Source organism: Mesorhizobium sp. P2_A8 (assembly GCF_056404935.1).
On record NZ_JBFUDB010000004.1, the window covers coordinates 286,131 to 342,089 of the forward strand.

The following is a 55,959-nucleotide window of genomic DNA, read 5'->3' on the forward strand; positions in this document are numbered from 1 at the left end:
GGCGATGCGGATATCGGAGCTCATGGCGATGATGGCACCGGCGCCGACCGCAACGCCGTCGACGGCCGCAATGATCGGCTTGCCGCAATTCAGCATCGCCTTGACGAAATCGCCGGTCATGCGGGTGAAGGCCAAGAGCTGCTTCATGTCCATCTTGACCAGCGGGCCGATGATGTCGTGGACATCGCCGCCGGAGCAGAAATTGCCGCCATTGGACAGGAACACCACGGCGTCGACGTCGTCGGCGTAGACGAGGTCGCGGAACATGTCGCGCAACTCGGCGTAGCTGTCGAAAGTCAGTGGGTTCTTGCGCTCCGGCCGGTCGAGCCGAACCCTTGCGATCCTGCCCTCGACCTGCCATTGGAAATGCTTCGGCTTGCGGCCGGCCATCCCGGTCATTCGCGTCCCTCCCAGTTGCTGCGGAACGAGGTCAGCATGCCGGTCAGCCGGCGCGCGTCGTCCTCGCTTACCTTACCCAGCAATTCACCGATCCAGCCCTCATGCGCCGCGGCGATGGTGGCGAAGGCCTGCGAGCCCTCCTCGGTCAGCCGCACCATCGAGGTGCGACGATCGCCATTGCGCCTGGCGCGGGCGACAAGTCCCTCCGATACGAGCCGGTCGACAATGCCAGTGACATTGCCGTTGGACACCAGCAGGAAGCGCGACAGGTCGCTCATCAGCATGCCCTCCGGTGCTCGATAGAGTGCGGCCATCACGTCGAAGCGCGGCAGCGTCGTGTTGAACTCCTTCTTCAGACGCTCGCGCAGCTCCGCCTCGATCGTGCGCGAGGCACGCAGCAACCTTATCCAGAGGCGCAGCCGGTCCTTGCCGGGTCCGGTCGGCGCGGGCAGCGGGCCGGCTACCATGTTTCGCCTCCTGAGATGGAAATCGTCTGTCCGGTGATCGACGCCGCCGCATCGCCGCACAGCCACAGCACGGCAGCGGCAATTTCTTGCGGCTGGATGAAGCGGCCTTGCGGATTGGTCGAGGCAAGGCTCGACCGCGCCTGCTCGGCCGAACGGCCGGTCGTTTCGATGATGCGCTGGATGGACTCCTCCAACATCTCGGTTTCGACGAAACCCGGGCACACCGCGTTGACGGTGACGCCGGATTTGGCCGTCTCGGCCGCCAGCGCCCGCATCAGGCCGATGACGCCATGCTTGGCGGCGACATAGGGCGCGACATAGGCGTAGCCCTTCAGGCCGGCCGTCGAAGCGATGAAGACGATCCGGCCTGTCTTTCGCGCCGCCATGCCGGCCAGCGCCGGCTTCGCGGTCAGGAAGGCTCCGGTCAGGTTGACATCGAGCGTCCGTTGCCAGTCGGCAAGCGTGGTCTTGTGCGCCGGTGTGCTGCCGGCCATGCCGGCATTGGCGATGACGATGTCGAAGGGTCCGCGCGCGGCTTCAGCCGTCTCGTAGAGCGACACCATTGCCGCCTCATTGGTGACATCGGCGGCGATGCCGAAGATGCGGTCGTGTTCGCCAGCCACCTTGGCGAGTTCCGTTTCGCGGCGGCCGCAAATGGTCACGTCGATGCCCGCGTCCGCCAGCGCCAGCGCGATCGCCCGGCCGACGCCGGAGCCGCCGCCGGTGACCAGCGCATGCTTGCCCGCGATCGTCTTGGCGGCCGTCATACTTTCAGCCCCGCCGCGGCGTCGCGCTCGGCCAGCCGGTAGAGCTGGTCGCGCCCGGGCAGATAGGGGTCTGGCCATTTGACGCCGCGGTCGCCGAGCGTTACCGCCGCGTGCAGCGTCCAGTAGGGATCGGCGAGATGCGACCGCGCCAGCGCCACCAGGTCGGCGCGGCCGGCCATCAGGATCGAATTGACATGGTCCGGCTCGTAGATGTTGCCGACCGCCATTGTTGCCATGCCGACCTCGTTGCGGATGCGGTCGGAAAACGGCGTCTGGAACATGCGGCCGTAGACCGGCTTTGCCAATGCTGAGGTCTGGCCCGCTGAGACGTCGCAGATGTCGACCCCGGCCTCATGCAGCAGCCGCGCGATCTCGACCGCATCGGCCGGCGTCACGCCCTCGATGCCGACCCAGTCATTGGCCGAAATGCGCATCGAGATCGGCTTGTCCGCCGGCCAGGCGGCGCGAACCGCATGGAAGATTTCGAGGGGGTAGCGCATGCGGTTTTCGAGCGAGCCGCCATAGGCGTCGGTGCGCCGGTTGGTGACCGGCGTGATGAAGGATGACAGGAGATAGCCGTGCGCGGCATGGATCTCGAGCATGTCGAAGCCGCAGCGATTGGCCATTTCGGCCGAGGCCACGAATTCGTCGCGCACTTTGTCCATGTCGGCGCGGTCCATCGCCTTCGGCACCTGGTTCTGCGGCGACCACGCCACGGCCGATGCCGCCATCACCGGCCAGTTGCCTGAGCTAAGCGGCACGTCTGTGCCCTCCCAGCCGAGCCGGGTCGAACCCTTGGCGCCGGAATGGCCGACCTGGGCGCAGATCTTCGCCTCGGTCTCGGCGTGGACGAAATCGACCAGCCGCTTCCATGCCACCTCATGTTCGGGTGCATAGAACCCGGGACAGCCTGGTGTGATGCGCCCCTCGGGACTGACGCAGGTCATCTCGATATAGATGAGGCCGGCGCCGCCCTTGGCGCGCTCGGCATAATGGGTGAAATGCCAGTCGGTCGGGCAGCCGTCGATGGCTTTGTACTGTGCCATTGGTGAGACGACGATGCGGTTCTGCAGCGCCATGTCGCGCAGCTTGAACGGTGCGAACATCGGCGCGCGGCGCAGGCTGTTGCCGCCGGCGCCCGCCTGGCGTTGGAACCATTCCTCCGCGCCGCCCAGCCATTCGGCATCGCGCAGCCGCAAATTTTCGTGGCTGATGCGCTGCGAGCGGGTCAAAAGCGAATAGTTGAACTGCACCGGATCGAGGCCGAGATAGCGCTCGACCTCCTCGAACCATTCGAGCGAATTGCGCGCCGCCGATTGCAGCTTCAGCACCTCGGTGCGGCGGGCATCCTCATATTTGCGGAACGCTGCATCCAGATCCGGCTCGGACTCGACATATTCGGCCAGCGCCACCGCACTCTCCAGCGCCAGCTTGGTGCCCGAGCCGATCGAGAAATGCGCCGATGCCGCCGCATCGCCCATCAGTGCGAGGTTCTTGTAGGACCAGCGCTCGCACAGCACGCGCGGGAAATTGATCCAGGCCGAACCGCGGATGTGGTTGGCATTGGTCATCAGCGCATGGCCGCCGAGGTGCCTGGCGAAGATGCGCTCGCAGACTGCGATCGATTCCTGCTGCGACATCGCGCCGAAGCCGAAGGCCTGCCATGTCTGTTCGCTGCACTCGACGATGAACGTCGCCGTGTCGCTGTCGAACTGGTAGGCGTGCGCCCACACCCAGCCATGCTCCGTCTTCTCGAAGATGAAGGTGAAGGCGTCGTCGAATTTCTGGTTGGTGCCGAGCCAGACGAACTTGCATTTGCGGGTGTCGATGTCGGGCTTGAAGATGTCGACGAAGGTGTTGCGCGCCCTGGAATTCAGGCCGTCGGCGGCGACGACCAGATCATGCGTCTCCATGTAAGGCTTGGGGTCGGCGATGTCGGTCTCGAACATCAGCTTGACGCCGAGTTCGCGCGCGCGCCGCTGCAGCAGGACCAGCAGCCGCTTGCGGCCGATGCCGCAGAAACCGTGGCCGGTCGAGACCGTGCGCACGCCATCATGGATGACGGCGATGTCGTCCCAGTAGGCGAAGTGCTTCTTGATCCAGACGGCACTGACCGGATCGTTCTTCGACAGATTGTCGAGCGTCTCGGCCGACAGCACGACGCCCCAGCCGAACGTGTCGTCGGCGCGGTTGCGCTCGAACACCGTCACCTCGTGCGCGGCGTCCCTCAGTTTCATCGAAATGGCAAAGTAGAGGCCGGCTGGTCCGCCGCCGAGAACCGCAACCTTCATCTGTGCGATCTCCTCTTCGCTTGCTGGTTTCAGTATCGCGCCGGAGGTAAATTATTTCAAGCTTAAAGTTTCACGTTGAAACGATTATCCGAAGGTGACGAAGGCGCGCTTGCGTGTCATTGCGCAAGCACGCCCTCCAATCATTTTTCCGGGTTCTTTGGGTTCCACAGCACGGTCTCGGCACCCTTCTCATAGGCCATCCCGTCGGGATAGCTGATCGCTTCCAGCTGCAGCCCCCAGGGCGCCTGGAAGTAGAGGATGGTCTGGCCGGCAGCTGGCCCTTCCTTCACCGGCAGCGGCCCCAATCGAGTCTTGACACCCTTGCCATCGAGATATGCCTTGGCCGCTGCGACATCGTCGACATAGAAGGCGATGTGGAAGCCGCCAATGTCGCTGTTCTTCGGCGTCAGGTCCTTTTGGTCGGGCGCGGTGTATTTGAACAACTCGATGTTCGATCCATAGCCGCAGCGGACCATGGTGACCTGCTCGATCACCGCTTTCGGATCGACGCCCAGCAGATCCTGCATGAACGTACCCTTGTCGTCGGCGAACGGGCCGAACGACATCGCCTTCTTGCAGCCGACCACTTCGGTGAAGAAGTCGACCGCCTGCTCCATGTCGGGAACCGTGATGCCCGTGTGATCGTGGCCGCGCATTCCGGGTATCGAACTGGCGGTGGCCATTCCGGCGCCGCCAAGCACAGTGGCGGCGAGCGTCACGTTTCGAAGTATCGTCTTCATGTCAGTCCTCCTCCATTGGCGGGACCTCGTCATTGCCCGTCGCACGTCCGAAGCCCGCTTTTCGGCGTGCGTTTGTGTTCATGTCGGCGCCTTGGCAGCGGAAGGGATGTCCAGCCACCCGGCATCGATTTCCGGCAGCGGAATGGCTGAGATCAGGTCGCGCGTGTAAGCCTGCCTTGGGTTGTCGAACAAGGCGTCGGTGGCGCTGGCTTCGACAATCACACCTTCGCGCATGACGATCACTTGCCGGCACAACCGCCGGATGACAGACAAATCGTGGCTGATGAAGGCAACGGTCAGGCCCATCTCGGCGGCCAGGCTCTCCAGCAAGGTGAGGATCTGCGCCTGTGTCGACACGTCGAGGCCGGAGACGATCTCGTCGGCCAGCACGAACTTCGGCGACAGCGACAGCGCGCGCGCAATGCCGACGCGCTGGCGCTGGCCGCCCGACAGTTCGTGGCGATAGCGGCTGGCGAAGCTTTGCGGCAGGCCGACACGCTGCAGTGCCTCGGCGACGCGGGTCTTCAGATTGTCGCCAAGGCCGTTCTGCTTGAGTGGCGCGGCGATGATGCTGGCAATGGTGCGGCGCGGATTGAGCGACGACATCGGATCCTGGAAGATCATCTGCAGGTTGCGGCGCAGTGGCCTGAGCTCCGCCTCCGGCAGATGCGTGATATCGCGGCCATCGAAGCTGACGCTGCCAGCGCTGGGCTCCAGCAACCGCACCAGAGCACGGCCGAGTGTCGACTTGCCGGATCCGGATTCGCCGACGATGCCGGTCACCGAGCCCCTGGGCAGGTCGAAATCCAGGCCTTTCAGAATCTCGGCCAGCGGCGCTCGGCCGATCAATGGCTTGCGCGTCATGTCGGGCAAAGCGACCTTCAGCCCGCGTACGGAAAACAGCGGCTCAGCCATGGGGCCGCCTCCAAGCCTGGTCGGCAGCGGCGACCTCCGCGGCCAGTCCGGCCAGCACCGCCTCATCCACCGGCTTCAGCGAGGCGAATGGGTCGGTGTAGCGCGGCGTGGCTGCCATCAGCGCGCGCGTATAGGGGTGCTGCGGCGCGGCGAAGAGGGCTGCCGTCTCGGCTTCCTCCACCACCTTGCCGGCATAAAGCACCGAGACTTTTTGGCTGATCTTGGCGACGACGCCGAGATCATGGGTGACGAACAGGATCGCGGTGCCGTGTTCGCGCTGCAACTGCACGATCAGCCGCAAGATCTGTTTCTGCACGGTGACGTCGAGTGCAGTCGTCGGCTCGTCGGCGACGATCAGCCGTGGTTCGGCGGCGAAGGCGGCGGCAATCAGCACCCGCTGGCGCATGCCACCGGACAGCTCGTGCGGATAGCTTTTCAGCACACGGTCAGGGTCGCGGATCTGCACCTCGTCCAGCAACTGGCGAATTCGGGTATCGGCCCTCTCGCCACTCCAGCCGAGGATGCGCACCAGCCGGTCGGTCATCTGCGGACTGATGCGGCGCGACGGGTTGAGCGCGGTCAGCGGGTCCTGCGGGATCAGCGCCGTGCGAGCGCCGATCAGCGTGCGCCTTGCCTTGGGCTGCAGTCTGCCGAGGTCCTCGCCCTCAAGCCTAATATCGCCTTCGACGATGCGCACGCTCGACGGCAAGACGCCGAGCACTGCCTTGCCGATCATCGTCTTGCCGGCGCCGCTCTCGCCGACCAGCGCGCGGACCTCGCCGGGTTGAACGGCAAGCGACACCGAGCGCAGCACGCGCTGGCCGTTCGGCAGCACGGCGCTCAAGCCGCTGATGTCGAGACAGGCGCTCATCGCAGCACCGGGTCGAAACGCGTCTTCAGCGCCTCGCCGAACTGGCTGAACGACAGCACGGTGAGGATCAGCGTGATCAGCGGAAACACCAGCACCCACCAGGCTTGATGGATCGACAGCCGGCCCTCGGCTATGATGCCGCCCCAGGTCGGATCGTCGGTCGAGATCGACAAATTGACGAAGGACAGGATCGCCTCGACGATGACGGCGATGCCCATTTCCAGCGACAGCAGTGCGACGATCGACGGCACCACATTGGGCAGCACTTCGCGTAGCATGATGCCGATGCGGCCATAGCCGGCGATGCGGGCATTCTCGACATAGTCCATGCGCGACTGGCCCATCGCTTCGGCGCGGATCACCCGGCAGAAGCGCGTCCAGTCGATGACGGCGATGGCGATGATGACGGAACTCAGGCCGGTGCCGAGCACGGCGACCAAAAGGATGGCGAACAGCACTGGCGGAAACGCCATCCAGACATCGACGATGCGCGAGATGATGCGGTCGGCCCAGCCGCCGAAATAGCCTGATATCAGACCCAGCGTCGAGCCGACCAGGCACGCGCCGATCGAAGCTGCGAAGGCGACGACAAAGGCGATGCGGGCGCCGAAGATCAGCCTGGACAGAAGATCGCGGCCGAGGCTGTCGGTGCCGAGCCAGTAACCGGGCTCGGCACCGGCCATCCAGAACGGCGGCAGCCGCTCCAGCATCAGATCCTGCGCCAGCGGGTCCTGCGGCGCGACCAGTGGTGCGAAGATCGCCGCCAGCAGCGCGAGCAGCAGCCAGCCGCCGGCCAACCACAGGCGTGGGGATACGCGACGCCTGGGAGCACGGACCTCATCCATGGCGCAGCCTCGGATTGAGCAGCGCATACATCATGTCGACGGTGAGGTTGATCAGCACGAACAGCAGCGCGAAGACCAGCACGATGCCTTGGATCAGCGGCAGGTCGCGGTTGATGACCGCATCGATCGCCATGTTGCCGAGGCCTTCATAGGAAAACAGCCGCTCGACGATGACCGTGCCGCCGATCAGGAAGGTGAACTGCACGCCGATAAGGGTCAGCGTCGGCAGCGCCGCGTTCTTCAGCGCCTCGCGCAGGATGACCTGCGTTTCCGAAAACCCCTTCACCCGCGCCAGCACGACATAGTCGAGGTCGAGCACTTCCTTCAGCGACTGCTTCAGCAGCTGCGAGATGATCGCCGCCAAGGGCAATGCCAGCGCCACCGCCGGCATCAGCATGTGTTTCAGGAGATCCCATGTGAGATCGAAGCGCAGCCGCAATATGCTCTCGAACAGATAGAACTGGCTGACGAAGGGCAGGTCGAGTTGCGGCGACACCCGGCCGGAAATGTCGAAGATCGGTACCAGCACGCCGAACAAGAGGATCAGCACCAGGCCCCACAGGAAATCGGGAATGGAAAGGGCGGCACCGCTGGCGATGTCGATGCCGGCCTCGACTGCCGTGCCGCGCTCGCGTGCGCCGAGGATTGCCGTCGTGCCGCCGACCGTCACCGCCATGACGAGGGCAACGATGGCGAGTTCAAGCGTCGCCGGTAGCCGATTGAAGACAAGGCCGAGCACATCCTGCCGCAACGAGATCGAGGTGCCGAAATCACCCCTGACAACGCCGGACAGCCAGATGAAGAACTGCTGCACGATGGTTTTGTCGAGACCGTAGAGTGCGCGCAGCCGGGCGATGTCGGCATCCGTGGCGCCGGGCGGGAGCATCATTGCGATCGGATCGCCCGGCGCGACGCGGATCACGACAAAGACGACGACGGCCACGCCGAACAGCGTGATCAGCATCGTCAGGAGACGGATCAGGAATCTTTGCAGGAGCATGTAAATCTTTGCAGGAGCCCGCAGGCTCGAATGCCCTGATGGAAAATGCGCGCCGTCGCAGGCGACGGCGCGCGGCAATCCCGGGTCGATATCAGGCCGGGGTCATCAGTGCCGGCAGCAGCGCGCCGGAAATGTGCTGCACGACATTGACTCCCTTGGCATGCACGATCGGCTGCGCGAACTGCAGCACCGGCAGCACATAGGCCTCCTCGGCGATGTACTTGTCGACAGCCTTCCAGCCGGCGATGCGCTTGGCCTCGTCTTTCTCGCCCCAGAGCGGCCCGATCTTGGCATCGAGATCGTCCGTCTTCCACGATGAATGCGGGGAAGGGCCGAACATAGCGAACCCGGTCGACGTGGTCGGATCGCCAATGGCATTGCCCCAGTTGTAGAAGGCCGCCGGTGCCAGCTTGTGGGCGGCGCGCAGTTCGTAGTGCTTGGCGATCTCATAGACTTCGATCGTCGCCTCGATGCCGACCTTGCGCCACATGCCGACGATCGCCTGCACCATCTCGTAATCCTTGGGCTTGAAGCCCTTGGTCGTCTGGATGGTGAATTTCGCCGGCTTCTCCGGCGAGTATCCGGACGCAGCCAGCAGTTCCTTGGCCTTTTCCGGATTGTGCTCGACCTTGATTGACGGGTCGAAAGCCGCGTACTCGGGCGTTTCCAGCGTATCGATCGGCTTGCCGTAGCCGCGCAGCAACCGCTTGACCAGGAGCTCCTTGTCCACCGCCATGACGGCTGCCTGGCGGACGTTCTTGTCCAGCATGGCGTCCTTGTTGTTGAAGAAGATCATGCCGATGTCGGAGACGTTCTTGCACGAGCCGGCCAACCCGTCCTTGGCGATCAGCCGGTCATACTCCTCATAGGGAATTTCGAGCGTCACCTGCGAGGAACCGGACTCGATTTCGGCAACGCGGCTCGCCGCGTCGGTGACGAACTTGATCGTGACGTTCTCGAATGCTGGCTTGCCACCCCAATAGTTCGGATTGGCCTTCAGCCGCAGGAAAGCGTTGCGCTCGAACTTTTCGACCATGTAGGGGCCGGTGCCGATCGGCGCCTTCTCGAAACCTTCGGGACCGACCTTCTCGTAGTACGCCTTGGGCATGATGTAGCCGGTCAGGAACGACATCCATTTGAAATACACCGGGTCGAACTGCACGACATCGCCGGTGATCTTGTTGCCGTCGATCTTGAAGTTGTTGACGTTCTTCCAGACGAACTGGATCGGATTGCCGGTCTTTTGGTCGCCTGCCCGCTGCAGCGACCAGACGACGTCCTCGGGTGTGAACGGCGAGCCGTCATGCCAGGTCACGCCTTCGCGCACCGTCATCGTGATCTTGGTGCGGTCGTCGTTCCAGCCCCATTCGGTGAGCAGGCCGGGCGCGAAGGACAGGTCGGGCTTCTGCGGGATGAACTGGTCGAACACCGACTGGTAGAGCCCCTGGATCGTCGGATTGACGGCCGAAGGCCCGGTGGTCGGATCCCAGGACGGCAGGTTGACGTTGTAGGCGATCGTCAGTTCGCCGGCTGCCGCCTGGGCGATCTGCGGCAGGCCGACGGCGGCCACTCCAAGTGCAGCGGCACTGTATCCGAGCAATTCGCGTCTGTTGATTGTCATGGTCGTTCCCCTTGTTGGTTTATTGTCTTTGCGCAGCAATCTCAGTTTGGTTCAGGCTCCTTGGGCAGCAGCGCCTTGCCCTCCTTCATTTCCAGGAAATCTTCGGCTCCTACGTCCCGCCAAGCTGTTGCGCGAGCATGTAACCCGAGGCGGCACCCGTGCCGGCGCCCGGCCATGTCGCGGCACCCGTGAGATGCAGATGTGCCACCGGCGTGTTCCAGCCTGCAAAACCGCGTACTGGGCGAAACAGGAAATTCTGCGCCAGATGGTGGCTGCCGCAGACCTGGTCGCCGCCGACGAGGTTCGGGTTCTCGCGCTCCAGGTCGATTGGCGAGAACACCGCCCGGCCAAGGATCCTGTTTCGCAGGCCGGGCGCGTAGGTCTCGATGATGTCGAGGACACGGTCGGCGTAGTTGTCCCTGACCTTGTCCCAGTGCGCTGGCGCAATCTTGCCGGCCGCATCGCCGCGGATTTCGGCGGGCAGCATGCGCACCTGCACCCACAGCACGTGTTTACCCGCCGGCGCGCGTGACGGATCGATAGCGGTAGGCTGGCCGACGACCAGCACGGGTTCGTCCGGCAGCAGGCCCGCCATCGCCTGCTGGTAGGTGCGCGACATGGCATCGAGCGACGACGACAGATGCACATAGGCAAACTGCCGCAATTCGGCGCCGGCACGCCAGTCCGGCAGATCATCTAGCGCCAGGTGGATCATCATCGTGCCCGGCGCATGGCGAAATTTTTTCATCGCCATGTCGAAGCTGGCGTTACCGGACCCCTGGGGCAGCAAGTTGCCGGTCAGCGCCTTGGGCGCGACGCCGGCAACGACAGCCTTGGTGGCGGTATGGATTTCACCGGAAGCGAGCCGCACGCCGGTCGCCTTCCCGGCGGAAGCCGTGATCTCGACCACTTCGGCGCCGGTGAAGATCTTGCCGCCGGCTGACGTCACCATGCCCGACAGCGCCCGGATGATGGTGTCGGCACCACCCTTGCCCAGCACCATGCCGAAACTCTGGTTGGCCATCGATTCCAGGTAGGGGAACACGGCACCCCCGGCGATATCGGGGGCGAAGTCCAGATGCATGCCCCAGGTAGCGAGCGTTGCCCGCACATGCTGTGACTCGAAAGTCTCCTCCAGCCATGCGCGTGGCGATGACAGCAGCAGTCGTCCTGTGTCGAGCGCGCCGGACATACCCTTCTTGCGCCACAGGTTCCACGCGGTGCCGGCAAGCGCGCGGGCGCTCATCGGCGATCCAAGCAGCCGGAACAGATGCTCGGCCTCCGCCGGGAAAGCCGCGACCAGCTTGCGCCATGTCGCGGCATCGGCGGCGGAAAAGGCAGCCATGCGCGACACGGTCTTTTCCAGGTCGTTGCTGACGCCGAACCAGCGTCCGTCGGGGAAGGCGCTGGCGAAACAGTCGGCGACCGGCGCGAACTCCAGCCCTTGGCGGTTCAATTCATTTGCATATTTCCGGTGGAAGGCCGAGCCGGCGAACAGGCTCAGATTCATCGCGCCGAAATCGTGACGGAAGCCGGGTAGGGTGAATTCGCGGGTCTGGACGGCGCCGCCGATTGTTCCGCTGCGCTCGAAAATCCCGGTTTTCCAGCCTTTGAGCGCCAGATGCGCGGCGCATGCCAGACTGTTGTGGCCCGCCCCGACAAAGATGGCGTCGAACTCGCTCACGCCCCGTTCCCATTTCCTTTATGCTTAAAGATAATTGCAGATGCATATGTTTTCGTCTAGTAGGATATTAAGGGCCGAGACGAGCCTTGATCATCATCACGAAAGAGGGAACAGAGACCATGGACACGCAAAAACTCCTCGGCGAAGTCGCCGGCCAGCTTCTTTCAGGCGCCATCAAGGTGGTCGACCTGTCGGCGCCGCTCGGGCCCGATACGCCGCTGATCAAGCTCCCGCCGGAACTGGCCGTCGACACGCCGAAGGTCGAAATCCATAGCATCTCCCGCTATGACAAGAACGGCCCGTGGTGGGCGTGGAACTGGCTGAAGCTCGGCGAGCATTCGGGCACGCATTTCGATGCGCCGCAGCACTGGATCACCGGCAAGGATTATCCGGATGGCGCCACCGACACCATTCCGGCACAGAACTTCGTCGGCACGGTCAATGTCATCGACTGTTCGAAGGAAGCCGCCGCCGACCACGATTTTCTGCTCACCGTCGACCACATTAAGGCATGGGAAGCCAAGCATGGCGCGATCAATGCCGGGGAGTGGGTGGTGATGCGCACCGACTGGTACAAGCGCAACGGCTCAGAAGCAGAGTTCCTCAACGCCAACGAGACCGGCCCGCACACGCCCGGACCGACCGCCGAAGCCATCCAGTTCCTGATCAGCAAGGATATCAAGGGCTGGGGCAGCGAGACGATCGGCACCGATGCTGGCAAAGCAGGGGGAATGGAGCCGCCATTCCCGGCGCACACGCTGATGCATAAGGCCAACCGCTACGGGCTTGCCAGCCTCTGCAACCTCGATCAGCTGCCGCCGAAGGGCGCCATCCTGATCGCGGCACCGCTCAAGATCGAGCACGGCACCGGCAGCCCGATCCGCGCGCTGGCGCTTGTGTCGAAGGGCTAACCGAAAGCGTTTTGACGTGAGCCAGCCGGATCACATCATCGTCGGCAGCGGCATCAACGCGCTGGTCTGCGCGGCGATGCTCGGCGGCAAGGGCGCGAAGGTGCTTGTGCTCGAGCGCAACGACCGCATCGGCGGCTGCATGCGCACCGAGGAGATCACCGCGCCCGGCTTCATCCATGACGTGATGGCGACGACCTTCGTGCTGTTCATCACCTCGCCGGCCTTTGCCGCCCTTGGCGCCGACCTCGCTAGGCACGGGCTGGAGTTCTGCCACACCGGCACGCCGACCGGCGTGCTGCGACCGGACGGCAGCCATGCCGTGCTGCGCACCGACCGCGCCGCCAACGTTGCCTCCCTCAACGCCATCGCGACAGGCGACGGCGACCGGCATGCGGATGACGTCGGCGGCATCGAACGCAACGCCGGCCTGTTGTTCGGCCTGCTCGGCGGCAGTCTGTGGTCCTATCCGACGGCGAAGCTGCTGGCCGGCGATGCCTGGCGGCGTAGCCCGCGTGGTCTTGCCGCCTTTCTCGGCGAAGCGCTGGTGCCGGCGCGCGGCTGGCTGGAAAGCAGCTACCAGTCCGAGACCGTCCGCGCGCTGTGGGCGCCCTGGGTGCTGCATGCCGGGCTTGGGCCCGAGGATGCCTTCTCCGGTCAGATCGCCAAGGTCATCGCTTTCGCGCTGGAGGCGGCCGGCGCCCCGATCGTCAAGGGCGGGGCAAAGAACCTGCTGTCGGCCTTCGAGGCGCTCATCACCGAGCGCGGCGGCGTCATCTCCACCGAGGCGGACGTTGCCTCCATCATCCTGACCGGGGGCCGGGCCACCGGCGTGCGGCTCGCCTCGGGCGAAACGGTCAATGCGAAGAAGAGCGTCATCTGCTCGGTCACGCCGACGCAACTTTATGGCCGGCTGCTTGGGGCTGATGCTCCCAAAGCCGATGTCGAGGCGACGCAGAAATACCGCTACGGCAAAGGCAATTTCCAGATCCATTACGCCCTGGACAAGCCGCCGGCATGGCGCGGCGAAGGCCTCGACAAGGTAGCACTGCTGCACCTGACGCCGGGGCTTGATGGCGTTTCCAAAGCCTGCAACGAGGCGGCGCGCGGCATGCTGCCGGAAGTGCCGACAATCTGTGTCGGCCAGCCGCACGCGCTCGATCCGTCGCGCTGCCCGCAAGGCAAGGCGATCCTGTGGTTGCAACTGCCCGAGGCGCCGCGGCACATCAAGGGCGACGCCGCGGGTACGCTGCAGGCACCGGCTGACGGGCAATGGACCGAGACGCTGCGCGAGGCCTATGCCGACCGCGTCGAGGCCATCCTCGCCAGCCATATCGAGGGCTTCAAGGACAGCGTCATCGCGCGCCGCGCCTGTTCGCCGGCTGATCTGGAAGCGATGAACATCAATCTGGTGGGCGGTGACCCCTATGGCGGCTCGTCAACCCTCGACCAGTCGTTCCTGTGGCGGCCGTTCAAGACCAGCCGCAACCATCAGACCGGCGTCAAAAACCTCTACCATATCGGCGCCTCGACCCATCCGGGTGCTGGCCTGGGCGGCGGTTCCGGCTTCCTTCTGGCGGGGAGGCTGTGATGGAACAGAAGGTCGCGGAAAAGCGCCAGCGCATTTCGACCTTGGGGCAGATCGGCCTGCAGCAGTTCGCGCCCTATCTGATGAACCGCATCATGGGCCGCTACAATGCCACCTTGCGCGACGATTTCCGCAAGCAGGGCCTGACCATTCCGCAGGTCCGCACGCTTGCCGTGCTGTCGGTCACCGACGGCACCACCGTCAACGACCTCTCGGTCTATACGGTGATCGAGCAGTCGACCCTGAGCCGGACACTCGACTCGCTGGAGGGCCAAGGCCTGGTGCGGCGCGAGCAAGGGGTCACCGACAGCCGCATCCGCCATGTCTTCCTGACCGACGATGGCCGCGCCGAGTTCACCCGCGCCTGGCCGGCCATGCATGACGCGTTCGAGGCGATGTTCGACGATATCGACGACGCCGAATATTCCGCGCTCATCGCCACGCTTTTGAAGATGCTCAAGAACATTCGCAAGCACGACATCTAGACCTACGCGCCGCCAGCGACGGGCGGTAACGGAAGGAGACAAAAAATGGCCGAACGGTCTTTTGCCAAGGAAGTCGAAAAGCTGCGGCTCGGCGCCGGCGAGGAATTTGCCGGCGAAGGCATTCTCGCCATCACCAAGGCGCTGCTGCAATGCGGCGTCGGCTATGTCGGGGGCTATCAGGGCGCGCCGATCAGCCATCTGATGGACGTGCTGGCCGACGCGCAGGACATCCTGGGCGAGCTCGGGGTGCATTTCGAGGCCAGCGCTTCGGAAGCGACCGCCACCGCCATGCTGGCCGCCTCGGTGCATTACCCCATCCGCGGCGCGGCGACCTTCAAGTCGACGGTCGGCACCAACGTCGCCTCCGACGCGCTCGCCAACCTGGCCTCAGGCGGCGTCACCGGCGGCGCGCTGATCATCGTCGGCGAGGATTACGGTGAAGGCTCCTCGATCATGCAGGAGCGCAGCCATGCCTTCGCCATGAAGAGCCAGGTCTGGCTGCTCGATCCGCGCCCCAATTTGCCGTCGATCGTCAAGGCGGTGGAGGACGGCTTCGAGCTGTCCGAGATTTCCAACACGCCGGTGATGCTGCAGGTGCGCATCCGCTGCTGCCATGTCCATGGACATTTCATCGCCAAGGACAACAAGCGGCCGCCGATGACGGTGGCCGACGCGCTCGACGCGCCGCGCCGCGACACCGGCCGCATCGTGCTGCCGCCTGCCTCCTTCCTGCACGAGAAGGAGAAGGTGCAGAAGCGCTGGCCGGCGGCGGTTGATTTCATCCGCAAGAACAAGATCAATGAATTCTTCGGATCGGACCACGGCTCGATCGGCGTCGTCATGCAGGGCGGCATGTACAATTCTGTCATCCGCGCCTTGCAGCGGCTTGGCCTTGCCGACATTTATGGCGATACCGATGTGCCGCTCTATGTGCTCAATGCCGTCTATCCCCTGATCGACGACGAGTTTCTGTCCTTCTGCGAGGGCAAGCAGTCCGTGCTCGTCGTCGAGGAAGGCCAGCCCAATTACATCGAGCAGGCCTTTGCCTCGATGCTGCACAAGGCCGGGCGCGGCACCAGGCTGGTCGGCAAGGAGCATCTGCCGATGGCCGGCGAATACACCGGCCAGGTCATGCTCGACGGCATCGGCGCCTTCCTGCGCGCCGAGGCGCCGCATCTTCTGCCAGGCGAGGTGCGTGCGCCCAACAAGGTCGGCGACGGCCTCGACACCGCAGACCTGATCAACGTCGTGCCCGGCCGGCCGCCGGGCTTCTGCATCGGGTGCCCGGAGCGGCCGATCTTCGCCGCCACCAAGCTGGTCGAGCAGGAACTTGGCAAGCATCACATCGCCTCCGACATCGGCTGCCATCTGTTCTCGATCATGCCGCCTTTCGAGCTCGGCGCCACCACGATGGGTTACGGACTGGGGCCGGCTTCGGCTTCGGCGTTCAATTCGCCGGATGCCAAGCGCCGGTCGATCTCCTTTGTCGGTGACGGCGGCTTCTGGCACAACGGCCTAACCTCCTCGATCGGCAATGCGGTGTTCAACAAGAACGATGGCGTCATCGTCATCGTCGATAATTTTTACTCGGCCGCCACTGGGGGCCAGGACATCCTGTCATCGCGCGCCGGCAACAAGACCAAGTCGACCAAGCATCCAATCACCGAGGCGGTGAAAGGGATGGGCGTCAAATGGCTGCGCCACATCGACCGCACCTATGATGTCGGCAAGATGCAGGACACACTGCGCGAGGCGCTGACCACCGACGAGAAGGGGCCGAAGGTCATCGTCGCCTCGTCCGAATGCATGCTCAATCGCCAGCGCCGCGAAAAGCCGTTGGTCGACAAGGCGATCAAGAGTGGGACAAGGGTCGTCAAGCCGAAGTTCGGCGTCGACGAGGACATCTGCACCGGCGACCACGCCTGCATGCGGCTGTCCGGTTGTCCGTCGCTGTCGGTCAAGTCGCTCGACGATCCGCTGCGCGACGATCCGGTGGCGCATATCGACCAGAGCTGCGTCGGCTGCGGCAATTGCGGCGAGGTCGCCGATGCGGCGGTGCTCTGCCCATCCTTCTATCGCGCCGACGTCGTGCACAATCCGGGTCGCTGGGACCACTTCCTCGAAGCCGTCCGCCGCGCCACCATCAGCCTGTTGCAGCGCCGCCGCGAAAGCCGGCGCCTGACCTTCGCCGATGCTTGACGCTGTCCCACCATTTCGCTCCCGGGCCGGCGCCGAGGGCGACGAGCGCGTCATCAAGCTCGCGGTGCTGGCGGTTGGCGGCCAGGGCGGCGGCGTGCTGGCCGACTGGATCACCGACGTCGCCGAGCGCAACGGCTACGTCGCGCAATCGACCTCGGTCGCCGGCGTCGCCCAGCGCACCGGCGCCACCATCTACTATGTCGAGATGGCCCGCGACACCGGCCGCTTGCCCGTCTTCGCGCTGTCGCCCTCGCAAGGGGACGTCGACATCCTGATCGCGGCGGAACTGATGGAGGCCGGCCGCGCCATCATCCGCGGTTTCGTCACGCCCGAACGCACCACGCTGATCGCCTCGTCGCACCGCATCGCCGCGGTGTCGGAAAAGATCGAACCGGGCGACGGCCGGGCCTCGTCTTCCAAGGTGCATGCGACGGCGGAGGCCGCATCGAAACGTTTCATCGCCTTCGACATGGAAAAGATCGCCGCCGACAACGGCTCGATGATCTCGGCCAGCCTGCTCGGCGCGCTGGCCGGGTCCGATGCGCTGCCGTTCACCCGCGAGAGCTACGAGCAGGCGATCGGTGCCGGCGGCCGTGGTGCGAAGGCCAGCCTCGCCGCTTTCGGCGCCGCGTTTGATCGCGCGCGCGGCACGGCTGCACCGACGCCAAAGACAACAGAGCCAGCGATTGTCGAATCTGCCCTGGGCGCAGGGCATGTGAGTGGTCCGCAAAACCTGCTGCAAGGCTGGCAGGCCCTGGCCGCCCGTATCGATGCGATGCCCGTGGCGGTGCGCGACATGGCGCTGCGCGGCTTGCGAAAAGTGGTCGACTATCAGGACATCGCCTACGGGCGCAACTATCTCGACCGACTCGACAAGGCCATCGCGCTGGACGGGCCGGATCGCGGATATGACTTGTCCATCGCTGCCGCAAAGCATCTGGCGAACGCCCTATGCTACGACGACATGATCCGCGTCGCCGATCTGAAGACGCGCTCGACGCGTGACAAGCGCGTGCGCCGCGAGGTCGGCGTCAAGGACGGCTCGATCCTGCAGGTGACTGAATATTTCCATCCACGCATCGAGGAATTCTGCGGCACTTTGCCGGCAAGCCTCGGCAGCTATATCGAGAACCGGCCGAAGCTTGCCGCCTTTCTCGATCGCCGCATCAACCATGGCCGCCGCATCCGCACCGACAGCTTTGCCGGCTTTGCAGCACTTTGGTTCATCGGCGGCCTGCGCCGGTGGCGCCGCAGCCTGCTGCGCCACAAGGTGGAAGCCGCACATATCGAGCGCTGGTACGCGTTGGCGCTTGGCTACGTGCCGGCCGACTACGCGCTGGCCGTCGAAATCCTCAATTGCCGGCGGCTGATCAAGGGCTACAGCGACACCCATGTTCGCGCCCAGTCGAAATTCGACCGGGTGCTGTCGGCGCTCGATCTGGTCAAGGGCCGCGCGGATGCCGCCGACTGGATCCGCCGTCTGCGCGAGATGGCGCTGAAGGACGAGAAAGGCGATATGCTCGATGGCGCGCTGAAGACGGTGGAGTCGCTGGGGCCGGATCCGGTCGACTGAGTTCTTCGAGCAGGTGGCGTTCGCAGATGGAGCAGCCCTGAATCGACACGCCGGCGCAGATGCGCATCCGCCTCGGCCGATTTCAGGCGATGAGGTCCCGCATAGGTCTCACCGCGGCGGAATCGGGAAAGACCTTGTCGCCAAGCACCGCGGCCGAAAGGCCGAACTGATCGGCGAGCAGCCCCTTCAGCACCGCCCTGACATCGCTGGTCGGCGCCAGATCGCGTTGTTCGTAAAGCTGAGCCGGCTTCAATCCCGGCCAGTCGGCGATGACGCGACCACCCTTGATCGCGCCGCCAGCCAGCAACACCACGGTGCCGGTGCCATGATCAGTGCCGACGGTGCCGTTGATTTGGGCGGTGCGTCCGAACTCGGTGATGGCGACGATCGCCGTGTCCTTCCAGCGCGCGCCCAGGCCCTTCTCGAATTCTTCGAAGGCGCCGTCGAGGCCGCCGAGCAAGGTGGCGAGCCGGCCGGTCGCACCGCCCTCGTTGACATGCGTGTCCCAGCCATCGAAGGCAAGGGCTGCAACGCGCGGCCCGTCATCGGCCGCGATCAGCTTGGCGGCGCCCTGTGCTGCCTGCCGCATCCCCGCCGCACTGTCGAGACCACCCTTCGGCTTCATTGTCTTGCCCATCTTGTCGTCCAGGGCCATCTTGTCAGCATCGAGCCCCTTTTGCAGGGCTACCGCGAGAACTGGGTCGCGGTGCTGGTAGAGATCGAGAACGCGCGCAGCGAGCCCCTCGCTGGGCGCCGGCAGCGATTGCGGCGCCCAGCCGAGCACCGGTGCCGCCCCACGGATCACCAGCGGCGTCGATGGCCCGACGGCCAGCCCGCCAAGCGTTGCCACACGGTCGCCCGGCGGCAGGTTCTCGATCGCCCGATTGAGCCAGCCGGTGGCGACGTGGCCAGGGCCGGCAAAACCGCTTTCCAGCACGTCCTGGCCGTCGAAATGCGAGCGCTCGCGATAGCCGGTCGCGGCCGCATGCACGACCGCCGCCTGGTTGTTCCTGAACAGCCGCGCAAACACCGGCATCGCCGGATTGAGAACGAAGAAGCCGTCCAGTGGCAGTGCCGCATGCGGACCAGCCAGCGACAGGGCGATATCGCCATGCAGGCCGGCATAGTCGGGATCGCCGACCGGACCGACCGCAGACAGGCCGTCAAGCGCGCCCCGCAGCACGATGACGATCAGACGCGGATCGCGATTGTCGGCGGCGCGGGCAAAGCGGGGCATGTGGGCCCAGGCAAACAGTGCACCGCCGGTCATCAACATGGCGCGGCGGGACGGATCGGGGACTTCGCACAGCAGGCTCATGACATCGTCTCCACGGGAGCTATCGTCGCTGGAATGATCTGCGCTGGAATTATCGTCGTTGGAATTCCGGAGCCATCAGCAGCAGCGCCAGCCCTTGCTGCTTGGATTCGGCCCGGGCGATCGCTTGTCTCGTCTCCGGCGAGGCGGCAGGGCCGATCAGCGCATCGAGCATGTCGCCGGGATTGCCGATCTCCTTGACCTGCCGTGCTGCCTGCCAGGCGATGTCGAGGCGGATCTTCATGCCCTCCGCCGACGCCCAGCCGTCGGCGCCGTCGGAAAAGCCGTTCGGTCCCGGCGGCTGCCAGAGCGGCTCGCCCAGCGCGCTGAGCCAACCGAGCGACTGGCTGGGATCGTTCGCCGGGCCGGGGCCGGCCGCCCTTCGGATGGCGGCAACATAGTCGAAGGGCGAGCGCATCTTCGCCAACGGCATCGACCACGCCTCCGGCATGTCGACGAGGGCGCCCGCCAGCGCCCGCAGATTGCCGTCCGTCTTGGTGAAGACCTTGGCGAGGCGGGCGATTGTGCCCGGCGGGGGCGTATCGGCGATGAAATGGCGCGCCAGTTTGGTGGCGATGTGCTGCGCCGTTGCAGGATGACGGGCGATATCGTTGAGCGCCGCCTCGGCCTGTCCCATGCCGCCGGCAGGATAGGTCTTGCCGAGCAGCACCGCATCACCCGGCTCATGTGCGTTTGCGTTGAAGACGGAACTGCCGGGTTCGCCCAACCGACCTTCGCGACCGGCCATCGTCCAGCCGGTGAGGATGCGGGCGAAGCTGGTGACGTCGGCTTGGGCATAGCCGCTGCCGACGCCGAGCGTGTGCAATTCCAGGATTTCACGAGCGAGGTTTTCATTGAGCCCGCGCTTGCGGTTCTTGCCCGCACGCGAGTCCGGGCCGACCGACTGCTGGTTATCGAGAAAGAACAGCATCGCCGGATGATGTTCCACCGCCAGCAGCATGTCGGCGAAGCGGCCGAGCACGAAAGGGCGGATGGCTTCCCGCTCGAAGGCGCCGGCGCTGGCCCGAACGATATTGTCCTTTGCCACCGAGACACAGAAATGGTTCGACCAGAAACAGACAAGCCGTTCGACGAAGCCGGCCTTGGCCCGAATGGCCTTGTCGAAACGCGCCTGTGCTTCCGCCCGGAACAACGTCGCCTCGACCGGCGGCACGGGGGATTTGTCGGGTCGCGCGGGCTCCGGCATAGCTTGGGCGGCCATGGGTTGGACCGGCGTGATCTGGGCGGGCACCGCTTGGGTGCTCGCCGTCGCTGGCTGCGCTGCCGCGGCGGCCATGCGGTCGAGTTTGCGCTGGAAATTTGCCGCCATGCTGGCCTGGATGGCGGGCGTGCTGCCCAGCAAGCCGGCATAGGCGGGATCGTCAAGCGAGATCATGGCGATGTCGGCTTGCCGCAGCTCCGTCTTGAGATAGCCGCGCGGGTCGCCGGCAAGCATCACGCGGTCGCCGGGTCTTGCGCCGAGCCCGAAGCGGTTGAACACGACGAGTGCCGGATCTGGCGGCAAGGAGTTGGAGGCCGGGACAGCCAAGTCAGCCCTCCATTGCTGGAGCGTCATGCGTCTGGCGCATGAGGCCCGTTCGAGCCGTTTTCGTGCCTATTCAACCAGGGTCGGGGAGGTCGGCATGGAGTGGCCGGCCCCGCGCAATCCTACCAGTGATGCCGGCGGTGCCAGACATGGTGCCGATGCCAGGCGTAGAACGCCGGGCCATGCCGATAGTAGCGAGGGTAGACCACCACGCGGTTGGGCACGCAGCGTCCCCAGGGATTGGGATGCCAGCCCGGTCCACAGCCCCCGGCCACATGCTCGACCAGCGCCGGCGCGGCCGCTCGATCAAGCGGCGCCATTGGCATCGCCGAGGATGCCGCGACCGTCGCAACCGTTCCGGTCACGGCAAGAGCGGCGGTGAGCGCGTATTTTGTCAGATGATTCATGGTCATACTCCGAAAGTTTCCAAGGTTGAAAACCTGTTCGCACCACACGGTCCGGCAGGTCCTGCCCTTCTCCTGTTAAACGGCGCCTTCGGCGTTTTCCGTCGGTCGTCACGGCGATTTTTTTGGCACCGCCGACGATTGCTGTCCGGCACGTCTTGTGAGCCCTTCCGCCAGCACGCTGCGACCCTCGGCGGAACTTACCGCCGCGAACTCGACGATGCGCTGCTCCAGCCGCTTGCGCATGGTGACGTCGGCATTGCGGGCCCGCTCCAGCGCCGCCGACAGGGCCGTCGTGTCCAGAACCGGCTGTTGCAGCAGGTCTGCTGCTTCGCGCCTGGCTTGCTGGCCATCGAGAATGACCTGACGGGAGTCACGGCGAACGTCGCGCAACGCTTTGCGGAATACCGTGCGATCCTGCTCGGGAAGCCGGCCACCGGCCGCCTCCAGTGAGTAGCCCTGGCCTGACTTGCCGCTTCTTATCCAGACGGCGCCGCCGGCCAGTGCTCCGGCCAGGAAAACATTGAGCACCACCGACGCGATGACGAGGTTTCGGCTCATGTTCATAGGTCCTCCTCGATCGTGTCGCGGTCGGGACCGGCATCGCCGAAGGCGGTCGCGTTGGCATCCAGCACATAGTGATCCGGCTGGACCTCTGGCGTGACGATGCTCACCAGGGCCAATCCTGCCACGGCGCCGGCCAGACCAATGCCGGCAAGCCCAAGCCCCAGCCACCAGAACCGCTGACGCCGGCGTTGGACGAGGTGCCGGCCGGCGGCCTGCAGGATGGCGCCGTGCAGGATCTTGCCCGGGGCCTCGACGCGATAGCTGTCAAGCAGACCGTCGAGTGTCCCGGCATGACGCAGGATGGCCTGGCCAGCCTCGCTTGCGGCAAAGACCGCGCCAGCCATCCGTTCGGCCTCCGGCCATCGCCGCAAGTCACCGCCATAGGCAGCCGCCAGGGCGGCAAAGCGCTTGGCATCCATCGCCGGCTCGTTCCTGGACCCTTCAGCCATGGTCTTCCCCTTGCCCATCGGTGCTGCTTGCCCGGTTCTCATTCATCGGCGCCATCCCTGGCCAGGATGGTCTGCAGCGACCGCCGGCCGCGCGAAAGCAGGCTCTCCAGAGCGTCGACACTGATCTGCAGGGTCGCCGCCGCCTCGATGTTTGACATCTCCTGGTAGTAGACCAGGATGATCGCTTCGCGCTGGCGCGGCGCTATGCCTTGCAATGCCTGTTCGACCCGAAGCGCGTCCTCTTGCGGATGGGCATCGGGAAGTGTCGAGGGGTCGACCATTTCCGGCAGGTCGTCGGTCACCCATTGGCGCCTGCGGCGCAGCCGGTCGTAGCAGAGGTTCAGCGTCACCCTGTGGATCCAGCTGTCGAAGCGCGCATTGCCGCGCCGCCAGCTCAAGGCATGGCGCCAAATGCGTAGAAAGGTCTCCTGCGCGACATCCTCGGCCTCCGTCGCATCGCCGAGCATGCGCACGGCTAGCGCCAGGATGCGCGGCAGTTTTCGCGCGACCAGCGTTTGCACGGCTGCCGGATCGCCGGCGCCGACACGCCGAACCAGCTCCTCGTCCGGATCGGCGCTCATCAGCCGGCGCACTCCCGATGTTCATCGCGCGTCATTGCCTCTTGGTCATTGCCCCGGCTTGGGAGCGGTTTTATGGCCCGGCAGTTCGTCGGCCGTCAGCACGCCGTCGGCATTCTTGTCGAGCCTGGCAAAGCGCTTGGCGAAGAATGCATCGAGTTCGGCGCGGTCGATGAAGCCGTCATGGTTGGAATCGATCCGCGCGAAGGATTTGGCTGGATCGCCCTTGACGTTGCGTTTCGGCTGAAAGGCTTCCCATTCCAGCAGGCTGATCTTGCCGTCGCCGTCCGTGTCGGCCGCCATGATCGCCTTCTCCCGCCGCTTCTGGAACTTGGCCAGCGTGATGTCGGACCTGGCTGCCGGGGCAACCGGTGCGCCGGTCGCCGGTGTAGGGGCGGGCGGCTGCGTCGCTGTCTGGGCGAGAGCCGCAGCGGTCTGCAAACTCAAGGCAACAACGATTATCGAACGGCTGATCATGCCTGGCGTCTCCGGGTTGGGCGTCGCCGACGGCCTGTGCCGCCGTCACGCTTCAACCGTTAAACGCCGCGACGAGAGAAATCCGTCGGTCGCGAATGCCGATCCGTTCGCGCGGTGGGACGAGCCCACTTGGGGGGGCCAGCGGCCGCAATGACGCCGTAGACAAACGCCGCGCCAGCCGCCCCTCTCGCCGCCGAGTCGCTAGTCTGATTGGTCAGCCGCGACCAACTGGTCTGGCTTGAAACCGGCATGTTGCGGGGTCCACACGTCACCCTCACGGTTGAACCAATGGCACATAAATATGCCTGAGGCCGCGCCGTCGCTTATTGTCATCCTGGGGCCTCCAGATTTCAGCTTGACGACGTCTCCGGTCTTGAAATTGTTGGACATTTTTTGACCTCCCATGCTGAGGTCATGAGTTTCACACCAAACCAGGGTCGCGACAATGGCGGATATGCTTCGCCGGCGCCGCGATCCCCTGCTCCAGCAGAGCGCCCCGTATCCCTCAGTGTATCGAATCGTTCTTCTGTGGATCGGCCTCCCAAGCTTAACCTTTTTATAAATATTTGGCCGCTACTTCGACAGCGATGGCCTCGTGGCGGAGCGGCTACGCTGGAGACGGCAAATCTCTGAAGCCTCGGTTCGATCCCGAGGCGAGGCCTCCAACCTCACCAAGATGGAACCGTTCGCCCAATTACCCCTGGCGCCAGCCAGTCGGCACTGAAAAAAGGTTGCGAGCGGACGAAGTCCGTTGCTTCACGCTGGCGGGCCTGAAAGCTTCTTGATGGGGGTGGTACATTGGAGGGCAGCCGAATAATCTCTGGGCTATCCATTTGAACTTGTTGAAATTTTACTGGAAAATATGGTGCCGCTTAGGTGACTCGAACACCTGACCCCATCATTACGAATGATGTGCTCTACCAACTGAGCTAAAGCGGCCCGGGAGGCTGAGACCTCCAAGATGGGCTGGGTGATAGACTCAACCGGCCGCGAATTCAAGATGCGACTTGGCAATTCCTGCGAGGGTGTCGTGCCGACGTCGAAAGCTGGCCATCGGCTCTGCGCGTGAAAATCGATGAAACAGGCTGATTTCGTTGCCGGAACAGCGCCGCAATGGACTTTGCACACCCTGACGGGGCAGAATGCGCCGCTCGCCCGTTGATTGATTGGTCGCCTGCGGCTAACGATCATGGCAAGGTTGGGCAAACGTGCAGAGGGACCCGCTTGGACGCGATCGAAAAAGCGATCCGGAACGCCCTGGTGAAAGGCAATGCCGAGGACCGCGCGTTCCGCGAAAGGGTCTATCGATCGGCTTTTGCCGCGCTCGACCGCGCGCTCCAGGCCAATCCTGACGTGACCGTGGAAGTCGCCATCAAGCGCCGCAAGTCGATCCAGGCGAAAATCACCGAAATCGAATCCGAGTACCTGCCGGCAGTGCCGGATGTCGGCCCGCAGGGCGATGCACCGGCGGTCGAGCTTGGTGCCGACACCGCCCCTGCGGTCGAGACCGGGCAACCGGTGTCATCACCCGCCGTCGTCGTCGACGCGCCCGTGCCATCGGTGGTCGACGCGCCCATGCCATCCGCCTCCGATGCGCCGCTCTCGCGTGTGCTGCCGGTCGTTCCCGACATCATGCCGGACGCTACCCTTCCCGGCGCGCCGGCCATCGACATGTCTGCTCCCGCCTCGGCCGGCGCTGCGACGGAAGTCGCGCCCGACCGCGATGAACGGCGCATAAGGGGGCGTCGCCTGCCGCTGACCGCCATCTTCCTGACCGTGACACTGCTTGCCGCTGTCGGCATCGGCCTGTTTTTCGCCGTGCAGACCGGCGTGTTCAAGACGCAGGCGCAGCTCGATACCGCGCCGCCCGAAGCGCCGCCGACCGTAGAAGGCGACGATTTCACACCGGCCGAAGGCGGCCCGGCAAAGCCCGGCGCCGCGGACCAGTCGCGCGACTGGATCAACGTGTTTTCGCCGACCGACGCGTCGCATGTCAGCGCCCCATCGGATGCCAAGGCCGAGGTGATGAAGGACGATACCGGATCGTTCCTGCGCATCCGGTCAGGAGCCTCCGGTTCGGCGATCAGCTTCGACGTCGGGCAAGGTGTGCTGGAGAAGCTCGCCGGCAAACATGCCGTGTTCGACATCATTGCCCGCTCCGAAGAGGGCAAGGAGACGCAGATTTCCGTCGACTGCAATTTCGGCGAACTGGGCGACTGCGGCCGCAAGCGCTACGCGGTCGGCCAACAGCAGAACGAATATCTGTTCGACGTGCAGTTTCCCGACAAGCACCCGGGCTCGGCCGGCACGATCGCCATCAATTCCGACTTCGACAAGCAGGGCAAGGCCGCGGACATCTACGAAATCCGTGTCTCGGTAGAGAAGTAAGCCTCAGCTTGACTTACATCACCGGTTTGGGACTACGTAGATCACCCCAGGCCGGAGCCGATTCCAACGCGGTGAAGTCGCCCGTCGCAATTTCCTGACAAACGGTCATCAGCGCTCCACCGACTGCCCGGGCCAGCGAGCCACCGACGCTTATCCGCCGCACACCCGCCTGCGCTATCTGGTCAAAGGTCAATCCGGAGACACCTTGGCCGAGCACATGATTTACCGGAGCGCCGACCGAGCGGCAAAGCTTCTTGAGAGAGGCCAGATCTGGCACGCCGGGTGCATAGAGAACCTCGGCGCCAAGAGTCTCGAAGACCTTGAGACGGCGAATTGCCTCATCGAGATCATATGCTCCTTTGCCGAGGCCATCGGCGCGGGCCGTCAACACGATGTTGTATCTTCGCGCAGCGTCAGCCGCGGCAGCTATCCGCGCGACGGCGGTATCAAAATCGCGTATCGGCAAATCGGAATTCGGCTGCCTGTCCTCGATAGAAAACCCCGCCAGTCCAACCTCCGCCGCGAGTCGAACGGTCTCGGCCACACCTTCGGGGCTGTCTTCGTAGCCGTCCTCCAGATCCGCGGTAACCGGAACATCGGTCGAGGCCGCTATCTCGGCAGCGTATGCCAAGCTCTCATCGCGACTGACCTCCAATGCTCCGTCTTTCCTGCCTTTGGAGAACGCATAGCCCGACGATGTCGTGGCGAGCGCTTTGAAGCCCAAGCCGACCATCATCCGGGCACCGGCTATGTCCCATGGATTGGGGATCACGAAGCAACCGGATTTGTGCAGAGCACGAAATCGGTCAACCTTGTCGGATCGGGAAATCACATGCTCTCCTGCCTGGAATGGGCGATCAAGCTTGGAGCATATGATCACAAAAGCAACCATTTTCCCGCCTGGGTTCAAGTCCGTTTTCTAGCCAGGCGGTCTTACGACCGGGGTCTAGCGATCGAGCAGCGCCCGCAGCGTCTCGATGCGGTCGGCCTCATTGGCCGGCTTGTCCCAGCGCAACCGTGAAATACGGGGAAAGCGCATGGCGACGCCGGATTTGTGCCGGCTCGAGCGGTTGAGTCCTTCGAAGGCGACTTCCAGCACCAGGCCATTGTCGCGGTCGGCCCGCACCGAGCGGACCGGTCCGAAGCGCTCGACCGTGTTGTCGCGGACATACTTGTCGATCTGCTTCAGCTCTTCGTCGGTGAAACCGAAATAGGCCTTGCCGACCGGCACCAGTTCCTCCTCGCCTTCCCCGCCGGACCAGACGCCAAACGTGTAGTCTGAGTAGAAGCTCGAACGCTTGCCATGGCCGCGTTGGGCATACATCAGCACGGCATCCACCGTGTGCGGATCGCGTTTCCATTTGAACCACGGGCCTTTCGGCCGCCCGGCGACATAGGGTGACTCCCAGCGCTTCAGCATCACGCCTTCGATGATCGGATGCGGCGGCGCCCGGCGCAGTTCCTCCAGCGCCTGCCAGTCGGCGAAGTCGACGAATGGCGAAAGATCGAAACGGCTCGAGTCGAGCGTTCCGACAAAGGTTTCCAGACGGCCGCGCCGCTCGCGAAACGGCAGCGCGCGCAAATCCTCGCCGCCGATCTGCAGCACATCGTAGCAGCGCATGAAGGCTGGAAATTGCTGCTGCATCTTCGGCGTCACCGTCTTGCGGTTCAGCCTCTGCTGCAGATCCGAGAAGGTGCCCGTGGCCTGCCGGGGATCACCGACCAGCAGTTCGCCGTCCAGCGCTGCGGAAAAATGCATGGCCTCGGCGAGGTCCGGAAAGGCGCCGGAGACATCGTCGCCAGTGCGTGAATAGAGCCGGCGGATACCGCCTTCGGCCACCGCCTGGACACGGATGCCGTCCCATTTCCATTCGGCCGCATAATCTGCGGGTTCGAGCTTTTCGAGATCGCCGTCGCCGACCGGGTTTGACAGCATCACGGGACGAAACAACGCCATCGCTATGTTCTTGGGCTTTTCGGCCTTGCCTTCCAGCCAGGCGAACAGTGCGGTGTAAGGCGGCGACAGACCATGCCAAAGCTCCTCGATCTCGGTGACATCGACCTTGCCGAAATCCGCCAGCGCCTGTTTGGCCAGGCGCGCCGACACGCCGATGCGCAGGCCACCGGTGACCAGCTTGATGATAGCAAAGCGCGCTGAGATGCCGGCGCTGTCGAGCAGCCCAGCCAGCACCTTCGGTCCGTCGGAGCGGCTTGCCGCCTGCAGCCTGGCGACGACCTCGCCAAGCGTCGGCTCACGGTTCGGGATGTTCCCGGGCGTCTGCGGCCAGACCAGTGACACCGTCTCGGCGAGATCGCCGACATAGTCGTAGGAATAGCCGAACAGCACCGGATCCATGCGCTCGGTGACCAGGGTGCGCAGCATCGCCGGCTTGACCGCGGCTATGGTGAGATCGCCGGTGATGGCAGCCAGCGCCAGGCCTCGATCGGGATCCTCGACGCCGCGGAAATAGTCGGTCAGCAGCGTCAGCTTGCCGTTGCGCGACGGCGTCAGCACCAGGCGATCGAGAAGTTCGGCGAAGCGGTTCATGCCATCAATCGCCCTCGTCCTCGTACCCCACCAGATGGAGCGGTCGCGCCGCGATGCCTTCGAGCTCGCACCAGCGCACCAGCGCTTCCTCGCGGCCATGCGTCACCCAGATCTCCTCGGCTCTGGTCTCCTTGATGGTGGCGGTTAGCTCGTCCCAGTCGGCATGGTCCGAGATGATCAGCGGCAGCTCGACGCCGCCTTGCTTGGCACGCTGGCGGATGCGCATCCAGCCCGAGGCAAAGCACGAGATCGGATCGGGAAAGCGCCGCGCCCAGCGGTCGGCGAAAGCCGAAGGCGGTCCGACCACGATGGCGCCCGCGAAATCTTGCCTGCCGTCCTCTACCGTTGCGGGTTCGAGCGTCCCGAGGTCGATGCCCTGGCTCTGGTAATAGTCGCTGAGCTTGGCAAGCGCGCCATGGATGTAGATCGGCCTGTCGTAGCCGGCGTCGCGCAACAGCCGCATCACCCGCTGCGCCTTGCCGAGCGCATAGGCACCGACCAGATGCGAGCGTTCGGGAAATTGCGCCGCCGATTTCAGCAGGCGGGCGATCTCTTCCGTGTCGGGTGGATGGCGAAACACCGGCAGGCCGAAAGTCGCCTCGGTGATGAACACATCGCATTGGATGGGCTCGAATGGCGCGCAGGTCGCGTCTTTCCGCCGCTTGTAGTCACCGGAAGCGACGATGCGCGTGCCCTGGTGCTCGACGGCTATCTGCGCCGAGCCAAGTACATGGCCGGCTGGATGGAAGCTGATGCTGACGCCGTTGATGACAATCGTCTCGCCGGGCAGTGCTGCCTGCGTCGTGTCGGCAAAATGCTCGCCATAGCGCAAGCCCATGATGTCGAGCGTCTGCTGTGTTGCCAGCACGGAACGGTGGCCGGAACGCGCGTGGTCGGAATGGCCATGCGTGATCAGCGCCCGGTTCACCGGCCGCACCGGGTCGATGAAGAAATCGCCCGGCGGGCAGTAGAGGCCCTCGGGCCGGGGATGAAGCAGGTCGCTGGCGCGCATGATCCCAAGATAGGATATAATTCCGCTGCGGGAAGCCTGTTGTAAGTGACTGCTGACTCCCGCATACAGCACCGTCGGCTCCATCCTCCGACAGGACCCCATCGCCATGAAACCGCTTCAGGCTTCGTCCGGCGACTTGAACGCCGATCGCCGCGCCGACTACGCCGAGATGCTTCACGCTGATGGCGATCATGCGGCAGCAGTGGAATTGCTGCTCGGCGCACTGGAACTGACGCCGCAATGGGCGATGGGCTGGTTTCGCCTCGGCGAAATGCAGCAGGCGGCGGGTGCTCCGGATCTGGCCGCCCAGGCATGGACGATGTCGCTGCAGCTCGATCCGACGGATCGTCAGGGTGCAGCCCTGAACCTGCAATTGATCGGCAAGGCGCCGCGAGCCGACGCGCTGCCCAGCGCCTTCGTCGAGACGCTGTTCGACCACTATGCCGTGAGCTTCGATGAATCGCTGGTCGACAGGCTGGGGTACCGGCTGCCCGAGTTGCTCGATCAGGCCATTCGAGCCGCCAGGCCGGGCCGCTTTCCGCTGGCGCTCGATCTTGGCTGCGGCACCGGGCTGATGGGGCAGAGGCTGCGGCCGATCGCGCATCGGCTGGAGGGATATGACATTTCGGCCAGGATGCTGCAGCAGGCGCGGGCCAAGGGCGTCTACGATGTCCTGGGCAAGGCCGATCTGCGGGATTTTTCCTATGCCGGCCCGAAAGCCGATCTGGTGACCGTCGCCGATGTCTTCATCTATGTCGGGGCGCTCGATAGCGTGGTGAAGACGATTGCCGGCTTGCTGGCCAGGGATGGCCTGTTCGCCTTTTCCGTCGAGAGCTTGACCGGCACTGGCGATCTTGTGTTGCAGCCGTCGCGCCGCTTCGCACATTCGCAACGCTATGTGCGTGACGTCCTGGCTGCCAGCGGGTTTTCGATCCTGTCGCTGGAAACGACCGTGATCCGGCAGGATCGCCGGGAACCCGTCGACGGGTTGGTCGTTGTGGCAGGCAAGCCGCCGGCAGGTTGAGGAGGCAATCTTTCATCGTCCCCGCAGGCATCCGTGCTGCGAAAAAGTCCGATTTGCATGCGCGACTGATATTTGCGATCTGGTCGCATCAAGGCGGGATATCAGGAGGAGCATAGTCGATGCGCTGGAACATGATTGTCTTGGCATCTTGCCTTGTGGCCGCCGGCTGCGCGGGCAGCTCAATGGCCGAGCGGCAGGACGCCGACATACAATCCTCCCTGCAGTATGACAGCGTGCCCTGCGACCAGCTGCTGTCGCAGCGCAACGGGCTGGCGCAGCAATATCATCTGTCGACGAAGGCCAAGCCGACCTTCTCCAATCCGGCAATGGGCTTCGGCCCGTTCACGCCGGACGTGCGCTCCAAGACCAAGCGCGACGCCGACAAGGCGACCGGCGAGATCGATGCCATGAACCGGTCGATTGATCGCCGCGACTGCGGCAAGCCAGACGAGCAGAAGAAGAAATTGGCGCTGCCTGGTTAGGTCTGGAGGCGATCAACGCGCATCGGCCTCAATCCAGAAGAACGCGGGCGCTCTATCCCTTTGTTTTGACGCAATTCCCAAGGGAAAGCGCTATGCACTTTTCCCGGGAAAACCGTTTCACACTTTTCCCGGAATTGCTCTAGTACCCCGCCTTGCGGTCCACCAGATTGTCGAGCTTTTCGCCGCGCTCGAAAGCGTCCATCTGGCGCAGCATGATCGGCACCAGGTGGACGGGGTCGGAGGTCGCCGCCGCGTGCGGCGTCACGAACACTTTCGGATGTCCCCACAGCGGACTGGTCTTGGGCAACGGTTCGACCTCGAACACATCGAGGCTCGCCTCCTTCAGAGTACCGTCATCCAGCGCCCGCATGATGTCGGCGTCCTTCTGCAGGCGGCCACGTCCGGCATTGATCAGCACCGAGCCGCCGAGGCCGTTGCGTTTCCTCAGCTCCTTCAGCACGCCGTAGTTGATGATGCCGTGAGTGTCTGGCGTCAGCGGCAAAAGCACGACCAGGATATCGGTCGCCTTGAGGAAGGGGATCAATCCGGCCTCGCCGGAATAGGTCGCAACACCTTTCATCGGCCGCTCGCTGCGTGACCAGCCATTGACGGCAAAGCCGAGCGACAAAAGCACCGAGGCCGCGGCGCGGCCGAGATTGCCGAGCCCCATGATGCCGACCGAAATATCACTGGCTGGCCGCTGCTGTGGTTCGTGCCAGATCTTCTTCGGCTGCTGCGACCGGTAGAGCAGGCCTTGGCGGTGATGGTCGAGGACCCGCCAGACGACATATTCGGTCATGTACTGGGTGAGGTTGTCGGCGACGACCTTGACGATAGGCACGTCGGGCAGGCCGGGATCGGCGAAGATGTGGTCAACGCCGGCGCCGATCGAGAAAATGGCACGCAGATTGGGCAGCGACGCCAGAAGGTTCGGCTTCTGCTTCCACACCACCGCGTAGGTGATCGACGGGTCGCTGGCGCCATCGGGCTCAAGCACCACCTCACGCTCGGCCGACAGCAGGTCGCGCCAGCGCTGCGGATGAAAGCCGGTGACGGCAAGCAGGATGCGGCCTTTTTCCATCGTTGTCTTCTAGTCCCTTTTTACGCAAATCACTCGCTGACGATGCCGACCGGCGCCGTTTCTATCTTGAAGGCGGCCGAGATCAGCGCCCGAGTATAGTCCGTTTGCGGATTTTCAAAAATCCGCTCGGAAGGCCCGGCTTCGACGATCCTGCCGTTGCGCATGACGATGACGTCGTTGGCCAGCGCCCGGATGACCTTGAGGTCGTGGCTGATGAACAGATAGGCAAGGTCGTGCTTGGCCTGCAGGCTGCGCAAAAGGTCGACGACCTGCGCCTGCACGCTCATGTCGAGCGCCGATGTCGGCTCGTCGAGCATGACGAAACGCGGGTTGAGCACCATGGCGCGCGCAATAGCGACACGCTGGCGCTGGCCGCCGGAAAACTCGTGCGGGTAGCGGTTGCGTGTCGCAGGGTCTAGCCCCACTTCCTTCAGCACATCGGCGACGCGCGCATCGCGCTGGTCGGGCGACAGCTTCGGCTCGTGGATCTTTAGGCCTTCCTCGATGATCTCGGCGATCGACATGCGCGGGCTGAGCGAGCCGAACGGGTCCTGGAAGACGATCTGCAATTCGCGCCGCAACGGCCGCATGGCGTTGAAGGAGAGCTGGTTGATATCGCGCCCGTTGAACTGGATGCTTCCGGTCGACGAGATCATGCGTGCCAGTGCCAGGCCGAGCGTCGTTTTGCCCGAGCCGGATTCGCCGACCACGCCCAGCGTCTGGCCGGCGCGAACGGTGACATCGATGCCGTCGACCGCTTTCACATTGTCGACGGTGCGGCGGAAGAAGCCCTGCTTGATCGGAAACCAGACCTTGATGTCCTTGCCGGTCATGACAGGCTTGGCTGCGGCATTGGCCGCCGGCGGCTTGCCTTTCGGCTCGGCGGCCAGGAGATGGCGCGTATAGGCGTGCTGCGGGTTGGCGAAAATCTCCTTGGTCGGCCCGGTCTCGACGATCTTGCCCTTGGTCATCACGCAGACCCGGTCGGCGATCTTGCGCACGATGCCGAGATCGTGGGTGATGAACAGCATCGACATGCCCTTGCGGCTCTTCAGCTCCGCCAGCAGCTCGAGGATCTGCGCCTGCACGGTGACGTCGAGCGCCGTCGTAGGCTCGTCGGCGATCAGCAGTTCGGGTTCGTTGGCCAGCGCCATGGCGATCATCACGCGCTGGCGCTGGCCGCCGGACAGTTGGTGCGGATAGGCATCGAGGCGCTTTTGCGGGTCGCGGATGCCAACCTCGTTGAGCAAGGCCAGCGTGCGCGCCTTGGCCGGGCGGTCGGCCATGCCCTGATGCAGCTTCAGGATCTCGACGATCTGCTGCTCGATCGTGTGCAGCGGATTGAGCGATGTCATCGGCTCCTGGAAGATCATGGTGATCTTGTTGCCGCGCACCTGCCGCAACTGCTTTTCGCTCATGGCAAGCAGGTCGGCACCCTGGAACAGGATCTTTCCCGATGGGTGGCTGGCGCTGGGATAGGGCAACAGCTTAAGCACCGACAGCGCCGACACCGATTTGCCCGAGCCGGATTCGCCGACCAGCGCCACCGTCTCGCCCTTGGCGATGTCGAACGAAATGTGGTCGACCGCCATCGACGGCTGTCCGCCTTGCGCAAAGGCGACGCTGAGATCTCGCACGCTGAGCAGGGGAGTGTCGCTCATTTGAACGTCTTGCGCGGATCGAAGGCGTCGCGCGTCGCCTCGCCGACGAAGACCAGCAGCGACAGCATCAGCGAGATAACAACGAAGCCGGAAATGCCGAGCCACGGCGCGTTGAGATTGCGCTGCGCCTGCTTCAACAATTCGCCAAGCGAGGCCGAGCCAGGCGGCAGGCCGAAGCCGAGATAGTCGAGCGAGGTCAGCGTCGAGATCGAGCCGCTGAGCAGGAAGGGCATGAAGGTCAGTGTCGCCACCATGGCGTTGGGCAACAGGTGCCGGAACATGATGGTGCGGTTGGGCACGCCCAATGCGCGGGCCGCGTTGACATATTCGAAGTTGCGGGCGCGCAGGAATTCGGCCCGCACCACGCCGACCAGCGCCACCCAGGAGAACAACAGCATCAGGCCAAGCAGGATGAAGAAGCCCGGTGGCAGGATGGCGGCGACGATCAGCAGCAGATAGAGCACCGGGATCGCCGACCAGATTTCGATGAAGCGCTGGAACAGGAGATCGGTCCAGCCGCCGAAATAGCCCTGCACCGCGCCGGCCGCAACGCCGATCAAGGCCGAGCCGGCGGTCAGGATCAGGCCGAACAGCACCGAAATGCGGAAGCCGTAGATGACGCGCGCCAGCACGTCGCGCGCCTGGTCGTCGGTGCCGAGCCAGTTCCAGTTGCCGACGATGCAGGCTGGGTCGGCTGCCCCTTGTGGATACTGGATGCAGCGCGCCTTGGCGTCATACTGCCAGGACGGCTTGGCAGGGGCTGCTTCCGGAATGGCGTTGTTGACGGTCTGGTAGGAGTAGCGCACCGGCGGCCAGATCATCCAGCCATTGGCGTTGATCTCGTCCTGGATGACCGGGTCGCGATAGTCGGTGACGGCATAGAAGCCGCCGAATTTCTCCTCGGGGTAGGCGACCAGCACCGGAAACAGGATCTCGCCCTTGTAGGAGGCGATGATCGGCTTGTCGTTGGCGATCAGTTCGGCAAACAGGGACAGCACGAACAGGACGAGGAAGATCCACAGCGACCAGTAGCCGCGCCGGTTGGCTTTGAAATTCTGCAGGCGGCGCTTGTTGAGCGGCGACAGGAAGGGCCGCACGATCCGCTTCGGTGCCGCTTCCCTGGTCGCGGTCGTGTCCGACATCAGACGTCTCTCCGCTCGAAATCGATGCGCGGATCGACCCAGGTGTAGAGCAGGTCGGACAGCAATCCGACGAACAGCCCGAGCAGCGAGAAGATGTAGAGATTGGCGAACACCACCGGATAGTCGCGTTCGACCACCGACCTGAAGCCGAGCAGGCCGAGGCCATCGAGGGAAAAGATGTTCTCGATCAGCAGCGAGCCGGTGAAGAAGGCCGAGATGAAGGCGCCCGGAAAACCGGCGATGACGATCAGCATGGCGTTACGGAAGACGTGACCGTAGAGCACCTGCCGTTCCGAGAGGCCCTTGGCGCGCGCGGTCACCACATACTGCTTGCGGATCTCCTCCAGGAACGAGTTCTTGGTCAACAGCGTGGTGGTGGCGAACGCCGACAGCACCAGCGCGGTCAGCGGCAAGGTCATGTGCCAGAAATAGTCGATGATCTTGCCCGACCAGGACAGCTGGTCCCAATTGTCGGACGTCAGGCCGCGAAGCGGAAACCAGTCCCAGAACGACCCGCCGGCAAACAGCACCATCAGCATGATGCCGAACAGGAAGCCCGGAATGGCATAGCCGACAATGACGACGCCGCTGGTCCAGACGTCGAAGGGGGTGCCATCCTTCACCGCCTTGCGGATGCCGAGCGGGATCGAGATCAGATAGGACAAAAGCGTGATCCACAGCCCGATCGAGATCGACACCGGCATCTTTTCCAGGATCAGGTCGAGCACTGAAATGTCGCGGAAGTAGCTGTCGCCGAAATCGAAGCGGGCGTAGTTCCACAGCATCATGCCGAAGCGCTCGAGCGGCGGCTTGTCGAAGCCGAACTGCTTCTCCAGCTTCTTGATGAATTCCGGATCGAGACCCTGCGCGCCGCGATATTTCGAGCTGACGTCACCGGCGGCGTCGAAATTGGCGCCGCCGCCTGCGTCGCCACCGCCGCTACCGAGGCGATCGCTGCCGCCCTGGTTGGTGAGCCGGGCGATGACCTGTTCGACCGGGCCGCCGGGGGCGAACTGGATGACGGCGAAGGATATCGCCATGATGCCGAACAGGGTCGGGATCATCAACAGGATGCGGCGCAGGATATAGGCGCCCATCAGGCCTTTTGCCCTGCTTGAGCGAACATCTCAGCCTTTGCCAATTTTTGCCGCCTTGCCCTTATCGAACCACCACAGCGTCTCGACCGGAAAGCCGAAATCGGGCTTCTGCTCGAGAAAACCGAACATGTCCCAATAGGCGACGCGGTGATTCGCCAGATAGTATGTTGGAATCCAGTCTAGCCGCGCGCGCAAGACCCGGTCGAGCGCTCTGAGCGCGGTGACGAGTTCGCTTCGGCTCTGCGCCTTGCCGGCCGCCACGATCAGTGCGTCGATGGCTTTGCTCTCCGTCCCGGGATAGTTGCGCTGTCCCGGCGTTTTCGCCATCCGGGAATCATAGAGCATCTCCAGGCTGTCAACAGTTGGCGTCGCCCCGATCGACCAATGCAGTACGGTAAGATCGAAGTCGAAATCGCTGTGCCGCTGTTCATACTGTGCCGAATCGACTTGCCGGATCGAGGCGTCGATCCCGATCGCCTTCATATTCTCGGACCATGGGGTGAAGATGCGAACGATGCCGTCATCTTCTGCCAGCATTTCAACCTTCAGCCGCTCACCCTTGTCGTTGACGACGAAACTGCCGGCGCGCTTCCAGCCGGCTTGCGCAAGCAATCTCGAAGCTTCGCCCAGCAGCTTGCGGTCATGGCCCGAACCGTCGGACAGCGGCTGCGTCACGGCTTCGCCAAAGACCTCTGGCGGCAACTCCGCCCGGAACGGCTCCAGCAGGACCGATTCCCCAGGCGATGGCATGCCTTCGGCCTTGTAGTCAGACCGCTCGAAGTTCGATTGCGAACGCTCGTAAGAGCCGTAAAACAGCGCCCGCTTCATCCATTCGAAATCGAAGCATCTGGCTATCGCCCGCCGCACCCGCTCGTCGCGGAATTGCGGACGACGCTGGTTCAGCGCGACACCCTGCATGTCCGGCGTCTTTTCCCCGGGAAATTCCCGTTTGACGACCTTGCCGTCCTTCAGCGCCGGAAAGTCGTATCCGGTTGCCCATACACGCGCGGTAAATTCCTCGCGGAAATGCGTGTCACCTTTCTTGAAGGCCTCGAACGCGGCCTGCCGATCAAGATAGAAGTCGATACGGATGCGGTCGAAATTGTAAAGGCCGCGGTTCACGGCGAGATCGCGGCCCCAATAGTCGGCGACGCGTTCATATTCGACGGTCTGTCCGGCTGCCACGCGCCCGACTTTGTATGGTCCCGAGCCGAGCGGCGGCGTCATCGTCGAGGCGTCGAAATCATTGGCCGTATAAAAGGCCTTGGACACGATCGGCATGGACACGATCGCAAGGATGTTTTGTGCGGACTGTTCGCCGTTGAAGGTGAGATCGAGGGTGACGGGATCGGTCGCGACCGCTTCCGTCATGTAGCGCAGCGCCTTGGAAAGGCTCGGGTGGCCCTGGTCTTTGTAGAGTTTCAAGGCGAAGGCAACGTCTTCGGCGGTCAGCGGCGAGCCGTCGTGGAAACGCGTTTGCGGTCGCAGCACGAAGCGGAAGCCGTTGCGGTCTTGCGACAAGGTAACGGACTCGGCAAGCAGGCCATAGACCGCATCCGGCTCATCGAGCGCGCTTGCCATCAAAGAATCGAAACAGAGTTCGGCGCGCGGCGGCGCATCGCCTTTCAACACCAGGAAATTCAGTGTGTTGAAAGTCAGGAAGCTCTGATTCAAGGTAGCGTTGGGCGGCGCGAAATTCATCTGGCCGCCCTTGGGCGCGTCCGGATTGACATAGTCGAAATGCGCGAAGTCCGGTTTGTATTTCAGGTCGCCGAAGGCCGACAGGCCGTGCAATTTGACACCGGTCGGGATGGTGGCGAAGGCCTTGCCGGGCAGCAAGGCGGCGGCCGCGGCAGCACTGCCCAGTGCCAGGAAGTCGCGGCGGGCAAGGACCGCCATCAATTGCTACCCCTGTATTTGGTGGCCAGCGCTTTTTCCTTGTCGAGGTCGATCCACCAGGAATTCTGGTCGGCGCCGACATAGGCTGGCTGCTTGTCGGGAATGCCGAATTTGTTCCAGTAAGCCAGCCAGACCACGGCTCGATAATACTGTGGCACGACGTAGTAATTCCACAACAGTACCCGGTCGAGCGCATGGGTGGCGGCAACCAGATCATCGCGGTCGGTAGCGAAGATGATGCGGTCGACCAGATCGTCGACGACCGGATTCTTGATGCCAGCGTAATTGCGCGAGCCGGGCCGATCGGCGGCCTTCGAACTCCAGAAATCCCGTTGCTCGTTTCCTGGTGATTCAGACTGACCAAGCTGCGATATGATGACGTCGAAATCGAAATTGTTGACGCGATTCACGTACTGGGTCTGGTCGATCAGGCGCAGAGTCGCATCGACGCCGATCTTGCGCAGATTGGCGATATAGGGGCTGGAGATCACCTGGTCCGTGTCGTTCCAGCCAAGGATCTCGAACTTGAACGGCTCGCCGGTCTTGGCATTGACCATCTTGCCGCCCTTGATCACCCAGCCTGCCTTGGCGAAGAGATCGACGGCCTGCTTCAGGTACTTCCGTTCTGCTTGCGGCGAATCGTAGACCGGGAGCTTGAATTCCTGGGTGAACAGTTCGGGCGGCAGCTTCTCGCGATACTTTTCCAGAATCTCCAGTTCCTTGCCTTGCGGCAATCCGCTCGACGCCAGTTCGGTGCCCTGGAAATAGCTTGATGTGCGGGTGTTGAAACCGAAAAACAGGGTTCGGTTCATGGTCTCGAAGTCGAATGGGTAGGTCAGTGCCTCGCGAACGAGGCGATCCTGGAACAGCGGGCGCCTCTGGTTGAGCATGAAAGCCTGCATCGGCTCAGGCGAGGTGGTCTTGAATTCCTGCTTGATAACGTCGCCGGTTTTGACTGCCGGAAAATCATAGGCCGTTTTCCAGCGCCTCGAACTGTTTTCCGGCTTCACGTCATCCAATCCGCCCTTGGTGAAGGCGAGCCAGGCAGCATTGTCGTCCAGAATATAGGTGAAGCGTTGCGTGTCGAAATTCTCGCGGCCGATCTTCACCGGCAGCTTGGCCGCCCAGTAATCCGGCACGCGCTGCCAGACGATTTCCGAGCCCGGCTTGAAGCTGGCGATCTTGTAGGCAGCGGAGCCGAGCGGGATTTCCAGCGTCGGCTTGGTGACGTCGCGCTTCTTGCCGTTGGCATCGTCGCCCTCCCACCAGTGTTTGGGCAGAACGACGAGATCGCCGATGATCTTCGGCAGTTCCCGGTTGCCCTTCTGGCTGAAATGGAATTCGACTTGGCTGTCCGAAATCGCTACGGCATCGGTGACATTCTCGAAATAGCGGCTGTACATCGGGCTATTGGCCTTCAGCACCTGGAACGACCAGATGACGTCATCGACAGTAATCGGCTGGCCGTCGTGCCATTTGGCACGCGGGTCGAGCCGGTAGGTCGCCGAGGAATAGTCGGCCGGATATTTGTAGGCGTCGGCGATGAGCGGATGGCTGGTGCTGCCTTCGTCGGTCGCCTGCTCCATCAACGTGTCGTACAGCAGGCCGCCGCCGAAGCCGACCAGGCCGGCGGCCGGCGATCCCTGGACGACATAGGGGTTGAAGCTGTCATAAGTGCCGAGCACAACCGAATTCAGCGTGCCACCCTTGGGCGCTTTCGGATTGACGTAGTCATAGTGCTGAAAATTGTCGCCGTATTTGGACTCGCCGATCAGCGATGAGGTGGTGCGCCATTCGTCGGCCTGGGTCGCTTGCAATCCCGCCGCCAGCAGGGCCGCCGTCAGCAACGACTTGAGAAGCGTTCGGCCAACCGTCATGCACTATCCTCTTCGCGCTGCGTGTCCCTGATCAATCCAGACAGGCAATCTAGATGATTTGCCGCTCGTGAGAACCGCAATGCGCGGCTTTGTCGCTACATATGCGATCATCCTAACAAAAAAGCCGGGCTGAACCCGGCTTTTTCAAGATCGTCGAGGTGACAATTTGTTTATTGGGCAGGCGCCGGTGCCGGTGCGGCGGGAGCTGGCGCAGCCGGAGCCGCGGGTGCCGCCGGCTTGGCGGGAGCGGCAGCCTCAGCCGGCTTCGCCGGGGCGGCTGCATCGGCAGGCTTGGCCGGCGCGGTCGCATCGGCGGCGGCCCCCGGCGCCGGCAACGGCTTGGGATTTTCCGACAGCGTGCGCAGATAGGCGATGACGTTGGCGCGGTCCTCGTCCTTGGGCAGGCCGGCAAAGCCCATGGCCGTGCCCTTCACGAATTTCTTCGGCGAGGTGATGAAGTGGTTGATGTTGTCGTAGGTCCACTTCTCGGTGCCGCCCTTGGAGAATTCCTTCATGCCGGCCGAATAGGCGAAGCCCTCATGCTCTGCGACCGGACGGTCGATGAGATCCCACAGATCGGGGCCGACCTTGTTGGGGCCGCCCTTTTCACCGGAATGGCAGGCCTGGCATTTCTTGAACACGGCAGCGCCCGCCTCGACATTGGCGGTCGCCAGCAGGTCGGCGATCGGCTTGGCTGCGGCGGCAGGAGCGGCCGGGCCGCCTTCCGCGGGCTCGGCGGCTTCGATGGCAAAACCGGGTTTTTCCGGGGCCGGCGAGGCAAACAGCGCATCGGACACAAGGCCGACCGAGAAGACCACGAAAACGGTTCCGAGCAATCCGGCGAGCAGCTTGTTGACTTCGTTGGAATCCATACGCCCCTTGCTCCCTTTTCCGGCGGACCGAACCGTCCACTCCGTCCGTCGGTATCGTGACCCACCCTGCGAAGGCGGTCAAATCGGGCGGAAACTAGGTCTTTTGCTCGGGCGTTGCAACACCTATAAGGGCGCTTCCAGTGAGACCTTTTGCCACTTTTCCCTTCCTCTTTCGAGACGCCCTGCAACGCGCATGTCCACCCTGATCCTGATCCCGGCCCGCATGGCCTCGACCCGCCTGCCGGGCAAGCCGCTGGCCGATATCGCCGGCGCGCCGATGATCGTCCATGTCGCCCGCCGCGCCGCTGAAGCCGGCCTCGGCCGGGTGGTGGTGGCGACCGACACGCAAAGCGTGGCGGAAGCGGTGCGCGCGCACGGGTTCGAGGCCGTGATGACACGCGTGGACCACGAATCCGGCTCCGACCGCATCCACGAGGCGCTGGTCGCGCTCGATCCTGAGCGCAAGGTCGAAACGATCGTCAATGTGCAGGGCGACCTGCCGACGATCGATCCGCAAATCATCATCGCTTCGCTCAGGCCTTTCGAGAATGCCGCGGTGGATATCGCCACGCTCGGCGTCGAGATCATCCGCGACGAGGAAAAGACCAATCCGAACGTCGTCAAGATCGTCGGTTCGCCGCTCTCCGGCACCCGACTGAGGGCGCTCTATTTCACCCGCGCCACCGCCCCATGGGGCGAGGGCGCGCTGTATCACCATGTCGGCCTCTATGCCTATCGCCGCGCGGCACTCGAGCGCTTCGTCGCGCTGAAGCCGTCGCCGCTCGAACGGCGCGAGCGGCTGGAGCAGCTGCGGGCGCTGGAAGCCGGCATGCGTATCGACGCCGAGATCGTGCGCTCGCTGCCGCTTGGCGTCGACACGCCCGAAGACCTCGAACGCGCCAGAACCATCCTTTCACACTGAAGAATCCCTTCAACCAGAGACACTTTGAACCGAGACTTGGGCATGCCTGAAAAGACGACCAACAGAATATCCTTCCAGGGCGAGCCGGGCGCCAATTCCGACACAGCCAGCCGCAACGTCTATCCCTCGATGGAGCCGTTGCCGTGCCCGACCTTCGAGGATGCGTTCAACGCGGTCGAGACGGGCAAGGCCGATCTCGCCATGATCCCGATCGAGAACACCATTGCCGGGCGCGTCGCCGACATCCATCATTTGCTGCCGGAATCGAAGCTGCATATCGTCGGCGAATATTTCCTACCGATCCATTTTCAGCTGATGGTGCTGCCCGGCGTCAAACGCGATGAGATCAAGACCGTGCACAGCCACATCCATGCGCTTGGCCAGTGCCGCAAATACATTCGCAAGAACGGCTGGAAGGCAGTAGTCGCCGGCGACACGGCGGGTGCCGCCAAGCTGGTCTCCGAGGTCAAGGACCGCACCATGGCGGCGCTGGCGCCCGCGCTGGCCGCGACGCTCTACGGGCTCGACATCATCGAGGAGAATGTCGAGGACACCGACTCCAACGTCACCCGCTTTGTCGTTCTGACCAAGAACAAGCAATGGGCCGAGCGTCCGTCAGCCGAAACCAAGATGATGACGACCTTCATCTTCCGCGTCCGCAACGTGCCGGCCGCGCTCTACAAGGCGATGGGCGGTTTTGCCACCAACGGCATCAACATGACCAAACTGGAAAGCTACCAGTTGGGGGCATTCACGGCGACGCTGTTTTACGCCGACATCGAGGGCCATCCCGACGATCCCCTGGTCAAGCTGGCGCTGGACGAACTTCGCTTCTTCTCCCGCGAGGTGCGAATCCTGGGCGTCTACCCGGCCAGCGAATCGCGCGAGCAGTGGAAGGTGGCCGACTAGATCACCGCGCCCAGCGGCACATAGTCGATTTCAAGAAAGGTCTCGACTTCCGGGACCCAACGGTCGCGCACGAAGGCGACATGGTCGGGATGGTCGTTATACCTCGTGTAGGCGGCCTGGTCGGCGAACTCCATCGAGAAGCCGAAGCGATAGTCGTTCTTGGGGCTGACCTGCCGCAATTGCTCGAAATGCGTGACGCCCCTGATCGCGGAGAGGGCTTTCTTGGCGTCGACCAGGAACCTCTTTTCCTCCAGCGAATGCGGCGGATGCTTCAGCGTGAAGACGACGGTGTGACGGATCATTTTCTGCTCCTGCAATGTCTTTCGGTATTGGCTGCCATCATTCGCAGTCGACCCAGGCGCGAATGAGGTGATGGGCAATGGCGCCTTTCGGTGGCGTGACCAGATTGCCGGGATGCTCCCGGGATAGCATCAAACGCACCTCGTCGCGGGCAAACCAGCGGCAGTCCTCCAGTTCGTTGAGGTCGGCCTGGATGTCATCGTTGAGCGGCTCGCCGAAGCAGCCGATCATCAGCGAATAGGGAAACGGCCAGGGCTGGCTGGCATGGTAGACGACGCGGCCAAGCCGGATCCCGGCCTCCTCCAGGGTCTCGCGGCGCACCGCAGCTTCGATCGTCTCGCCTGGTTCGATGAAGCCGGCAAGGGCCGAGTACATACCTGGCCCGAAATGCCGGCCGCGCCCGAGCAAGCACTTTTCCCGCGTTGCCGTCAGCATGATCGCCACCGGGTCGGTGCGCGGAAAATGCTCGGTTCCGCAATTTGGGCAATGGCGCTTGTAGCCGCCGGCCCGCATCTGTGATTCGGCGCCGCATTTGCTGCAGAAGCGATGGCTTGCATGCCAGGCGAGCAGGGCAGCACCTTGCGCCATCGCGCCGGCGGCGGCCTCATCGATCAGCCCTTGCATGTAGACCGAGCGGTGGTCGATCGCCTTGATGGTCTCCGGCAGATGTTCGGCGTCGACGCCGGCTGGCACCGCCAGTACGGGTCCCTGTTCGGAAAAGCCGAGCAGGACTCCCTGGGCGAATGAAGCCTTGAACGGCTCGCTCTCGGCGGCGCCGAACCAGGGGTCGAGACCGCCACCCTCGCCGAGCTTCAGATAGAGCCGGCCGCCATTCATCAACAGCAGCCTTGTCGTGCGATCGGCAAGCGCCTTGTCGACGGAATCGTCGGCACGGTTCTCGGATTGCCGGTCGATCATGTTGCCGGCAAAGCCGACAAACTGGCTCGGCTCGCGCAACGGCGCGTCAAACAGGCGGAAGCTCATGCGGACTCTGATGCTTTGGGATGGACACGGGGAAGGCTTATAGCGCCGCCTTGATCGTTTGGGCAAACCGGCGCAGGTCGGAACGCTGATAGGGCTCACGCAGGCCATGTCCCCAGACCGGGCCCGGCCAACCGGGATCGCCTTCCGAACGCGCGATGACATGGATGTGCAACTGGCGCACGATGTTGCCGAGCGCGCCGGTGTTGATCTTGGTGCAGCCGGTCACCTTTTTCAGCGCCTGCGCCACCATATTGGTCTCGAAGGTCAGCATCGCCTGGTCGAGTGGGGTCATGTCGTGGATTTCCTCCGCGCCCGGCCGCTGCGGCACCAGAAGCAGCCATGGCCAGCGACGGTCGTTCATCACTCGCAATTCGCACAGCCCAAGCCACATCAATTGCTCGCTGTCCGCCTCCAGCCGGGCATCCAGCGTGAATCCGGCCTCCAGGCCCGGCAGCATCGGCGTTTCCCTTGCTTTTCTTGGTTTCCTCAAACTCATGACGCTAGAGCGGCAGCAACAGGGCTGCAAGCGAATCATTGATCCGCAGCGGTTCGCGCGGCTGATTTGCCTGCGCACTTGCATTTCATCGCCGAATTGCCGATATGGAAAGCGGGAGGTTGGTGGTGGACGATCCACTCGCCAACCGGGTCAGGTCCGGAAGGAAGCAGCCCTAACGAGCCCGGAACGGGTCATTGTTCCAGCCTCCCACCTCATCGGCCCCTCTCGCGACATTGACGACGCATTGCAGCGCGGGCGAGACTATGCGCAGGAATAGGCCGCCTTCGGGCGCGGTTATTTGGAGCTTTACGGGCGAATGAGCGAAGCCGGAAATTCGGGAACGGACAAGGCCGCCGCCTATCGTGTGCTGGCGCGCAAATACCGTCCTTCGAACTTCTCCGAGCTGGTCGGCCAGGAGCCGATGGTGCGCACCCTCACCAACGCCTTTGCCACCGGCCGCATTGCACAGGCCTGGATGCTGACCGGTGTGCGCGGCGTCGGCAAGACCACGACGGCGCGCATTCTGGCGCGTGCGCTCAACTACAAGACCGCCACATCAGACCAGCCGTCGGTCGAGCTTGCCGTGCTCGGCGAGCATTGCCAGGCGATCATGGAAGGCCGTCATGTCGACGTCATCGAGATGGATGCCGCCTCGCACACCGGCATCGACGATATCAGGGACATCATCGAGCGCGTGCGCTACGCTCCGGTGTCGGCCCGCTACAAGGTCTATATCATCGACGAAGTGCACATGCTTTCCACCCAGGCCTTCAACGGCCTGCTGAAGACGCTGGAAGAGCCGCCGCCGCACGTCAAGTTCATCTTCGCCACCACCGAAATTCGCAAGGTTCCGATCACCGTCTTGTCGCGCTGCCAGCGCTTTGACCTCAGGCGCATCGACGCCAGCGCTTTGGTGGCGCACCTCTCGTCGATTTCGGCCAAGGAAGGCATTTCGGTCGACGACGACGCGCTGGCGATGATCGCCCGCGCCGCCGAGGGCTCGGCCCGTGATTCGCTCTCCATCCTCGACCAGGCGATTGCGCATGGCGCGGGCAGCGTCAGCGCCGACGCGGTGCGAGCGATGCTGGGGCTGGCCGATCGCGCCCGCATAGTCGACCTGTTCGGACATGTAATGAAGGGCGATGTGGCGGCAGCGCTTGGGGAATTCCGCGCGCAGTATGACACCGGCGCCGATCCGGCCGCCGTGCTGACCGATCTTGCCGAGTTCAACCACCTCGTCACCCGGCTGCGTTTCGTGCCGTCGGCCGTCGACGATGCGGCGCTGTCGCAGGACGAGCGCCAACGCGGCGCGGATTTCGCCAGGACGCTGTCGGTCAGGGTGCTGTCACGGACGTGGCAGATGCTGCTCAAGGGCATCCCCGAGGTGCAATCCTCCAACAGGCCGGTGAGTGCCGCCGAGATGGTGCTGATCCGGCTGGCGCACGCCGCCGACCTGCCGACGCTGGACGAGGCGTTGAGATCGCTAGAGGGTGCGGCGCCAGTTCAAAATAGCGCGTCGCGCCCCAATGGCGCGCCCACGGGGTCCGGCAATGGTGGCGGCGCCACCGCGGTTACACAAAGCCGCATGCCATCCGGGCCAGGCGGCGCGCAGACCATGCGGCTTGTCGAGGCCACGCCCGCCCCTGTCGCCTTCGTCGCGCCCCCTCAGCCGGTGCTGGAAACGCAGCAGGTACCGCTGAAATCGCTGGCCGACATCGTTGCCCTTGCCGACTCGCAGCGTGACATCGCCTTCAAGGTGTTGGTTAAGAGCTGCATCCGTCTCGTGCGCATCGAGCCCGGCCGCATCGACGTCGGTCTGACCGCTGATGCACCCAAGATGCTGCTCAACGATCTGACGACGAAGCTGCGCGCCTGGACCGGCCGCAGCTGGCTGGTCTCGCTGTCGAAGGAGGAGGGCGGCCAGACGCTCGCCGAAATGGAATCGACCAAGCGCGAGACCGCCTTCCTCGACGCCAAGAGCGATCCGACCGTTGCCGCCATTCTGGCGCGGTTCCCCGGCGCCAAGATCATCGACGTGCGCATTCCCGACGCGCCGGAAGCCGATACGGCCGAGGCCGAAGTGCCGGTCGAGCCGCCGGCGGACGACGACGAGACCTGACCACAGCACGAATCCGCAAAGGACCCGACCATGAAAGATCTTCTCGGCCTGATGGGCAAGGCGAAGGAAATGCAGGCCAAGTTCCAGGCCATGCAGGATGAGATCGCCACGTTGGAGGCGTCCGGCCAGGCCGGCGGCGGCCTGGTCAACGTGACGCTGACCGGAAAATTCGAGATGAAGTCGCTGAAGATCGACCCGTCCCTGTTCAAGGAAGACGATGTCGAGATCCTGGAAGACCTGGTGCTGGCCGCCCACAATGACGCCAAGACCAAGGTCGAGCAGATCATGCAGGAAAAGACCAAGGCGCTGACCGCCGGCCTGCCGATCCCGCCTGGAATGAAATTGCCCTTCTAGCGTTCAGCGGCAGCGTGCCATGACCGAAGAGCCCTCCGAAAGACTGATCGAGCAGCGTGTCCGCAACAGGATCTACGAGGTCCTGGAAATCCTGGCCGATTGCGACGCCGGTGTCGATCTTGTCGGCATCAAGGGCTACTTCGACCTGTTCGAGGATTACGTGCATCGCCCGTCGATCGAGGCCGGCACGTCGGCGCTGTCGAAGGACGAGCGCGTCATCGTGCTCGAGATCGCCGAGTTCCTGGAGGCGGCCGGCGAGACAAATCCGGACTTCACGAAGGCCGAATTCATCGAAAGCGACTGGCCGGGAAAGATCGCGCCAACGGCCAGGGACGCACTGGTGTTGTTCCTCAGACGCGGCCTGTTTTCGGAGAAAGTCGAAGAGCTTGAACCTGGCCAGCCGGCCGCGATACCGGCTGGGCGGTAACCGGGAAAAGCCACGCAACTGTTCCAATTTGGCAACAGTGCCTCGTTAATAACGTTTTAGCCATCATTTTGCCTGAAAGTGTCTCATTCTTGCCGCAGCCTGGGGGCGGGCATCGAAATGAGGGTTACCTGTTGATTGTCATGCGATGGAAGACGCCGCTGTTGCTCGGCGCCGTCATTTCACCCCTGTTTTTGGCTGCCTGTAGCCAGACCACCTCACACGGCATGTCCGTCGCCAGCTTGACCGACGCCATCACGCCGAATTTCCTGAGTTCGCGCTCTTACAGTCACACGCCGAAGGACAAGGAATGCCTGGAGCGGGCGATGTTCTTCGAGTCCAACCGGTCGAGCCGCGACGGCATGATCGCGGTCGGCACGGTGGTGATGAACCGGCTGCGCTCCGGCAACCACGGCAGCACCATCTGTGAGGTGGTGGGCGAGCGTGGGCAGTTCGCGCCCGGCGTCATGACCCGGCCGATGAATTCGCGGGCGATGCCCGATGTCGAGGAAGCCGCCGATGCCGTGCTCAAGGGCGAGCGCAAGGCCAAGCTGAAGAACACGATGTATTTCCACACCGCCGGGCTGCGCTTCCCCTACAGGAACATGCATTACACCATGGTCGCGGGCGGCAATGCCTTCTACGAAAAGCGCGGCCGCAACTGGCAGCCGCTGCCGGATGAATCGCAGGTCGCCGTCGCCTCGGCAGCACCCGAAATGGCGAAGCCAGCCGCGCCAGTGACGCTTGTCGCTTCCGCCGAGCCGGTGCGTCCGGCCAAGCCGGCGACAGGTCGGTCGGCACCTGCGCAACAGACCTACATGACCGCCTCGGTCGCGCCGACCGCGAAATCCGCGCGCGTCTCGCTGGAGCCGACGGTGGTGGCGATGCAGGAGCCGATGGAAGAACCGGATGCCTCCCGTTTTGGCGGAACTCTGGCCAAGCCGGTCATCTCCTCGGTTGCGAACGCGCCGCAAGAGGCGGCGATGGGGTTCCAGTCCACGCCTGAGAACACCGACGCCATCGGCGCGATGATCGTCAGCCAGGGCCGGCCGCTCGAAGCCAACTGATTTGCAGTCCATGGTCCGCCCCATGGGTCCGCAAGTGCAATATGGCGGCTCATGCGGTCGCGAGATGTTCCAAAGCGCTCTGAAAAATCCTAGATCAGAGCGATGTCCAAGCGAATCGCCGGTCCCGAGATCGAACGCCTGATCCAGCTCCTGGCCAAGGTGCCGGGCCTGGGTCCCCGTTCGGCCAGGCGCGCGGCACTGCATCTGATCAAGAAGAAGGAGCAACTGCTGTCGCCGCTCGCCGCCGCCATGGCCGAGGCGGCCGACAAGGTGCGCATCTGCTCGACCTGCGGCAATGTCGATACGGCGGACCCCTGCATGATCTGCACCGATCCGCGCCGTGACGCCGGCACCATCATCGTCGTCGAGGACGTCTCCGACCTGTGGGCGCTGGAGCGGGCGGCAGCGATGAATGTGCGCTATCATGTGCTCGGCGGCACGCTGTCGCCACTCGACGGCATCGGCCCCGACCAGCTCAACATCCGCTCGCTGATCGACCGCGTCGCCGGCGGCGAGGTCAGGGAGATCATCCTCGCTGTCAACGCCACGGTCGAGGGTCAGACCACCGCGCATTACCTCACCGACCAGCTGTCCGGATTCGACCTCAAGGTGACACGCCTGGCGCATGGCGTGCCGGTCGGTGGTGAGCTCGATTATCTCGACGAAGGCACGCTGGCCGCGGCGCTACGCTCTCGGACGGCGTTTTGACGCAATTGGCGGAGAAGGATGCTCCTGAGATGACTGCATTCCTTCGCGCCCCGCTCTACCGACTGGCCCTTGCGATTTTCCTCGCAATCCTTATCGCCCTGGGCGTCGCAGCCCCCGCCTCCGCGGCAAAGATCGACGATCAATTCCGCGTCTGGCTGCAGAATGATCTGTGGCCGCTAGCCAAGGCGAAAGGCATCTCCAAGAAAACCTTCGATGCCGCTTTCGACGGCGTCAAACCCAATTTGAAGCTGCCCGATCTGGTGAAGCCGGGCGAGAAGGCGACCACGCCGCAGAAGCAGCACCAGGCCGAGTTCGGCTCGCCCGGCGCCTATTTCGCCGAGAAGACCATCGGTGCGGTGGCCGCTGGCGGCCGGGCGCGCGAGGCCGCCAATGCGAGGACTATTGCCGCGATAGAGAAGCGCTATGGCGTGCCGGGCGAGGTACTGCTGGCGATCTGGGGGCGTGAGACCGGCTTCGGCGGGGCAAAAATGCCCTATGACGCCTTCGAGGTGCTGGGCACCAAGGCGTTCATGTCGACCAAGAAGGACTTCTTCCGCACCGAACTATTGGCCGCGCTGGAAATCGTCGAGCGCGGGCTGGCCCCGGTCGGCGCGATGAAATCATCCTGGGCTGGTGCGCTCGGCCAGCCGCAATTCATGCCGACCTCGTTCCTGAAACATGCCGTCGACTTCGATGGCGACGGCCGCGCCGACATCTGGAATTCGACGCCGGACGTGCTGGCCTCGATCGCCAACTATCTCGTCCACTATGGCTGGGTGAGGGGGCGTGGCTGGGGTTTTGAGGTGACCGTGCCGGAGACGGTCTCCTGTTCGCTCGAAGGTCCCGACCAGGGCAAGAAGATTTCTGAGTGGGCGGCGATGGGCATCAAGCGTGTCGGCGGAAAAGCGTTTCCGGCAAGCGAGCTGAAGGCCGAAGGCTTCCTGCTGATGCCGGCCGGACGCAGCGGGCCGGCCTTCATCGCCACGCCCAATTTCTACGTGCTGAAGGAATACAATACCAGCGACCTCTATGCGCTGTTCATCGGTCATGGCGCCGATCGCATCGCCCATGGCGACAGCAATTTTACCGGCAGCTGGGGCGCGGTCGGTGGGCTCTACCGGTCAGACATCGCCGCTTTGCAGCGGGCGCTGGAGGCCAAGGGCTATGATGTCGGCGGCGCCGACGGCCTGCCCGGCTTCAAGACCCGCCGCTCGATCGGCAAGTGGCAAGCCAAGAACGGTCGCGCCGCCACCTGCTTTCCCGATGCCGGGCTGGTCACTGCGCTTAAGTAGCTCTGAAATTAGCAGATTTTTCCCGATTAACGGCCTCAATTAGCCGGCCCATGCATCGACTCGCCACAGCGCATTCTGGTCCAATAAGCTGTCTTGCAAATGCTCGTTGCCGACTGGAAGACCTCGGAATAGATGTTGACCAACTGGACAAAAACCGCAACGTTAAGGGGTCGGAGGGCCGTTGTTCGGCGCCGAAAAGAATTCTGCAAACCTGAGCCGGGAACTCAGGTCAACAAACAACAAAACAGGGAACAATCACAATGATGATGGAAAAGTTCGCTCTACGCTCTCGCATCTTGCTCGCGGGCGCAGCCATGTCCGCGCTGCTTCTGGCCGGCGCCCCCGCTGGCGCGGTCACACCCGCCGACACGCTGGTCGAAGGTTTCGCCATCGACGACATCATCTCCATGGATCCGGGCGAGGCGTTCGAACTCTCGACCGCCGAGGTCACCGGCAACACCTACGATCTGCTCGTCCGTCTCGACCTCAGCGACACCTCCAAGGTCAAGGGCGACCTCGCCGAAAGCTGGACCGTTTCCGACGACGGCCTGACCTACACCTTCAAGCTCAAGCCCGGCCTGAAATTTGCCTCGGGCAATCCGATCACCGCGGCCGACGTCGCCTATTCGTTCGAGCGCGCCGTCAAGCTGGACAAGAGCCCGGCGTTCATCATCGGCCAGTTCGGCATCAGCGGCGACAACGTCACTGACAAGGCCAAGGCGGTCGACGACACCACCTTCCAGTTCACCGTCGACAAGGCCTACGCGCCGAGCTTCGTCTTGAACTGTCTGTCGGCAACGGTCGCGTCGGTCGTCGACGCCAAGCTGGTCAAGGAACATGTCGCTGCGGTGACGCCGAGCGCCGACTACAAATGGGACAATGACTTCGGCAATGCCTGGCTGAAAACCGGCTATGCCGGCTCCGGCGCTTTCAAGTTGCGCGAATGGCGCGCCAACGAAGCCGTCGTCATGGAGCGCAACGACAACTACTTCGGCGAAAAGGCCAAGCTCGCCCGTGTCATCTATCGCAACATGAAGGAAAGCTCGGCCCAGCGCCTGGCGCTAGAAGCCGGCGACATCGACGTTGCCCGCAACCTCGAGCCGAACGATCTCGATGCCATCGCCAAGAACGCCGATCTCACCACCACCAGCGCGCCGAAGGGCACGGTCTATTACATCAGCCTCAACCAGAAGAACCCGAACCTCGCCAAGCCCGAGGTGCGCCAGGCGTTCAAATATCTGGTCGACTATGATGCCTTGAGTTCGACCATCCTCAAGGGCATTGGCGAGATCCACCAGACCTTCCTGCCCAAAGGGGTTCTGGGTGAACTCGACGAGAATCCGTTCAAGCTCGATGTCGCCAAGGCCAAGGAACTGCTGGCCAAGGCCGGTCTGCCCGACGGCTTCAGCGTAACCATGGACGTACGCACCGGCCAGCCGACAACCGGCATGGCGGAATCGATCCAGCAGACGCTGGGCCAGGCCGGCATCAAGCTGGAGATCATTCCAGGCGACGGCAAGCAGACCCTGACCAAGTACCGCGCCCGCAACCACGACATCTATATCGGCCAATGGGGCCAGGACTATTTCGATCCGAATTCCAATGCCCAGACTTTTGCCTCGAACCCCGACAATTCGGATGCAGCCAAGACCAAGACGCTGGCCTGGCGCAACGCCTGGGACATTCCGGACCTGACCAAGCAGACGGAAGCAGCCCTGCTTGAGAAGGACGCGGGCAAGCGCGCCGATATGTACAAGGATCTGGAGAAGAAGATCCTCGACACCAGCCCCTTCGTCGTCATCCACCAGCAGCTGGAAGTGGCTGGCCTGCGCAAGAACCTCAAGGGCTTCGCACTCGGCCCGAGCTTCGACAGCAACTTCGTCGGGCCGGTTTCCAAGGAATAGTGCCCGCGGACGCGCCGCATGAGCGCGGTTGAAAACGAGGGCGGGCGCGGCAGCGCCCGTGCCGTCGCCTTTGCATCATCGCTCGGCCGGTTTCTGGTCATCGCGGTCACGACCTATCTTGGTCTGCTCGCGGTGACGTTCTTCATCGGCCGTGTGATCCCGATTGATCCGGTGCTGGCGGTGCTCGGCGATCGGGCGCCGGCCAATGTCGTCGAGCGCACGCGCCGCGAGATGGGGCTGGATCTGCCGCTGGTCGAGCAGTTCTACATCTATGTGAAAAATGCCCTGAACGGCAATTTCGGCACCTCGGTGCTGACCACCAATCCGGTCATGACCGATATTCGCCGTGCACTTCCGGCAACGACGGAACTGGCGACGCTGGGAACGCTGATCGGTGCGCTGTTCGGCGTGCCGCTTGGCGTGCTGGCCGCGGTCAGGCGCGGCAGCCTCATCGACCAGATCGTGCGGATCATCGGGTTGATCGGTTATTCAGTGCCGATCTTCTGGCTGGGACTGCTGGCGCTGGTGCTTTTCTATGCCAAGCTGCAATGGGTGGCTTTCCCGGCCCGGCTCGACGTCGTCTATGAATACACCTTCACGCCGATCACTGGTTTTTACCTCCTCGACTCCGCTATGCAGGGGCAGTGGGACGTCTTTTATGATGCCTTCCGGCACATCATCCTGCCGGCCTCGCTGCTCGGCTATTTCTCGCTCGCCTATATCAGCCGCATGACGCGCTCGTTCATGCTCAACGAACTGTCGCAGGAATATATCGTCGCAGCGCGCGCCAAGGGTCTGTCGGAAACCCGGATCATCTGGGGCCACGCGCTGCGCAACGCCGCTGTGCCGATGGTGACGGTGATCGCGCTATCCTATGCCGGCCTGCTCGAAGGCTCGGTGCTGACCGAGACCGTATTCTCCTGGCCGGGCATCGGCCTCTACATCACCAATTCGCTGCAGAACGCCGATATGAACGCGGTACTCGGCGGCACCATCGTCATCGGCTCGGTGTTCATCGCCATCAATCTTCTCTCCGACCTGCTCTACCGTGTGCTTGATCCGAGGACCAAGACAGGATGAGCACCGAGACAATCCAGACCCGCCGCGACTGGCTGCTCAGCGAGCGGCCGGCGTCGCGCATGCAGGCAAGGCTCGGCCGCGCCTACGTGGCGTGGCGGCGCTTTTCCGCCAACCGGCTGGCGTTTCTCGGCCTGCTCATCATCATTGCCCTGCTGATTGTTGCCGCCCTTGCCGGCGTGTTGGCGCCCTACTCGCCGACATTTGGCGACCTCAAGGGCTCGCGCCTGCTGGCGCCGAGCGCCGAGCACTGGTTCGGCACCGACGACCTTGGCCGCGATATCCTTTCGCGCATCCTCTATGGCTCGCGCTGGACGCTCTACGTGGTCATCCTGGTTGCCATCATCGCCGCACCGATCGGCCTGCTTGTCGGCACCGTCGCCGGCTATGCCGGCGGCTGGACCGATGCCATCCTGATGCGCATCACCGACATCTTCCTCGCTTTCCCCAAGCTGATCCTGGCGCTGGCCTTTGTCGCGGCCTTAGGCCCCGGCATCGAGAATGCGGTGCTGGCCATAGCCATCACCTCATGGCCGCCTTATGCGCGCATCGCGCGCGCCGAAACGCTGACCGTGCGCAATTCCGATTACATCAAGGCGGTGCAATTGATGGGCGCCTCGCCCTTCCGCATCGTGCTGCGACACATCATGCCGCTCTGCATATCCTCGCTGATCGTCCGGGTGACGCTCGACATGGCCGGCATCATCCTGACCGCTGCCGGCCTCGGCTTCCTCGGCCTCGGCGCGCAGCCGCCGCTGCCGGAATGGGGCACCATGATCGCGTCGGGCCGCCGCTTCGTGCTCGATCAGTGGTGGGTGGCCGGTGCACCGGGCTTTGCCATCCTCATCGTCAGCCTCGGCTTCAACCTGCTCGGCGATGGCCTGCGCGACGCGCTCGATCCCCGTAGTGGTGACCAATGAGCGGTGACCCCAATCGGCAGCGACCAATGAGCACACTTCTCGAGGTCGAGAATCTCAGCGTCACCTTCCCGACCCGCACCGGTATTGTCGAGGCGGTCCGCGGGGTTTCCTTTTCGCTTGGCCGCGAACGGCTTGGCATCGTGGGCGAATCCGGCTCCGGCAAATCGCAGACCGGCCGCGCCATCATGGGGCTGACGCCGCCGCAGGCCCGGATATCGGCGAACAAGCTTGCCTTCGACGGCATCGACCTGCTCAGCGTCTTGCCACGCGAACGGCGGGCGCTGCGCGGAAAACGCATCGCCATGATCCTGCAGGATCCGAAATATTCGCTCGATCCGGTCATGAGCATCGGCCGCCAGATCGTCGAGACGCTGCGCACGCATGAAAAGGTCGGCAAGGCCGAGGCGCGCGACCGCGCGGTGGCGATGCTGGAGGCGGTGCAGATCCGCGATCCCTCCCGCGTCTTCGACCTGCATCCGCACGAAGTGTCCGGCGGCATGGGTCAGCGCGCCATGATCGCCATGATGCTGATCGCCGGGCCGGAGATGATGATCGCCGACGAGCCGACCTCGGCGCTCGACGTGACCGTGCAGCTGGACGTGCTCGGCATTCTCGACAGGCTGGTCAGCGAGCGCGGCATGGGGCTGATCTTCATCTCTCACGACCTGCGCCTGGTCTCCTCCTTCTGCGACCGCGTCATCGTCATGTATGCCGGCAAGGTGGTCGAGCAGCTCAAGGCGTCCGAACTCGGCCGCGCCCAACATCCCTATACGCGCGGCCTGCTCAACTGCATGCCCAAGATCGGCGCCGACCGCCATCCGCTGCCGGTGCTCGACCGCAAGCCGGAGTGGGCGGCATGACAGCAGCGATTGCCGTCGACAGACTGGAAGTGATCTTCGACCGCTTTCGCGCGCTGAAGGGCGTCAGCCTCGACGTGCAGCCAGGCGAATCCTTCGGCCTGGTCGGTGAATCCGGTTCCGGCAAATCGACGCTGCTGCGAGCCATCGCGGGTCTCGCGCCGGTCGCCTCGGGCAGCATCACAGTCAATGGCAAGAAGCTTGGCGTGCGCCGCGACAAGGCCTTTTACCGCGAAGTGCAGATGGTTTTCCAGGATCCGTACGGCTCGCTGCACCCGCGCCAGACCGTCGACCGCCTGCTGCAGGAGCCGCTTGCCATCCATGGTTTTGCCGACGGCGAAAAGCGTATCCAGCGGGCACTCGACGAGGTCGGTTTGGGCACCGGATTTCGCTTCCGCTACTCGCATCAATTGTCGGGTGGCCAGCGCCAGCGTGTGGCGATCGCGCGCGCGCTCATTCTCGAACCGTCGATCCTGCTGCTCGACGAGCCGACCTCTGCGCTCGACGCCTCGGTGCAGGCGGAAGTGCTCAACCTCTTGGAAGAGGTCCGCCGGCGCCGCAAGCTGACCTTCCTGATGGTCAGCCACGACCTCGCCATCATCACCCATATGTGCGAGCGGTTGATGGTGATGCAAAGCGGCGAGGCGGTGGAGAATCTCGCGGCAAGCGACCTTGTCGAGCGCCGCGTGACCAAGGATTATACGCGCAATCTGCTCAGGGCGAGCGACGGGTTTGTGAGGGCGTAGCAGAACTTTCTACATCGCGCGCTCTTTCGCGCCCCCCTCTGGCCTGCCGGCCATCTCACCCGACGAGTGGGGAGATCAGCGGCTCCGGCGCTCTGCTCACACGTTGAT

At 63.7% G+C, this 55,959-nt stretch carries 53 protein-coding genes, 1 tRNA gene and 1 other RNA gene (1 of these 55 cut by a window edge); 22 read left to right on the plus strand and 33 right to left on the minus strand.

The window, feature by feature from the left end; genetic code table 11:
- The 11 genes from AC1D10_RS13840 to AC1D10_RS13890 all read right to left on the minus strand — a co-directional run.
- Positions 1-399, minus strand: the 5' end (the start) of a protein-coding gene (locus tag AC1D10_RS13840; RefSeq protein ID WP_477272558.1) for an enoyl-CoA hydratase family protein. The gene continues 414 nt to the left of window position 1, outside the view; only the first 399 of its 813 coding nucleotides appear in the window; it begins with the start codon at positions 397-399; the stop codon falls past the left edge of the window.
- Positions 396-866 (minus strand): MarR family winged helix-turn-helix transcriptional regulator, encoded by a 471-nt coding sequence (locus AC1D10_RS13845; protein ID WP_477272560.1) that lies wholly within the window; start codon positions 864-866, stop codon positions 396-398. The genes AC1D10_RS13840 and AC1D10_RS13845 overlap by 4 nt, the downstream gene beginning before the upstream one ends.
- Complete coding sequence (locus tag AC1D10_RS13850; RefSeq protein ID WP_477272562.1) at positions 860-1,633, minus strand: SDR family NAD(P)-dependent oxidoreductase; 774 nt, start codon at positions 1,631-1,633, stop codon at positions 860-862. The genes AC1D10_RS13845 and AC1D10_RS13850 overlap by 7 nt, the downstream gene beginning before the upstream one ends.
- Positions 1,630-3,924, minus strand: a complete 2,295-nt coding sequence (locus AC1D10_RS13855) for a bifunctional salicylyl-CoA 5-hydroxylase/oxidoreductase (protein WP_477272564.1) — start codon at positions 3,922-3,924, stop codon at positions 1,630-1,632. Before AC1D10_RS13855 ends, AC1D10_RS13850 begins: the two co-directional genes overlap by 4 nt.
- 140 nt (positions 3,925-4,064) lie before the next feature.
- The gene (locus AC1D10_RS13860; RefSeq protein WP_477272566.1) at positions 4,065-4,664 is read right to left on the minus strand and encodes a VOC family protein; all 600 of its coding nucleotides are present in this window, start codon (positions 4,662-4,664) and stop codon (positions 4,065-4,067) included.
- Positions 4,665-4,742: 78 nt separating this feature from the next.
- The gene (locus tag AC1D10_RS13865; protein WP_477272568.1) at positions 4,743-5,579 is read right to left on the minus strand and encodes an ATP-binding cassette domain-containing protein; all 837 of its coding nucleotides are present in this window, start codon (positions 5,577-5,579) and stop codon (positions 4,743-4,745) included.
- Positions 5,572-6,450: an ABC transporter ATP-binding protein gene (locus AC1D10_RS13870; RefSeq protein ID WP_477272570.1), complete on the minus strand. Its 879-nt coding sequence runs from the start codon at positions 6,448-6,450 to the stop codon at positions 5,572-5,574. The genes AC1D10_RS13865 and AC1D10_RS13870 overlap by 8 nt, the downstream gene beginning before the upstream one ends.
- Entirely contained in the window at positions 6,447-7,295 is an 849-nt protein-coding gene (locus AC1D10_RS13875; RefSeq protein WP_477272572.1) for an ABC transporter permease, read from the minus strand. Before AC1D10_RS13875 ends, AC1D10_RS13870 begins: the two co-directional genes overlap by 4 nt.
- Positions 7,288-8,295 carry an ABC transporter permease gene (locus tag AC1D10_RS13880; RefSeq protein ID WP_477272574.1) on the minus strand — a complete coding sequence of 336 codons (1,008 nt, stop codon included), beginning with the start codon at positions 8,293-8,295 and terminating at the stop codon, positions 7,288-7,290. Before AC1D10_RS13880 ends, AC1D10_RS13875 begins: the two co-directional genes overlap by 8 nt.
- Positions 8,296-8,386: 91 nt before the next feature.
- Positions 8,387-9,916 carry an ABC transporter substrate-binding protein gene (locus AC1D10_RS13885; RefSeq protein WP_477272576.1) on the minus strand — a complete coding sequence of 510 codons (1,530 nt, stop codon included), beginning with the start codon at positions 9,914-9,916 and terminating at the stop codon, positions 8,387-8,389.
- Between the two features lie 109 nt (positions 9,917-10,025).
- Positions 10,026-11,600: a phytoene desaturase family protein gene (locus AC1D10_RS13890; protein ID WP_477272578.1), complete on the minus strand. Its 1,575-nt coding sequence runs from the start codon at positions 11,598-11,600 to the stop codon at positions 10,026-10,028.
- Positions 11,601-11,719: 119 nt separating this feature from the next.
- On the opposite strand from AC1D10_RS13890, the gene AC1D10_RS13895 reads away from it, so the two are divergent.
- From AC1D10_RS13895 to AC1D10_RS13915, 5 genes are read left to right on the plus strand one after another with little or no spacing between them, the layout of a single operon-like run.
- Positions 11,720-12,511: a cyclase family protein gene (locus AC1D10_RS13895; RefSeq protein WP_477272580.1), complete on the plus strand. Its 792-nt coding sequence runs from the start codon at positions 11,720-11,722 to the stop codon at positions 12,509-12,511.
- A 16-nt stretch (positions 12,512-12,527) separates the two neighbouring features.
- Positions 12,528-14,099, plus strand: coding sequence for a phytoene desaturase family protein (locus AC1D10_RS13900; protein WP_477272582.1), 1,572 nt, complete (start codon positions 12,528-12,530; stop codon positions 14,097-14,099).
- Positions 14,099-14,581: a MarR family winged helix-turn-helix transcriptional regulator gene (locus AC1D10_RS13905; RefSeq protein WP_477272584.1), complete on the plus strand. Its 483-nt coding sequence runs from the start codon at positions 14,099-14,101 to the stop codon at positions 14,579-14,581. Before AC1D10_RS13900 ends, AC1D10_RS13905 begins: the two co-directional genes overlap by 1 nt.
- Positions 14,582-14,626: 45 nt before the next feature.
- Positions 14,627-16,780 (plus strand): thiamine pyrophosphate-dependent enzyme, encoded by a 2,154-nt coding sequence (locus AC1D10_RS13910; protein ID WP_477272586.1) that lies wholly within the window; start codon positions 14,627-14,629, stop codon positions 16,778-16,780.
- Entirely contained in the window at positions 16,773-18,353 is a 1,581-nt protein-coding gene (locus AC1D10_RS13915; protein ID WP_477272588.1) for an indolepyruvate oxidoreductase subunit beta family protein, read from the plus strand. Before AC1D10_RS13910 ends, AC1D10_RS13915 begins: the two co-directional genes overlap by 8 nt.
- An 82-nt stretch (positions 18,354-18,435) precedes the next feature.
- Here AC1D10_RS13915 and AC1D10_RS13920 read toward each other — a convergent pair whose 3' ends face one another.
- The 9 genes from AC1D10_RS13920 to AC1D10_RS13960 form a co-directional block, all read right to left on the minus strand.
- Positions 18,436-19,671: a DUF1501 domain-containing protein gene (locus AC1D10_RS13920; RefSeq protein WP_477272590.1), complete on the minus strand. Its 1,236-nt coding sequence runs from the start codon at positions 19,669-19,671 to the stop codon at positions 18,436-18,438.
- Positions 19,672-19,720: 49 nt separating this feature from the next.
- The gene (locus AC1D10_RS13925) at positions 19,721-21,244 is read right to left on the minus strand and encodes a DUF1800 domain-containing protein (RefSeq protein ID WP_477272592.1); all 1,524 of its coding nucleotides are present in this window, start codon (positions 21,242-21,244) and stop codon (positions 19,721-19,723) included.
- A 92-nt stretch (positions 21,245-21,336) separates the two neighbouring features.
- The gene (locus AC1D10_RS13930; protein ID WP_477272594.1) at positions 21,337-21,621 is read right to left on the minus strand and encodes a GCG_CRPN prefix-to-repeats domain-containing protein; all 285 of its coding nucleotides are present in this window, start codon (positions 21,619-21,621) and stop codon (positions 21,337-21,339) included.
- A 108-nt stretch (positions 21,622-21,729) separates the two neighbouring features.
- Entirely contained in the window at positions 21,730-22,185 is a 456-nt protein-coding gene (locus tag AC1D10_RS13935; protein ID WP_477272596.1) for a periplasmic heavy metal sensor, read from the minus strand.
- Positions 22,182-22,634 carry a hypothetical protein gene (locus tag AC1D10_RS13940; protein ID WP_477272598.1) on the minus strand — a complete coding sequence of 151 codons (453 nt, stop codon included), beginning with the start codon at positions 22,632-22,634 and terminating at the stop codon, positions 22,182-22,184. The genes AC1D10_RS13935 and AC1D10_RS13940 overlap by 4 nt, the downstream gene beginning before the upstream one ends.
- 38 nt (positions 22,635-22,672) lie before the next feature.
- Positions 22,673-23,215, minus strand: a complete 543-nt coding sequence (locus AC1D10_RS13945) for an RNA polymerase sigma factor (RefSeq protein ID WP_477272600.1) — start codon at positions 23,213-23,215, stop codon at positions 22,673-22,675.
- 45 nt (positions 23,216-23,260) lie between these two features.
- Complete coding sequence (locus tag AC1D10_RS13950) at positions 23,261-23,689, minus strand: EF-hand domain-containing protein (protein WP_477272602.1); 429 nt, start codon at positions 23,687-23,689, stop codon at positions 23,261-23,263.
- A gap of 201 nt (positions 23,690-23,890) precedes the next feature.
- A complete protein-coding gene (locus tag AC1D10_RS13955) occupies positions 23,891-24,094 on the minus strand; it encodes a YodC family protein (RefSeq protein ID WP_477272604.1) in 204 nt (67 codons plus the stop codon).
- Positions 24,095-24,552: 458 nt separating this feature from the next.
- A tRNA-Thr gene (locus AC1D10_RS13960) sits at positions 24,553-24,628 on the minus strand.
- A 285-nt stretch (positions 24,629-24,913) separates the two neighbouring features.
- On the opposite strand from AC1D10_RS13960, the gene AC1D10_RS13965 reads away from it, so the two are divergent.
- The gene (locus tag AC1D10_RS13965; RefSeq protein ID WP_477272606.1) at positions 24,914-26,077 is read left to right on the plus strand and encodes a hypothetical protein; all 1,164 of its coding nucleotides are present in this window, start codon (positions 24,914-24,916) and stop codon (positions 26,075-26,077) included.
- Positions 26,078-26,090: 13 nt separating this feature from the next.
- Here the strand turns inward: AC1D10_RS13965 and AC1D10_RS13970 are convergent, their stop codons facing one another.
- From AC1D10_RS13970 to AC1D10_RS13980, 3 genes are read right to left on the minus strand one after another with little or no spacing between them, the layout of a single operon-like run.
- Complete coding sequence (locus AC1D10_RS13970; RefSeq protein WP_477272608.1) at positions 26,091-26,969, minus strand: isocitrate lyase/PEP mutase family protein; 879 nt, start codon at positions 26,967-26,969, stop codon at positions 26,091-26,093.
- Between the two features lie 54 nt (positions 26,970-27,023).
- The gene (locus AC1D10_RS13975; RefSeq protein ID WP_477272610.1) at positions 27,024-28,625 is read right to left on the minus strand and encodes a cisplatin damage response ATP-dependent DNA ligase; all 1,602 of its coding nucleotides are present in this window, start codon (positions 28,623-28,625) and stop codon (positions 27,024-27,026) included.
- A gap of 4 nt (positions 28,626-28,629) precedes the next feature.
- Entirely contained in the window at positions 28,630-29,637 is a 1,008-nt protein-coding gene (locus AC1D10_RS13980; protein WP_477272612.1) for a ligase-associated DNA damage response exonuclease, read from the minus strand.
- A 106-nt stretch (positions 29,638-29,743) separates the two neighbouring features.
- Between AC1D10_RS13980 and AC1D10_RS13985 the strand changes: the two genes are divergently transcribed.
- Together AC1D10_RS13985 and AC1D10_RS13990 are read left to right on the plus strand one after the other, a co-directional pair.
- Entirely contained in the window at positions 29,744-30,661 is a 918-nt protein-coding gene (locus AC1D10_RS13985; protein ID WP_477272614.1) for a class I SAM-dependent methyltransferase, read from the plus strand.
- A 119-nt stretch (positions 30,662-30,780) separates the two neighbouring features.
- Positions 30,781-31,143, plus strand: a complete 363-nt coding sequence (locus AC1D10_RS13990) for a hypothetical protein (RefSeq protein ID WP_477272616.1) — start codon at positions 30,781-30,783, stop codon at positions 31,141-31,143.
- A 139-nt stretch (positions 31,144-31,282) separates the two neighbouring features.
- On the opposite strand, the gene AC1D10_RS13995 is transcribed toward AC1D10_RS13990, so the two are convergent.
- The 7 genes from AC1D10_RS13995 to AC1D10_RS14025 all read right to left on the minus strand — a co-directional run bounded on the left by AC1D10_RS13995 (position 31,283) and on the right by AC1D10_RS14025 (position 40,772).
- Positions 31,283-32,224: a 2-hydroxyacid dehydrogenase gene (locus AC1D10_RS13995; RefSeq protein WP_379104849.1), complete on the minus strand. Its 942-nt coding sequence runs from the start codon at positions 32,222-32,224 to the stop codon at positions 31,283-31,285.
- Between the two features lie 29 nt (positions 32,225-32,253).
- Entirely contained in the window at positions 32,254-33,885 is a 1,632-nt protein-coding gene (locus tag AC1D10_RS14000; protein WP_477272619.1) for an ABC transporter ATP-binding protein, read from the minus strand.
- Positions 33,882-35,027, minus strand: coding sequence for an ABC transporter permease (locus tag AC1D10_RS14005; protein WP_477272621.1), 1,146 nt, complete (start codon positions 35,025-35,027; stop codon positions 33,882-33,884). The genes AC1D10_RS14000 and AC1D10_RS14005 overlap by 4 nt, the downstream gene beginning before the upstream one ends.
- Positions 35,027-36,124, minus strand: a complete 1,098-nt coding sequence (locus AC1D10_RS14010) for a microcin C ABC transporter permease YejB (protein ID WP_477272623.1) — start codon at positions 36,122-36,124, stop codon at positions 35,027-35,029. Before AC1D10_RS14010 ends, AC1D10_RS14005 begins: the two co-directional genes overlap by 1 nt.
- 30 nt (positions 36,125-36,154) lie before the next feature.
- Positions 36,155-38,023: an extracellular solute-binding protein gene (locus AC1D10_RS14015; RefSeq protein ID WP_477272625.1), complete on the minus strand. Its 1,869-nt coding sequence runs from the start codon at positions 38,021-38,023 to the stop codon at positions 36,155-36,157.
- Positions 38,023-39,900, minus strand: a complete 1,878-nt coding sequence (locus AC1D10_RS14020) for an extracellular solute-binding protein (protein WP_477272627.1) — start codon at positions 39,898-39,900, stop codon at positions 38,023-38,025. The genes AC1D10_RS14015 and AC1D10_RS14020 overlap by 1 nt, the downstream gene beginning before the upstream one ends.
- A 170-nt stretch (positions 39,901-40,070) precedes the next feature.
- A complete protein-coding gene (locus AC1D10_RS14025; protein ID WP_379104858.1) occupies positions 40,071-40,772 on the minus strand; it encodes a c-type cytochrome in 702 nt (233 codons plus the stop codon).
- Between the two features lie 193 nt (positions 40,773-40,965).
- Here AC1D10_RS14025 and AC1D10_RS14030 point away from each other — a divergent pair, with 193 nt between their 5' ends.
- Together AC1D10_RS14030 and AC1D10_RS14035 are read left to right on the plus strand one after the other, a co-directional pair.
- The gene (locus AC1D10_RS14030; protein ID WP_477272629.1) at positions 40,966-41,694 is read left to right on the plus strand and encodes a 3-deoxy-manno-octulosonate cytidylyltransferase; all 729 of its coding nucleotides are present in this window, start codon (positions 40,966-40,968) and stop codon (positions 41,692-41,694) included.
- 42 nt (positions 41,695-41,736) lie between these two features.
- Positions 41,737-42,603 carry a prephenate dehydratase gene (locus AC1D10_RS14035; RefSeq protein ID WP_477272631.1) on the plus strand — a complete coding sequence of 289 codons (867 nt, stop codon included), beginning with the start codon at positions 41,737-41,739 and terminating at the stop codon, positions 42,601-42,603.
- On the opposite strand, the gene AC1D10_RS14040 is transcribed toward AC1D10_RS14035, so the two are convergent.
- The 3 genes from AC1D10_RS14040 to AC1D10_RS14050 are packed head-to-tail and all read right to left on the minus strand — an operon-like array spanning position 42,600 to position 44,344.
- Entirely contained in the window at positions 42,600-42,905 is a 306-nt protein-coding gene (locus AC1D10_RS14040) for a Dabb family protein (protein WP_379104863.1), read from the minus strand. The genes AC1D10_RS14035 and AC1D10_RS14040 overlap by 4 nt on opposite strands.
- Before the next feature lie 37 nt (positions 42,906-42,942).
- Complete coding sequence (nudC, locus tag AC1D10_RS14045; RefSeq protein WP_477272633.1) at positions 42,943-43,887, minus strand: NAD(+) diphosphatase; 945 nt, start codon at positions 43,885-43,887, stop codon at positions 42,943-42,945.
- A 37-nt stretch (positions 43,888-43,924) separates the two neighbouring features.
- Complete coding sequence (locus AC1D10_RS14050; protein WP_379104867.1) at positions 43,925-44,344, minus strand: HIT domain-containing protein; 420 nt, start codon at positions 44,342-44,344, stop codon at positions 43,925-43,927.
- A gap of 153 nt (positions 44,345-44,497) precedes the next feature.
- On the opposite strand from AC1D10_RS14050, the gene ffs reads away from it, so the two are divergent.
- The 12 genes from ffs to AC1D10_RS14110 all read left to right on the plus strand — a co-directional run bounded on the left by ffs (position 44,498) and on the right by AC1D10_RS14110 (position 55,851).
- Positions 44,498-44,594: signal recognition particle sRNA small type (gene ffs, locus AC1D10_RS14055), an RNA gene on the plus strand.
- A gap of 105 nt (positions 44,595-44,699) precedes the next feature.
- Positions 44,700-46,502, plus strand: a complete 1,803-nt coding sequence (locus AC1D10_RS14060; RefSeq protein ID WP_477272635.1) for a DNA polymerase III subunit gamma/tau — start codon at positions 44,700-44,702, stop codon at positions 46,500-46,502.
- Between the two features lie 30 nt (positions 46,503-46,532).
- On the plus strand, positions 46,533-46,856 hold the full coding sequence (locus AC1D10_RS14065) for a YbaB/EbfC family nucleoid-associated protein (protein WP_013527931.1): 324 nt from the start codon (positions 46,533-46,535) through the stop codon (positions 46,854-46,856).
- A 19-nt stretch (positions 46,857-46,875) separates the two neighbouring features.
- Positions 46,876-47,283: a hypothetical protein gene (locus AC1D10_RS14070; protein ID WP_477272638.1), complete on the plus strand. Its 408-nt coding sequence runs from the start codon at positions 46,876-46,878 to the stop codon at positions 47,281-47,283.
- A 131-nt stretch (positions 47,284-47,414) separates the two neighbouring features.
- The gene (locus AC1D10_RS14075) at positions 47,415-48,347 is read left to right on the plus strand and encodes a cell wall hydrolase (protein ID WP_477272640.1); all 933 of its coding nucleotides are present in this window, start codon (positions 47,415-47,417) and stop codon (positions 48,345-48,347) included.
- 102 nt (positions 48,348-48,449) lie between these two features.
- Positions 48,450-49,055, plus strand: a complete 606-nt coding sequence (gene recR / locus AC1D10_RS14080; RefSeq protein WP_477272642.1) for a recombination mediator RecR — start codon at positions 48,450-48,452, stop codon at positions 49,053-49,055.
- 29 nt (positions 49,056-49,084) lie between these two features.
- Positions 49,085-50,347: a lytic murein transglycosylase gene (locus AC1D10_RS14085; RefSeq protein ID WP_477272644.1), complete on the plus strand. Its 1,263-nt coding sequence runs from the start codon at positions 49,085-49,087 to the stop codon at positions 50,345-50,347.
- A 260-nt stretch (positions 50,348-50,607) separates the two neighbouring features.
- A complete protein-coding gene (locus AC1D10_RS14090) occupies positions 50,608-52,251 on the plus strand; it encodes an ABC transporter substrate-binding protein (protein ID WP_477272646.1) in 1,644 nt (547 codons plus the stop codon).
- 18 nt (positions 52,252-52,269) lie between these two features.
- Positions 52,270-53,331, plus strand: coding sequence for an ABC transporter permease (locus tag AC1D10_RS14095; protein ID WP_477272648.1), 1,062 nt, complete (start codon positions 52,270-52,272; stop codon positions 53,329-53,331).
- Positions 53,328-54,248, plus strand: a complete 921-nt coding sequence (gene nikC, locus AC1D10_RS14100; RefSeq protein ID WP_477272650.1) for a nickel transporter permease — start codon at positions 53,328-53,330, stop codon at positions 54,246-54,248. The genes AC1D10_RS14095 and nikC overlap by 4 nt, the downstream gene beginning before the upstream one ends.
- Positions 54,249-54,274: 26 nt before the next feature.
- A complete protein-coding gene (locus AC1D10_RS14105) occupies positions 54,275-55,108 on the plus strand; it encodes an ABC transporter ATP-binding protein (RefSeq protein ID WP_477272652.1) in 834 nt (277 codons plus the stop codon).
- Positions 55,105-55,851 (plus strand): ABC transporter ATP-binding protein, encoded by a 747-nt coding sequence (locus AC1D10_RS14110; protein WP_477272654.1) that lies wholly within the window; start codon positions 55,105-55,107, stop codon positions 55,849-55,851. Before AC1D10_RS14105 ends, AC1D10_RS14110 begins: the two co-directional genes overlap by 4 nt.
- Positions 55,852-55,959 lie beyond the last annotated feature (108 nt).

Bases quoted from the DNA above. Each gene is read 5' to 3' on its own strand.
- AC1D10_RS14050 (WP_379104867.1), bottom strand. From the start codon at position 44,344: ATGCTGCCGGGCCTGGAGGCCGGATTCACGCTGGATGCCCGGCTGGAG.
- nudC (WP_477272633.1), bottom strand. From the start codon at position 43,887: ATGAGCTTCCGCCTGTTTGACGCGCCGTTGCGCGAGCCGAGCCAGTTT.
- AC1D10_RS13925 (WP_477272592.1), bottom strand. From the start codon at position 21,244: ATGACGCTCCAGCAATGGAGGGCTGACTTGGCTGTCCCGGCCTCCAAC.
- AC1D10_RS13875 (WP_477272572.1), bottom strand. From the start codon at position 7,295: ATGGATGAGGTCCGTGCTCCCAGGCGTCGCGTATCCCCACGCCTGTGG.
- AC1D10_RS14070 (WP_477272638.1), top strand. From the start codon at position 46,876: ATGACCGAAGAGCCCTCCGAAAGACTGATCGAGCAGCGTGTCCGCAAC.
- AC1D10_RS13955 (WP_477272604.1), bottom strand. From the start codon at position 24,094: ATGGGAGGTCAAAAAATGTCCAACAATTTCAAGACCGGAGACGTCGTC.
- AC1D10_RS14015 (WP_477272625.1), bottom strand. From the start codon at position 38,023: ATGGCGGTCCTTGCCCGCCGCGACTTCCTGGCACTGGGCAGTGCTGCC.
- AC1D10_RS13935 (WP_477272596.1), bottom strand. From the start codon at position 22,185: ATGAACATGAGCCGAAACCTCGTCATCGCGTCGGTGGTGCTCAATGTT.
- AC1D10_RS13880 (WP_477272574.1), bottom strand. From the start codon at position 8,295: ATGCTCCTGCAAAGATTCCTGATCCGTCTCCTGACGATGCTGATCACG.
- AC1D10_RS14105 (WP_477272652.1), top strand. From the start codon at position 54,275: ATGAGCACACTTCTCGAGGTCGAGAATCTCAGCGTCACCTTCCCGACC.
- AC1D10_RS13910 (WP_477272586.1), top strand. From the start codon at position 14,627: ATGGCCGAACGGTCTTTTGCCAAGGAAGTCGAAAAGCTGCGGCTCGGC.
- AC1D10_RS14000 (WP_477272619.1), bottom strand. From the start codon at position 33,885: ATGAGCGACACTCCCCTGCTCAGCGTGCGAGATCTCAGCGTCGCCTTT.
- AC1D10_RS13945 (WP_477272600.1), bottom strand. From the start codon at position 23,215: ATGAGCGCCGATCCGGACGAGGAGCTGGTTCGGCGTGTCGGCGCCGGC.
- AC1D10_RS13885 (WP_477272576.1), bottom strand. From the start codon at position 9,916: ATGACAATCAACAGACGCGAATTGCTCGGATACAGTGCCGCTGCACTT.
- AC1D10_RS13990 (WP_477272616.1), top strand. From the start codon at position 30,781: ATGCGCTGGAACATGATTGTCTTGGCATCTTGCCTTGTGGCCGCCGGC.
- AC1D10_RS14040 (WP_379104863.1), bottom strand. From the start codon at position 42,905: ATGATCCGTCACACCGTCGTCTTCACGCTGAAGCATCCGCCGCATTCG.
- AC1D10_RS13985 (WP_477272614.1), top strand. From the start codon at position 29,744: ATGAAACCGCTTCAGGCTTCGTCCGGCGACTTGAACGCCGATCGCCGC.
- AC1D10_RS14060 (WP_477272635.1), top strand. From the start codon at position 44,700: ATGAGCGAAGCCGGAAATTCGGGAACGGACAAGGCCGCCGCCTATCGT.
- AC1D10_RS13850 (WP_477272562.1), bottom strand. From the start codon at position 1,633: ATGACGGCCGCCAAGACGATCGCGGGCAAGCATGCGCTGGTCACCGGC.
- AC1D10_RS13980 (WP_477272612.1), bottom strand. From the start codon at position 29,637: ATGCGCGCCAGCGACCTGCTTCATCCCCGGCCCGAGGGCCTCTACTGC.
- AC1D10_RS14085 (WP_477272644.1), top strand. From the start codon at position 49,085: ATGACTGCATTCCTTCGCGCCCCGCTCTACCGACTGGCCCTTGCGATT.
- AC1D10_RS14005 (WP_477272621.1), bottom strand. From the start codon at position 35,027: ATGTCGGACACGACCGCGACCAGGGAAGCGGCACCGAAGCGGATCGTG.
- AC1D10_RS13845 (WP_477272560.1), bottom strand. From the start codon at position 866: ATGGTAGCCGGCCCGCTGCCCGCGCCGACCGGACCCGGCAAGGACCGG.
- AC1D10_RS14065 (WP_013527931.1), top strand. From the start codon at position 46,533: ATGAAAGATCTTCTCGGCCTGATGGGCAAGGCGAAGGAAATGCAGGCC.
- AC1D10_RS13895 (WP_477272580.1), top strand. From the start codon at position 11,720: ATGGACACGCAAAAACTCCTCGGCGAAGTCGCCGGCCAGCTTCTTTCA.
- AC1D10_RS13905 (WP_477272584.1), top strand. From the start codon at position 14,099: ATGGAACAGAAGGTCGCGGAAAAGCGCCAGCGCATTTCGACCTTGGGG.
- nikC (WP_477272650.1), top strand. From the start codon at position 53,328: ATGAGCACCGAGACAATCCAGACCCGCCGCGACTGGCTGCTCAGCGAG.
- AC1D10_RS13995 (WP_379104849.1), bottom strand. From the start codon at position 32,224: ATGGAAAAAGGCCGCATCCTGCTTGCCGTCACCGGCTTTCATCCGCAG.
- AC1D10_RS14110 (WP_477272654.1), top strand. From the start codon at position 55,105: ATGACAGCAGCGATTGCCGTCGACAGACTGGAAGTGATCTTCGACCGC.
- AC1D10_RS13940 (WP_477272598.1), bottom strand. From the start codon at position 22,634: ATGGCTGAAGGGTCCAGGAACGAGCCGGCGATGGATGCCAAGCGCTTT.
- AC1D10_RS14025 (WP_379104858.1), bottom strand. From the start codon at position 40,772: ATGGATTCCAACGAAGTCAACAAGCTGCTCGCCGGATTGCTCGGAACC.
- AC1D10_RS13950 (WP_477272602.1), bottom strand. From the start codon at position 23,689: ATGATCAGCCGTTCGATAATCGTTGTTGCCTTGAGTTTGCAGACCGCT.
- AC1D10_RS14010 (WP_477272623.1), bottom strand. From the start codon at position 36,124: ATGGGCGCCTATATCCTGCGCCGCATCCTGTTGATGATCCCGACCCTG.
- AC1D10_RS14035 (WP_477272631.1), top strand. From the start codon at position 41,737: ATGCCTGAAAAGACGACCAACAGAATATCCTTCCAGGGCGAGCCGGGC.
- AC1D10_RS13870 (WP_477272570.1), bottom strand. From the start codon at position 6,450: ATGAGCGCCTGTCTCGACATCAGCGGCTTGAGCGCCGTGCTGCCGAAC.
- AC1D10_RS13920 (WP_477272590.1), bottom strand. From the start codon at position 19,671: ATGAGCCTGCTGTGCGAAGTCCCCGATCCGTCCCGCCGCGCCATGTTG.
- AC1D10_RS14090 (WP_477272646.1), top strand. From the start codon at position 50,608: ATGATGATGGAAAAGTTCGCTCTACGCTCTCGCATCTTGCTCGCGGGC.
- AC1D10_RS13860 (WP_477272566.1), bottom strand. From the start codon at position 4,664: ATGAAGACGATACTTCGAAACGTGACGCTCGCCGCCACTGTGCTTGGC.
- AC1D10_RS14095 (WP_477272648.1), top strand. From the start codon at position 52,270: ATGAGCGCGGTTGAAAACGAGGGCGGGCGCGGCAGCGCCCGTGCCGTC.
- AC1D10_RS13970 (WP_477272608.1), bottom strand. From the start codon at position 26,969: ATGGTTGCTTTTGTGATCATATGCTCCAAGCTTGATCGCCCATTCCAG.
- AC1D10_RS14020 (WP_477272627.1), bottom strand. From the start codon at position 39,900: ATGACGGTTGGCCGAACGCTTCTCAAGTCGTTGCTGACGGCGGCCCTG.
- AC1D10_RS13975 (WP_477272610.1), bottom strand. From the start codon at position 28,625: ATGAACCGCTTCGCCGAACTTCTCGATCGCCTGGTGCTGACGCCGTCG.
- AC1D10_RS14030 (WP_477272629.1), top strand. From the start codon at position 40,966: ATGTCCACCCTGATCCTGATCCCGGCCCGCATGGCCTCGACCCGCCTG.
- recR (WP_477272642.1), top strand. From the start codon at position 48,450: ATGTCCAAGCGAATCGCCGGTCCCGAGATCGAACGCCTGATCCAGCTC.
- AC1D10_RS13915 (WP_477272588.1), top strand. From the start codon at position 16,773: ATGCTTGACGCTGTCCCACCATTTCGCTCCCGGGCCGGCGCCGAGGGC.
- AC1D10_RS13865 (WP_477272568.1), bottom strand. From the start codon at position 5,579: ATGGCTGAGCCGCTGTTTTCCGTACGCGGGCTGAAGGTCGCTTTGCCC.
- AC1D10_RS13930 (WP_477272594.1), bottom strand. From the start codon at position 21,621: ATGAATCATCTGACAAAATACGCGCTCACCGCCGCTCTTGCCGTGACC.
- AC1D10_RS13855 (WP_477272564.1), bottom strand. From the start codon at position 3,924: ATGAAGGTTGCGGTTCTCGGCGGCGGACCAGCCGGCCTCTACTTTGCC.